Below are 45,016 nucleotides of genomic sequence, written 5' to 3' on the forward strand. Positions count from 1 at the left end.
GCTGGAACCAGTCGCGGCAGGTGACGCGGTTGCCGGTCCAGTTGTGGAAGTATTCGTGCGCCACCACCGATTCGATGCCGTCGAAGTCGGCGTCGGTGGCGGTCTCGGGCTTGGCCAGCACGTACTTCGTATTGAAGATGTTGAGGCCCTTGTTCTCCATGGCGCCCATATTGAAGTCGGACACCGCGACGATCATGTAGGTATCGAGGTCGTACTCCAGGCCGAAGCGTTCCTCGTCCCAGCGCATCGCCTTCTTGGCGGAGGCCATCGCGTGATGGCACCGATCGACATTACCGGGCTCGACGTAGATCTCGACGTTCACCGCGCGGCCGGAGCCGGTGGTGTAGCGGTCGGCCAGCGACACCAGCTTGCCGGCGACGAGGGCGAACAGGTAGGACGGCTTCTTGAACGGGTCGACCCACTTCACCCAGTGCCGGTTCTTGTCGAGCTGGCCCTCGCCGACGCGATTGCCGTTGGACAGCAGCACCGGCCAGCGGCTCTTGTCGGCGATGATGGTGGTGGTGAACTTGGCCATCACGTCCGGCCGATCGAGGTAGTAGCTGATCTTGCGAAAGCCCTCGGCCTCGCATTGGGTGAAGAAATTTCCGCCCGACACGTAGAGCCCCATCAGGCTGGTATTGGCGGCCGGGTTCACCCGGGTGACGATCTCGACGATGGCGTCGTGCTCGAGCCCGGGCAACGTCAAGGTGGAGTCAGAGCGCTCGTACTCATGTGGCGCGAGCTGGCGACCATCGAGCTTCACCGATTCCAGCAACAGCGCCTCGCCGTCGAGCACCAGCGGTGCACTCGTATCGGCGGCCGCCGGATTGCGCTTGACCACCAGCCGGTTCAGCACCTTGGTATTGCTCTCGTCGAGCTCGAAGGTGAGGTCGACGCGGTCGATCAGAAAGGCAGGGGGCGTGTAGGCAAGACGCTGAATGGACTGGCGGTGGGCGGTCATTGGATATGGCGTGGCCATGGGCTGTAAAAGAAGCGAAAGCTTATCGGCTGACCGTGACAACCGCAATCGCCATCTTCCTGGATGGCAGCCCGCCGCGCGGGGATGAGAATGGCTCGCAATGCCCGCCGTGCTTAGCACCGCGCGCTTCATCCATATAGAAAATCGGTTTTTTTATCTATCGATAACACTGATATCATCTGGCCATCTTTATCGGTTTTGTAGTCATACATCATGTACCAGTACGATCCGATCGACCAAGGTATCGTCGATGCGCGCGTTGCGCAGTTCGGCGACCAGACCCGCCGCTATCTCGCCGGCGAGCTCACCGACGACGAATTCCGCCCGCTGCGGCTGCAGAATGGCCTCTATATCCAGCGCCACGCGCCCATGCTGCGCGTCGCCGTGCCCTACGGCATGCTGGCGAGTTACCAGGTGCGCAAGCTGGCGCATATCGCGCGCACTTACGATCGCGATTACGGCCACTTCACCACGCGCCAGAACATCCAGTACAACTGGCCCGAACTGAAGGACGTACCGGCCATCCTCGGTGAGCTCGCCTCGGTGCAGATGCACGCGGTGCAGACTTCCGGCAACTGCGTGCGCAACACCACCACCGACCAGTTCGCCGGCATCGCCCACGACGAGATCGTCGATCCGCGGCCGTGGTGCGAGATCATCCGCCAGTGGTCGACCTTCCACCCCGAGTTCGCCCACCTGCCGCGCAAGTTCAAGATCGCGGTGAATGGCGCGCTGGAAGACCGCGCCGCCATCCTGGTGCACGACATCGGCATCAATATCAAGCGCAACGACGCGGGCGAGATCGGTTTCGAGGTCTATGTCGGCGGTGGCCTGGGGCGTACCCCCATGGTCGGCGCGCTAATCAAACCGTGGCTGGAACCCAGACACCTGCTGTCCTACCTCGATGCCACGCTGCGTGTGTACAACCGCTATGGCCGTCGCGACAACAAGTACAAGGCGCGGATCAAGATCCTGGTGAAGGCAATGACGCCCGAGGCCTTCGGTGCCAAGGTCGAGGCCGAGTGGGCGCATTTGAAGGATGGTCCGACCACGCTGACGCAGTCCGAGATCGACCGCGTCAGCCGCTTCTTCACCGCGCCGGCGTACGAGGTGCTGCCGGGCGACGATGCGGGTTTCCGCAAGTTGCAGGGCGAGGACAAGGCCTTTGCCCGCTGGATCGAGCGCAACGTGTTCGCCCACAAGCAGCCAGGCTACGCAGCAGTGACGCTGTCGCTCAAGCAAACCGGCGTACCGCCGGGCGATGTGACGGGGGCCCAGCTCGACGCGGTGGCGGATCTGGCCGATGCATACAGCTTTGGCGAGGTGCGTGCGTCGCACGAGCAGAACCTGATCCTGGCGGACGTGAAGCAGTCCGAGCTTTATGCGCTGTGGCAGAAGGCCAAGGCGCTGGGTTTCGCCACGCCTAACGTGGGCCTGCTCACCAACGTGATCTGCTGCCCGGGTGGCGATTTCTGCTCGCTGGCCAACGCCAAGTCCATCCCGATCGCCAAGGCCATCCAGGAGCGGTTCGACGACCTCGACTACCTGTTCGATCTGGGCGAGATTGACCTCAACATGTCCGGCTGCATGAACGCCTGTGGCCATCACCACGTTGGCAATATCGGCATCCTCGGCGTCGACAAGAACGGGTCCGAGTGGTACCAGGTCAGCCTGGGCGGCCGGCAAGGCAACAGCGCCTCCATCGGCAAGGTGATCGGGCCATCGTTCGCGCAGGACGAGATGCCGGACGTGATCGCCAAGATCATCGACGTATTCGTCGAGCGCCGCGAAGGCGAGGAGCGCTTTATCGACGTGGTCGACCGTCTCGGCATCGACCCGTTCAAGACCCGCGTCTACGGCGAAAAGGCTGCCAGGAAGGAGACCGTCGATGCCTAAGCTGATCGTCAATCGAGAAATCGTCGAAGACCGTTGGACCCGGATCACCGCCGCCGACGACGGCAGCGTGACGCTGCCGGCCGAAGGCGCCGTCATCGTGCCTTACCAGTACTGGCTCGCCCACCGCGACGAGCTGGCCGGTCGCGAGATCGGCGTGTGCTTCGCGCCGGATGATGAACCCGAATCGCTACCGGTCGATGCCAACCACTTCGGCGTGATCGCCGTCGATTTCCCGGCCTTCACTGACGGGCGCGGTTTCTCGATCGGCCGCTTGCTGCGCGAGCGCCATGGTTACACCGGCGAATTGCGCGCGGTGGGTGACGTGTTCAAGGACACGCTCAACTACCTGTGGCGTTGTGGTTTCAATGCCTATGCGGTGCGTTCCGACAAGAACCTGGAAGATGCCTTGCTCGGCCTTGACGATTTCACCGAGGCCTACCAGGCGAGCGTGGCCCATCCACAACCCTTGTTCCGCCGCCGCGCCTGATCGCTACGTATCCGATCGGCACGTATGGAAAGCCCTCCTGACGGAGGGCTTTTTCATGGGCGGGCGATCGGCGGTGTGCCGCCGCATGGCGGTGCCCGATGGCGCTGGCGGTGGTGGCGCGCGCTGCTACGATGCTGGCGGCATGGCGACAAAAACGTGTCGCCGCGCTAACACGAATAACGACAGGTGGGGATCAGCATGGTCAGGTTTACACTCAAGGCACTCGTCTGGACCACGTTGTTGGCGAGCGCGTGGCAGGCGCAGGCGGATGAAGTTGCAACGGTCCAGAATCGCCCGGACGACAGTACCGACCGGCTGATCATCAAATACCGCAACCAGCCGCTGCTGCGCAGCCAGGCAGTAGCCGATCTGTCGGCCAGTACCGAATCGATCGGTGCGGCGCGCCTGGGTGTCTCAATGCGCAAGTTGCGTGACATGCACAACGGCGCGCGCGTGGTGAAGCTCGATCGCCGGGTCAGGGTGGAGCGACTGCGCGAACTCGCGCGCGAGCTCGCCGCCGCCGATCCCAGCATCGAGTACGTCGAGGCCGATACACTCAATTACGCCGATGCCACCACTAACGATCCGCAGCTGGGCTCGTTGTGGGGCTTCAAGGACACGGCCGCCGGCAGCAATGTGCTCGGCGCGTGGGATATCACCACCGGCCAGGGCGTGGTGGTGGCGGTGATCGATACCGGCTACCGGCCGCACCGCGATCTTGTGGCCAACATCCTGCCCGGTGCCGACCTGATTGCCGAGGCGACCCGCGGCAACGATGGCGACGGCCGTGACCTCGATGCCAGCGATCCGGGCGACTTCGGCACTTGCGACGGCACGCAGCGCAACAGCGGCTGGCACGGCACCCACGTGGCCGGCACCATTGCCGCCGTCGGCAACAATGGCGAAGGCGTGGCCGGCGCGGCGTATGGCGCCCGTGTGGTACCGGTGCGCGTGCTCGGTGTGTGCGGTGGCTATACCTCGGATATCGCCGACGGCATGATCTGGGCTGCCGGCGGCGATGTGCCGGGGCTGACCCGCAACGCCAATCCGGCCAGGGTGCTGAACTTGAGCCTGGGCGGCACCGGCAGCTGCGGCACCACCTACCAGAACGCGATCAATTACGCGCGCGCTCAGGGCGCGGTGGTCGTGGTGTCCGCCGGCAACGACAATGTCGATGCCAGCACCAAGCGCCCGGCCAGCTGCAACGGCGTGATCACCGTGGCGGCGACGACCAGCAGCGGCGCGCGCGCCAGCTATTCCAACTTCGGCAGCATGGTCGAGATCGCCGCGCCGGGCTCGTCGGTGCTCTCCACCGTCAATACTGGCACGACCAATCCGGTGGCGGATGGCTACGGCAGCAAGAGCGGCACCAGCATGGCTGCGCCGCACGTATCGGCTGTCGCTGCTTTGATGCTGTCGGCGAACGCCAAGCTCACGCCCGATCAGGTCGACCAGATCCTGCGCAGTACCGCCAAGCCCATGCCCGTGGCCTGCCCTGAAGGCTGCGGCGCCGGCCTGATGAACGCTCGTGCCGCCGTTGAGCAAGCCAAGGCGCTGGTGGTCACCACACCGACGCCGGCGCCTACCGCTGTGCCGACTCCGACCAAGGTGCCGACTCCCACGCCGACCAAGGCACCGACCCCGGTGACGCCAACGCCGGTCTCGAGCAGCTGCTATGCGGCCTGGAGCAGCAGCGCCGTTTACACGGGTGGCCAGCGCGTGACCTATAACGGCCGCAACTACGAGGCCAAGTGGTGGACGCAGAACAACGTGCCTGCCGGCAGCACCGGCGAGGGCAAGCCGTGGCTCGAGTTGGGCGCCTGCGGCGGCAGCGTGCCGACTGCAACTCCGCAGCCGACCCCGCAGCCGACAGCGACGCCCACGCCGCGCCCCGCCGTGACGCCCACGCCGCAACCGACAGCCATACCCACACCGGCGCCGACCCCCCGTCCGACCAGCACACCGCTGCCCACCTCGGCGCCGACACCGACTTCGGTGGTGACGCCCGCGGCCTGCTACGCCGGCTGGAGCGCCGACGCGATCTACATGGCTGGCAACCGCGTCACCTACAATGGCGTGAACTACGAGGCCAAGTGGTGGACCCGCGGCGAGAATCCCGTCCAGTCCGGCCAGTGGGGCGTCTGGAAGATGGTGGGCGCATGCCGATGAGGCTGCACCGGGGAAAGAGCGATGCATGAACGATGGTGGGCCGCCGCGCTGGCGGCCGTGATGATCAGCGCCTGCGCCAGCCCGGTTGAAACTGGGCCCGCGCTCATCGTCAAGTTCAGGGATGATGGCCGGCGCGAGTCCGTGCTGGCCGAGCAGGCCAAACGACACGGCGTGACGCTGGGGCCGGGGCGCCCCCTTTCGCTCGGCACCTGGCTGTACCCGGTGACGGGGCGGGGCCGCGATGCCTTGCTCGCCGATCTCGTCAAATCCCCCGAGGTCGATTACGCGGAATGGGACAGCCTCGTCACCACGCAATGACCGTGCCCGTCCGACGCGGGCCAGCGCGATGGCCTGCGCTCGGATTGGGCTATAGTTGGGCATGCCCGACATGACCCCCTCCTCCGAACCGAATAGCGAACCGCTGCTCGATGTTGCCGGCCTTCAGGTACGCTATCCGGGCCACGACCACCCTGCAGTGCACGAGGTGGCCTTCACGCTACGCCCCGGGGAGACACTGGCACTTGTCGGCGCCTCCGGCTCGGGCAAGAGCGTGACCGCGCGCGCCATGCTGCAGCTCGATCCGGGTGCGCAGTACGCCGGCAGCATCCGGTTTGCCGGTGAGGAATTGCTCCAGGTCGGCGAGCGCAGGCTGCGGCAAATCCGTGGCGAAGGCATAGGCATGGTGTTCCAGGAGCCTTTGTCAGCGCTGAACCCGCTGCATACGGTGGGCCAGCAGATCGGCGAGACGCTGGTGCTCCACCGCGGGCTTGCCGGTGGGGCGCTGCGCGATGCGGTGGTCGCGCTGCTGCACAAGGTGCACCTGGCCGATGCCGAGCGCTTTGTCGGGGCCTATCCGCATCAACTGTCCGGCGGCCAGCGGCAGCGCGTGCTGATCGCGATGGCTATGGCGTGCGCGCCACGCCTCTTGATCGCCGACGAGCCCACCACCGCGCTCGATGCCCATCTGCGGGTACAGATACTGCAATTTCTCAAAGGGCTCGCGGTCAGTGAAGGCTTGGCGCTGCTGCTGATTTCGCACGATCTCGCGCTGGTGCGCGGTTTTGCCGATCGCGTGGCGGTGATGTCCGAAGGGCGCATCGTCGAAACCGGGGCCCCGGCGACCGTGCTGGCCGCGCCCTCGCACCCGGCGACTCGCGCGCTGCTGGCGGTGCGCGAGGCCAGATTGGCGCCGCCGCTGGCACTCGAGCATGACGTCAGCTTGCGCGTCAGCAACGTGAGCTGCGTGTATCGGCAACGTGCCAGCGTATTTGGCAAGGTACGCACGATCACTGCGCTGGCACCGGCCGATTTCGAATTGGCACGTGGGGAAACGCTGGGCATCGTCGGCGAGTCCGGTTCCGGCAAAACGACGCTGGCCCTCTCCATACTGCGGCTGGTGCGCGAAGCCAGCTGTGAAATCTCGCTGGGCCAGGGCGAGCACCAGGTGCGATTCGACGCGCTCGCGGGCGCCCGGCTGCGCGCTGCACGCAGCCGCATGCAACTGGTGCTGCAGGATCCGTTCTCGGCGCTGTCGCCGCGGATGACGGTGGCCGAGATCGTCGAGGAGGGCTTGCTGGTGCATAAGCCCGAACTCAGTGCCGCGGCGCGCCATGCCCGCGTGATCGCGGTGCTGGCCGAGGTGGGGTTGGGCACCGAGGTGCTCAATCGCTATCCACACGCGTTTTCTGGCGGCCAGCGCCAGCGCATCGCGATCGCCCGCGCGCTGATCCTGCACCCTGAGGTGCTGATCCTTGACGAGCCGACTTCGGCGCTCGATGCCCACATCGGCCTGCAGGTGCTCAAGCTCTTGGCGGAACTGCAGCGCAACCATGGTCTTTCCTACCTGCTGATCACCCACGATCTGACGGTGATACGCGCGCTGGCGCACAACGTGATGGTGCTGCAGCACGGCGAAGTGGTCGAACGCGGGTCGGTCGAAACGGTATTCTCCTCACCCGAGCATGCCTATACCCGGCAGTTGCTGGCTGCCTCCTCCTATCTGCCGGCTGCGGCCTGACCCCGTTCGTCCTGCCACGCACGGGGTGTCCGGCGTTTTCAACGCGCACAGCAGCCATGCTTGTCGCGTGGCCTTCCGCGATGGTTTGCGCCATCGCAAGATCGAAAAATAATATTTCTCTAATATTGCTGGCCGTCGTTGCCGACGGTGCCATTTCGAGGAGTATCCATGCGACGCAACGAACCGGTGACCCAGCACGAAGTCAAGGTCGATCCCCGTCGTCCATTGGTGAGCAAGACCGACCTGAAAGGCCGTATCACCTACGCCAATCCCGCTTTTATCGACATCAGCGGCTTTTCCGTCGACGAATTGATCGGCGCTCCGCATAACTTGGTGCGGCATCCGGACATGCCGCCTGCGGCGTTTGCCGACCTATGGCGAACCGCGCAATCGGGCCAGCCTTGGCGCGCCATCGTGAAGAACCGCTGCAAGAACGGGGATCATTACTGGGTCGAGGCCTTTGTCACCCCGTTGATGGAAGAGGGCCGGCATATCGGCTACATGTCGGTGCGCAACACCGCGACGCGTGAGCAGATCGCCGCTGCGCAGGCGCTGTATGCCGCGGTCAATGCCGGCCAACGCACCTTTACACCCACGCGTTGGCCACAGGCGCTGGCGCTGCGCTGGCGCCTCGCGGCTGTGCTGGCGGCGAGTGTGCTGCCCCTCATGATCGCGCTGGCCTGGCCCGCAGCGCGCTGGCCGCTCGCTGCCGCCGGGTTGCTGGCGGCGCTGGGTGGCGGCGCTTGGCTGCTTGCGAGCTGGCGCCAGCCGCTGCAGGCTCTTTCCTCGGCGTTTGCTTGCCTGGCCGAAGGAAATTTCCGCACCAGTGTGCCGACCCACGCGCCAGCGGAGTTTGCCCAACTGCTGCTGCAACTCGAGGCGATGCGCATCAACTTGCGCGCGGTGATGGCCGATGTGGTGTCTGCCGCCGGGCGGGTGGAACAGCAGGCCACGGGTGCAGCGGGTGACGCCAGGGTGCTGGCGGACCAGGCGCAGCAGCAGGCGGAAGGGGTGGCTGGCGTCGCCGCAGCGCTGGAGCAGCTGACCGTATCGGTCGGCGAGATTCACGATGCCACTCGCACCAGCGCCGGTCACGCCACGCAGACGGTGGCGCTGACCGACCGCGGCGGCATGCAGATGCGCGAGGCGCGGCAGGCCACTCACCAGGTCGTGACCGTGGTCGACGAGGCCAGCCGGGCGCTCGACGAGTTGGCAGGCTCGGTGCAGGCAATCAACACGGTTACCCAGACCATCCGCGAGATCGCCGACCAGACCAACCTCGTGGCGCTCAATGCCGCGATCGAAGCAGCCCGTGCCGGTGAGTCCGGCCGTGGCTTCGCCGTGGTCGCCGATGAAGTGCGCAAGCTGGCTGAACGCACCAGTGTCTCGACGGGCACCATCACCGATACCATCCGCGCCATCGAGACCCGCACCGAGGGCGCCACCGACGTGATGCGCTCGGCGCGGCAGTTCGTCCAGCACGGCACCGTGCTGATCGAATCCTCTGCCGATTCGCTGGCGCAGATCGAGGCCGCCAGCCGCGGCGTCGAGGCGACCGCGCGCGATATCAACGCGATGCTCGACCAGCAGACCCGGGCGGCGCACGAGGTATCGAGCAATATGGAGCGCATGAGCACGCTGGCCGAGCGCAACCATGCCTCGATCGACGACGTGGGCCGTGCAGCGGCCGAGCTGTCCGCGGTGTCGCAAGCGCTGCATCAGCTGGTGCGCCACTTCGAGCGCTCGCTGTAACGGGTGCACCGCACGGGCCCCCGGGTCGACGTCAGTGCTTCTGGAACACCAGCTTGCGCTCGACTACGTCGACTGCCACCACATCCTTGGCGCCGAACTCGCCGGCTAGGATGGCGCGGGCCAGCGGGTTCTCGATCTCGGTTTGGATCGCGCGCTTGAGTGGTCGTGCGCCGTAGACCGGATCGAAGCCGGCCTCGGCAACGAGATTGAGCGCGGCATCGCTTGCGGTAAAGCCGATCTCCAGCTGCGCCAGCCGTTTTTCCAGCCGCGATAGCTGGATGCGCGCGATATTGCGGATCGCGGCGGCATCGAGCGCGTGGAACACCACGATCTCGTCGATGCGGTTGACGAATTCGGGCCGGAAATGCGCCTTCACTTCGGCCAGGACCGCCAGCTTGGTCAGCTGGTAATCCTCGTCGGCCATCAGCTGGATCTGTGAACTGCCAAGGTTGGACGTCATCACGATCACCGTGTTGCGAAAATCCACGGTGCGGCCCTGGCCATCGGTGAGCCGGCCATCGTCGAGTACCTGCAACAGCACGTTGAACACGTCCGGATGCGCTTTTTCTACCTCGTCTAGCAGGATCACGCTGTAGGGTTTGCGGCGCACCGCCTCGGTCAAATAACCCCCTTCCTCGTAGCCGACGTAGCCGGGGGGCGCGCCGATCAGCCGGGCCACCGAGTGTTTCTCCATGAATTCGCTCATATCGAGGCGCACGATGTGCTCCTCGGTATCGAACAGGAACTCGGCCAGCGCCTTGGTCAGCTCGGTCTTGCCGACCCCGGTGGGGCCCAGGAACAAAAAGGAGCCGTAGGGCCGGTTCGGGTCCGCCAGGCCTGAGCGCGAGCGGCGGATGGCGTCGGACACCAGCCGCACTGCCTCGGCCTGGCCGACCACGCGGCGGTGCAGCGCATCCTCCATCTTCAAGAGCTTGTCGCGCTCACCCTGCATCATCTTGGAAACCGGAATGCCAGTGGCGCGGCTGACCACCTCGGCGATCTCGTCGGCGCCGACCTGGGTGCGCAGCAGCCGTGGTTTGGTCTCCGGGCCGGCTTCCTTGGCCTCGGCCGCCTTGAGCTTGGCTTCGAGCTGCGGCAACTGGCCGTATTGCAATTCGGACGCCTTGTCCCATTCGCCACGACGGCGGGCGGCATCCATCGCCATCTTCACCTGCTCGATTTCCTCGCGCACCGCTTGCGAGCCGAGCACGACGGCTTTCTCGGCCTTCCAGACCTCTTCGAGGTCCGAGTATTCCTGGGTCAACCGGGCGATTTCCTCTTCGATCAGGCCAAGGCGGCGCTGGCTGGCTTCGTCCTTTTCCTTCTTCACCGCCTCGCGCTCGATCTTCAGCTGGATCAGCCGGCGCTCGAGCTTGTCCATCGCCTCGGGCTTGGAGTCGATCTCCATCCTGATGCGGCTGGCCGCCTCGTCGATCAGGTCGATCGCCTTGTCCGGCAGGAAGCGGTCGGTGATGTAGCGGTGGGAGAGCTCGGCCGCGGCGACGATGGCCGGGTCGGTGATGTCGACGCCATGGTGGATTTCGTACTTCTCCTGCAACCCGCGCAGGATGGCGATGGTGCTCTCCACGCTGGGCTCGTCGACCAGCACCTTCTGGAAGCGGCGCTCCAGCGCGGCGTCCTTTTCGATGTATTTACGATACTCGTCGAGCGTGGTCGCGCCGATGCAATGCAATTCGCCGCGCGCCAGCGCGGGCTTGAGCATATTGCCGGCGTCGAGCGCACCTTCGGCCTTGCCGGCGCCGACCAGGGTGTGGATCTCGTCGATGAAGACGATGGTGTTGCCCTCGTCCTTGGCGAGCTCGCCCAGCACCGTTTTCAGCCGCTCCTCGAATTCGCCGCGATACTTGGCGCCGGCTAGGAGCGCGGCGAGATCGAGCGTCAGCACCCGCTTGGACTTGAGCGATTCGGGCACTTCGCCGTTGATGATGCGCTGCGCGAGGCCCTCGACGATGGCGGTCTTGCCCACGCCCGGCTCGCCGATCAGCACCGGGTTGTTCTTGGTGCGGCGTTGCAATACCTGAATGGCGCGACGGATCTCGTCGTCGCGGCCGATCACCGGGTCGAGCTTGCCGGCGCGGGCGCGCTCGGTGAGGTCGATGGTGTACTTGCCGAGCGCGCCGCGCTGCGATTCCGCCTCGGCACTTTGCACGCTGTCGCCGCCGCGCACCGCGTCGACGGCTGCTTCGATGGCGTCCTTCTTGCCGCCATGCTGCTTCAAGAGGCGGCCGGCCTCGCCTTTGTCGTCCATCAGTGCCAGGAGGAACAGATCGCTGGAAATGAAGGCGTCGCCGCGTTTGATCGCGGCCTTGTCGACCAGGTTGAGCAGGTTGGCGAGTTCCTTGGAGACCGTGATCTCGCCACCGGTGCCCTCGATCTTGGGCAGGCGGGCGATGGCATCCCTGAGCGCGTTCTGCAGCGGCACGACGTTGACGCCAGCACGCGCCAAGAGCGCAATGGCGCCGGAATCCGGATCGCCAAGCAGCGCAGTCAGCAGATGCTGGGGTTCGATGTAGGCATGATCGTTGCCGAGCGCGAGGCTCTGGGCATCGGCAAAGGCTTGCTGGAACTTGGTGGTGAGCTTGTCGAAACGCATGGCGGTTCACCTTGATATGGCTGTGGTTGCTCACTATCTGGGTGTGGCATCACGCTTTTCAAGCGGGCGAGGGGTGTTGCTCACGCGGCCGTTTCGACGCGATTGCGGCCGTTGCGCTTGGCGGCATACAGCGCTTCGTCGGCGCGCTTGAGGCAGTCGGCAATGGGTTCATCGCGCATCACCGTCACGCCAAAACTACAGGTGACCTCGATTTCCTTGTGCCAGGGGTGTTCCGCAAGCTGGCCACGGATCTTTTCAGCCAGCAACGAGGCCGCGGACAAGGAGGTATCGGGGCAGATGATGACGAATTCCTCGCCCCCCCAGCGCACCAGGTAGTCGCCATTGCGGATCTGGCTGCCGGTCTCGCGGGCGAACTGATTCAGGATCACGTCGCCGACATCGTGCCCGTGCGTATCGTTGATGGCCTTGAAATGATCGATGTCGGCGAAGATCACCGCCAGCGGGTGGCCGGACTGGCGGGCGAGTTCGGCTTCGCGAAACAGCTCGTCGCGGATGCCAGCGCGGTTGCGCACACCGGTCAGCGGATCGCGCTTGGCCATCTCGCCGATCACGCGGTTTTCCAGCTTGAGCGCGCGCGAGAGCGTGCGCAGCTCCTCTTCGCGACGGCGGCTGCGGCTGAGCCGCGCCCGCATCGCGCGCATGTCGAACAGCAGCGTGATAAAGCTCGCGCCGACCCACAACGCCAGCAGCACCAACGCCAGTTGCTCGCGCGACAGCCATTTGCCGTGCAGCTCCAGGTAATCGACACGCAGCGTATGCGGGCCCGGCTCTTTCAGGCCCGAGGTCGCGAGCTGGATTCGCGGCACGTGGCGCAGGTCCACCGCGGCGTGTTCTGGCGCGATGTCCTGGTTGGCGAGCCACCAGCTCGCCACGTTGAAGTTCTGTAGCGGGATCTCCAGTAACTGCCCGCCGGACTGGGGACGAAAGTTGATCTCGTTGATCTTCCAGCTGTCTTGCTTGCCGGCATCGGCATAGGCCGGATCGAAGTTGCGCAGGAACAGTCGCAGCTTGCGCGAGCCGGGGGCGCGGTAGTCGACGTGGAGCGAGATGCTGTCAAAGCGCGAGAGGTCGACCCCCTTTTCCGGCTCAGAGGCCAGCGTGATGCCGAGCTCACAGAATGGCCACTCGTAGCTGTCCGAGAGCTGGCAATCGACGAGGTAGGCGCCGCCTTGCCGCTTGAGCGTGGCGACCGATTGCCCGCCGTTGCTGCGATCGTCCGAGACCTCGACTGAATAACCGCTGTTGCCATCGATGCGCAATACCCGATTCATGCCGAAGTGCTGCCAGAGCAGCAGCACGGCACAGAGCACGACCAGGGCGGCGGAACCCATGCGGGAAAAGCTCGCAATGCGCATCTGGACTCCCGTTTGCAAACCGAGGGGTAGTGCCGAGTATAAATGACAAGTAACGCGTGTCAGGCGGTATGCCTGGGTGTAGCAGGCGCGACAGGTCCCCGCCAACCCAGTTTGTCGTGCAGCGTGACCACGCCGCCGATGATGATCAGCGCCGGCGGCTTGATGCCGGCTTCTTCGATCAGGCCGGGCAGCGTGGCGAGCGTGCCGATCACCGTGCGCTGTTCGGGTAGTGTGGCTTTTTCGATTACGGCGGCGGGTGTATCGGCAGCGCGGCCATGGGCGATCAGCTCGGCGCACAGGCGGGGGGCTTGAGCCACGCCCATATAGACCACGACGGTTTCGCCATCGCTCGTCAGCCGAGCCCAGTCCAGCTCAATCGCGTCGCCGCGCCGGTGGCCGGTGACGAAGGTGACCGACTGGGCGTAATCGCGGTGCGTGAGCGGGATGCCGGCGTAGCAAGAGGCGCCGGCGGCCGAGGTGATGCCGGGCACCACCTCGAAGTCGACACCGTGCGCGGCCAGCTCCTCGATCTCCTCGCCGCCGCGGCCGAAGATGAACGGGTCGCCCCCCTTGAGTCGCAGCACCGATTTGCCTTCTTGGGCTAGGCGCACCAGCAGCTGGTTGATTTCCTCCTGTGGCAGCGCATGATTGCTCGCCTTCTTGCCGACGTAGACCCGCTCGGCATCGCGCCGCACCAGCTCCATGATGGCGGGCGATACCAGGTTGTCGTACAGCACCACGTCGGCCTTCTGCATCAGCCGCAGCGCGCGAAAGGTCAAGAGATCCGGGTTGCCGGGCCCCGCGCCGACCAGGTAGACCGCGCCGCGTGCCAGCGCGCTATCGTCGCTGGCCGCGAGGGCGACTTCCAGCGCGGCGGTGGCGCCGGCCTCGTCGCCCGCCAGCGCTTTCTCGGCGGCCGGGCCATCGAGTGCGATCTCCCAGAAACGGCGGCGGGCGCGCTCGTCGGCGAATCGGGCCTTTACTCGCTCGCGCAAGGTGCCGGCCAGCCGCGCCAGCACGCCGTAGCCGTGAGGCAGCCAGGCCTCGATCCGCGCGCGCAGCTGCCGCGCCAAGACCGGCGCGTTGCCGCCGCTGGAAATCGCCAGCACCAGCGGGGAGCGATCGACGATGGCCGGGACGATGAAGCGGCAATGGGCAGGGGAGTCCACGGCGTTGACCAGCACGCCAGCCGCTTCGCCGGCGGCGTGGACCGCCGCGTTGACTTCGGTGTTGTCGGTGGCGGCGATGGCCAGCCGTTGGCCCGCGAGATCGCCGTCCCGCCAGTCGCGCGCAAGATGGGCGATGTCGCCCCGGCCGGCGCGTTCTGTCAGCGCGGTGCACAACGTCGGTGCGACGACGGTGACACGGGCACCGGCCTGCAGCAGCAGCGAGACCTTGCGTAGCGCCACTTCGCCACCGCCGACCACGAGGCAGGGCTGGGCATTGAGATCGAGAAAGATCGGAAAATAATCCATGTAGTCCGCGGCGTCTGACCGGCATCAAGTTGGCGGCGCAAGGCGCCGTGGCACAGTATGTCATTGTAAGGGGTGCAAGCGAGGAGGGGGTGATGCGGGTAATCTGGATGGGACTGAGCTGGCTGATGCTGGCAAGCGCCAGCGCGATGGCGGTGGAACCCGCCAAACTGGCGGCGCAGAAGGCCTGTATGGCCTGTCATGCGGCCAAGGCCAAGATCGTTGGCCCGGCCTACAGCGACATTGCCAAGCGCTACAAGGGCGATAAGGGTGCTGCCGCCCGCCTGACCGAGCGCATCCGTGCTGGCTCCAAGGGAAACTGGGGCGCGATGGCGATGCCGCCGCAGGCGGTGACACCGGAAGAAGCCAAGCTGCTGGCGCAGTGGGTGCTCAAGCAATAGTGCCGTCCGTCGGCGTACCGCGTGGCATTGGGGCACTCTGGCGGCGTGCGCCCGACCTAGATGGAGAGCCGAAGTCAGGAGCGCACCATGGCAGTCGACCCGATCTCTGCAGTGAACCGGCAACCGGACCGCGTGGCCGAGGTGCTGGATACCATCGAGCTGCAGCGGCTGGCCCGTATCGAGGCGCAGGCCCGTGCGCAACGGATCGACGAGATCGAACAGGCGCAGCAAGCCACTGCGACCGATCCTGCCGCGGCGACGCCTTCCGCCGATGAGGCTGTCGTGATCGAGCCGTTCCCGAATGCGCCGCTTCAGGATGAGCCAGTCCCGGACGACGCGCTTGCGGTGTCGACGCTGGCGTTTGCCCGCAGCCGCGGTGTGGCCGGGCTCAGCCCGGAAGCGCTCGCGCGGGAAAATGGCACCGTACCGCCGGAAACTGCACAGGCGCTTCTCGCACGGGCGGCGCTGAACGAAGTGGTGCAGCAGCAAACGGTGGTCACTGCGCCGCAGCCGGATCCGCTGGCGGCCGCGCTGCTGCACGATCGGCTGGATCAGGCGTCGACCCACATCCAGCCATTCATGGTGTATGGCGTGGCGGTCAATGGCAGCAATCCGGTGGTGACCCAGGTGGGTGTCGCGGTCGACCCGGTTGGTCCGGTCGATCCGACGCCGGCCGTGCCCAAGGTCGAGGCCGCGCTCGATACGCCGACCGACCCCTTGCGTATCCGCGATAGCTACCAGCGTCGTTAAACTGCTAGACCCTAGCGTTCAGGCCAGTACCAGGCGGGCCGTTCGAGGTCCGCCAGGCCGCTCACCACTGTCTGTCCCAGTTCCTTATCGAGGACCAGCGCGTTGCAGCCATCCTCACGGGTCAGCGTGGCGATCAGCCGCGCGGCATGCGACACCACGATAAGCTGCGTCTGCTCGGCACAGCCCGCGATCAGGCGGCCGAGCGCCGGCAGCAGATCGGGGTGCAAACTGGTTTCCGGCTCGTTGAGCACCAACAGTTGTGGCGGGCGCGGGGAGAGCAGGGCGGCGATCAGCAACAGGTAGCGCAATGTGCCGTCGGAGAGCTCGGCGGCGCGCAACGGCCGCAGCAGGCCGGGCTGTTGCATCGCCAGTACGAAGCGGCCGTCGATGTTCTCTATCGTCACCGCCGCTCCGGGAAAGGCGTCGGCTATGGCCGCAACCAGCGCCGCATCGTCACCGATCTCTAGGATGGTCTGCAGCGCGGCAGCGAGATCTGAGCCGTCGTCCGACAACACCGGCGTATGCGTGCCGAGTTGCGGCCGGCGGGCTGGCGCGTCGGCGTCGGTGCGCCAATGATCGTAGAAGCGCCAATTACGCACCGTCTCGCGCAGGCGTAACACTTCCGGCGCCGATTGCGGATCGGCGCAGTAGGTTAGCATGCTGTCGAATAACGGAACCTCGCGATGCAGCACCCGCCAGTCGCGACCATCACGCAGCTTCACCACGTGGTTGTTCCGCTCGACCAACGCACTTGCCGGCCGGTAGAACGCGCCCGCCCAGATCGCTTCGCGCTTGATCTGCGGATCGCTGGAAAACATGGTGGACGGGATCGGTGGCGGCAGGCCGAGGTCGATCGCGTAGCCATAATCCTCGCCGGCAAAGCCCAGCCGCAGGCTCACCGGCTCCTGCCGCACGGAACCTTGCACCGGCACCTCGCCACGCTGCATCGCCCGGCTGATGGTTTCCGGGCCCGCCCACAAGGTCGATTCCAGCCCGCCTTCGTGCGCCAGTGCCCGCACCACACCGCCTTGCGCGGTCTGGGCCAGGAGTCGCAGCGCCCGATACACGCTGGATTTGCCGCTGCCGTTGGCGCCGGTGATCACGTTGAGCCGACCCAGCGGCAGGATCAGGTTGCGCAAGGAGCGGTAGTTGGCGATGGCGAGCGTGCTGAGCATGGCTATTGCCAGCGATCCTGGCGGCGGGGGCGCGGCGCCATGGCATTGGCAAAGGCATGGCTGCGGGCATAAAGCAGGCGCTTGCGTCCTTCCGGGCCACGGGCGTGGATCAATTCACCGGGCGACACCCGTCGCTGCCAGTGCCGCAGCAGAACCTCCGCATGCTCCTTGCGCGCGCCGAGCGACGCGGGAATGGCGTGAAAATCGCTTTGCCCGGTCCTAAGGCCCCGGCCGTGACGGGTAATCAGGTAGCGCGGGCTGGCCAGCGGCGACAGCAGTTGCTCAAGGTTGTCGGCAAACAGTGCCTGCTCGTAAAAGCTGCCTCGGGTGAGCGCTGCATAGACGATGCCGCTGTCGCTGTAGGTGGCCAGCGGATACTCGGCGGGGCCGCCCGCCAGCTGGCCGCACTCACACATTGCATCCCGCAGCGCCTGTGCGATCTGGGCAACGCTGCCATCGATGGGCAGATGGCGCCACCACAGCATGGCCGCCTTGGCCAGCCTGGGCAGCACGAAACACGATCCCGTCGCTGCGCCCAGTAGCAGAAACAGGCCTGGGGCCAGATTGCCGCTAAACACGCTGCCCACCAGCGAGAAATACACGATGACGGCGGCGATCACCACCGCTTGCAGCAACAGGTAGCTTAGGGTACGGAAGAACCAGACCGGCGCCAGCCTTGGCGGCGAGCCGGTTTCCAGCGTGGGAATGATGCGTGCCACTTCACCGGTGCTGATGGCCTGATCCCAGCGCGACTTCAGATGATCGATCTGTTGCAGTCGCTTGAGCATGGCCTGATTGCTGTCGCGCTCGGCCTTGAACCGCGGCAGGTCCAGCCGGGCCAGCCCACTCTCGATGACCGGTTTGCTTTGATGCAGGCCCACGAAGGTGGAAAAACGCGATGCCAGCTCGTCTTGATCGAATTGTCCAGATGCCAGATGCGGCTCCATCGCGACGATGTGCCAGATGCTGGCGACCTTTTCCGGCTGCTCGCGATCGATGCGGATGGCGCGGCCGCGCATTTGGTTGGTCAACATGAACGAGCCGGCAAAACTGGCAAGAATCAGCGAATTGACTGCGGGCGCGTCCCAGCCTTCGCCCAGCAGCGAGCGCGTGCCGACCAGCGTGCGGATATGGCCGGCCTGCAACAACACGGTCAATGCCTGAACCAGTTGCGCATGGTCGCCGTCCAGGCGCACGTACGCTGAAGTTGGCGACAACGGGGTGGCGGTGTAGCGCGGCGCGGGGTTGAGCGTGGCCAGCACGGGCAACAGGTGGCCGGAGACGATGACCAGTCTGCCTGTCAGCAGGGCCAGATCGGTGGCATCTGTCTGGGCGGCCAGGTGGTGAAACACCGGCCAGGCGCCCAGCGGCGGAGTGTCGCCGTGAACGCCGTCGCGGATGAAATCGGTCAGGATCACTTGCCGCAGCTGATCGCCGCGTAACTGGCGTTCGGCGCGATGGATCTCTAGGCAAGCGCCGATCTTGGCCGAGCTCAAGGTCAGGTGGGCCTTGACGAGGCGCGATTGCAACAGGCGCAACTCCTGGCGCCACAGCAGCTGTTCCGCGCGCATCCGGCTGGCCAGCGTCTTGCGATGGGACTGGCCTGCATCGTCCAGCAGCCAGTCCTTGTCGAACAGATAGGCTTTGAGCAAGCACTGCCAGCCGGCTCTATCCAGTGGCGGCAAGTCTGCCGGGGTGAAATCGAGCGTGTGCATCAGGCTGATCGGTAGTTCCCGATTGCGCAGCACCAAATAACTCAGCAGCGCGACGCCGAGTTCAGGCTCGTCGAGCATCGCGTCTTCGTCCACGATGGTGGCGGTCAGCCAGGGGTGCTGCAGCACGCCGTGCAGCAGCACGTCATCCAACGCCAGCGTGTCGAGCAGTGTCTGCACCGCTGCTTCGTACGCGCGTACCTGCGCCGTTTCGGTGAGATGTGGCCGCACCGTCCACACATAGTCTTGGTGTGGGCAGAGCGTGCCGGCCTTGACGAGCTCGGGTACTGAAATCTCTTCGTCTATGGTGCCGCACAGCTGGCGGTAGCGTTCCCACTCGGGGCCGATCGCATCGTAGGGCGGGGTCGCGGTCAGCGAGACCACGGTGAGGCCGGGTAACGATTCGACCAGCTGGCTCAAGGCCTTCCACCACTGCGCGCGCAAGTGGTGTGCCTCGTCCAGCAACAGCGTGCGGATGCCGGCGGCGTGCAGTTGTGGTACCAGGCTGGCGATCTCGTCGCCGGACAGCGCGTCGTCGGCTTGCTCGACCTCTTCCTCGGCATCCGCCGGTGCTGCGGCTTCGGCCTGCCGGTGACGGGTGTGCAGCGCCTGGTAGGTGATGGAGGTTACCAGCCCGGGCGCGTCCAGATCGTTGCTGCGCCAATCCGGCAGCGGTGCGCCTGCCGGCAGGAAATCCGCCAGGCGGCTCAGCCACTGGTCGCGGATGGTGCGGGTCGGGGACAGGATCAGCGTTGGCTTGCCGAGCCGGCGCATCACCTCCAGGCCGAGGGTGGTCTTGCCGGAGCCTGGCGCAGCCACCACGTGCAGCCGGTCGTCGCTCAGATGGCGATCCACGGCGTCGAGGATGCGTTGCTGATAGGGTCGCCAGCTGTGGCGAAAGTGCAGCGCCTTCAAACCGGCGGTGGCGAGCCCGGGCTGTTCGGCAGCAACGGAATCGGCCGTCATTGTCACGGCGCGAGCACCGTGGGCGTGGCCTGCTGCAGCATGCCTGGGTAATCGCGGCTGTAATGCAGGCCTCGGCTTTCCTTGCGGGCAAGCGCGCAGCGCACGATGAGCTCGGCGGTGGTGACGAGGTTGCGCAGCTCGATCAGATCATTGGCGACGCGGAAATTGCTGTAGTACTCGTCGATCTCGCCCTGCAGCAGCGTGATGCGATGCAGCGCGCGCTCCAGCCGCTTGTTGGTGCGTACGATGCCGACGTAATCCCACATGAAGCGGCGCAATTCGTCCCAGTTGTGCGAGATCACCACCTCTTCATCTGGGTCGGTGACTTGGCTTTCATCCCATTCCGGCACTTGCGGCAACGCAATCGGGCCGGCATCCAGGATGGCTTGCGCCGTCGCCTTGCCCAGCACCATGCATTCGAGCAGCGAATTGCTGGCGAGCCGGTTGGCGCCGTGCAGCCCGGTGCAGGCCACTTCGCCGACGCCATAGAGGCCGGCGACATCGGTCTGCCCCTTAAGGTCGACCACGAGGCCACCGCAGGTGTAGTGCGCGGCCGGCACCACCGGGATCGGCTCCTTGGTGATGTCGATGCCTAGTTCCAGGCAGCGCTGGTAGATGGTCGGGAAGTGCTCTTTCACGAAGCGCGCGGGTTTGTAGCTGATATCCAGGTAGACGCAGTCGTAGCCGCCCTTCTTCATCTCGAAGTCGATGGCGCGGGCGACCACGTCGCGCGGCGCGAGCTCGGCGCGCTCGTCATGTTGCGGCATAAAGCGCGTGCCATCGGGCAGGCGCAGGATGCCGCCTTCGCCGCGCACCGCCTCGGTGATCAAAAAGGACTTGGCGTCCGGGTGGTAGAGGCAGGTGGGGTGGAACTGGATGAACTCCATGTTCGAGACCCGGCAGCCGGCGCGCCAACCCATGGCGATGCCATCGCCCGTGGCGACGTCCGGATTGCTGGTGTAGAGGTAGACCTTGCCAGCGCCACCCGTAGCCAGCACCGTGTGGCTGGCGAGCACCGTTTCGACGCGGTCGGTGTCGATGTCGTAGACGTAGGCGCCCCAGGCGCGCTCGCCATCCCGGCCCAGCTTGCGGTCGGTGATCAGGTCGAGCGCGATATGGTTTTCCAGCACCGTGATGTTGGGATGCGCCGCCACCTTGAGTGCCAGCGTGTCGATGACGGCAGCGCCGGTGGCGTCGGCCGCGTGGATGATACGACGGTGGCTGTGGCCGCCTTCACGCGTGAGATGGAAGCCCTGATAGCTGGTTTCCCCCGAATCGTCGCGGGTGAAGGGAACTCCCATCGCGATCAGCCAGTCGATGGCATCTTTCGAGTGCTCGACGATATAGCGGGTGGCTGCCGGATCGCACAGCCCGGCGCCGGCGACGAAGGTATCCTTGATATGCAGCTCGATGCTGTCCTGCCCGTCCAGCACCGCGGCGATGCCGCCCTGGGCCCAGCCGCTGCCGCCATCGCGCAGCTGGCGCTTGGTGACGAGGCCGACGCGGAGCCGGTCCGCCAGATTGAGCGCGATGGTCATGCCTCCGAGACCACTGCCGATGATCAGGACGTCGAATTGCTGCATGGCTTGTTCATATTCACTGGTGGATGCACTGGCGAGCGAATATAACAGAGCGGTTGTCGGCTGCGTGCCTGCCACCGATCGCCACTTGCAATTCGCGGCAGACCACCCAACTTCAAACAGAATGACGATAAGAGAGCCCGCCCGATGCGGGCCGAGCCACGGAGCGACGCATTGGAGAAACGCACCGAACGGGAGATCGACCAGGAGCTGGTCTCCCGCGCCCAGACTGGGGACAAGCGTGCCTTCGAGCTGCTGGTCGCCAAATACCAGCGCCGCATCGCGCGGCTGCTGTCCCGCCTGATCCGCGATCCGGCGGAAATCGAGGATGTGACCCAGGAGGCCTTTATCAAGGCCTATCGCGCGTTGCCGTCATTTCGCGGCGAATCCGCCTTTTACACCTGGCTCTATCGCATCGCGATCAATACCGCCAAAAATTACCTCGCTTCCCTTGGGCGCAGGCCGCAACTTTCCGCCGACTTCGAGGACGAAGAGGGCGACGTGCTCGATCCTTCGTCCCAGGTGCCGGACTACCACACGCCGGAGTCTGAACTTGCCAATCGCGAGATTGTCAGAACCGTGAACGAAGTCGTCGATACCTTGCCTGACGAGTTGCGTACCGCGATCACCTTGCGCGAAATGGAAGGCTTGTCATACGAAGAGATCGCAGGCGTCATGAATTGCCCGATTGGTACAGTGCGGTCACGAATCTTTCGCGCCCGTGAGGCGATTTCGGCAAAATTGAAGCCATTGCTCGACTCGGTCGGCAAAGACCGGCGTTGGTAGGCCGGAACGATAAGAGGGTTTTCCACCATGAAAGAGCAGTTGTCTGCACTGATCGACAACGAGCTGGACGGGCATGACTGCGACGCCCTGCTGTCCCATCTTGCCGCGGACCCCGACCTTCGGGTTGAATGGCAGGATTGGCATCTGGTCGGCGATGCCATGCAGGCGCACCCGCTGCTGTCCCCCGATTTCATGAAGCGTTTCTCAGAGCGTCTGGCCGCCGAGCCCATCGTGCTGGTGCCGCATAAGAAACGTTCGCTGCTCAAGCGCGCGTTGCTACCCTTGTCGGCAGCGGCGTCGGTCGCCTTGGTCAGCGTCGTCGGCTGGCAGGCTTACTACGGCGCCTACCGGGCTGACCCGCAAGCGGTACCTGCCACTACGCTGGCCACGGCCGACGGCGGGCTCGATGTGATGCGCATGCAGGATTACGTCGCCGCCCACCGCCATGACTCGGGCGGGCCGTTTGATGGCCGCGAGCTGATGCAAGCCTCCTACGATCCGGCCCCAAGCGCTCAATGAGAATTGCACACGTCTGTTCGCTGGCCAGTGCCGCATTGCTGACCAGTGCCGCCCTGCTGGCCGCCGATCCGCACCCCTTGCTCAGCCATGCAGAGGCGGGGCAACTGGTGCACAAGGTGGCGAACGCACCGCGTACCACCAGTTACCACGGCATCTATGTGCACCAGTTCGGCGACCGTTTTGAAACCGTGCGCGTGGTGCATGCCGCCGACGGCGGCAAGGATATCGAACGACGCGAGACGCTGGACGGCCCGCAGCTGGAGCTGCTGCGCGAAGGCGAGAAGGTCGGCTTGTTCCTGCCCGAGGATACCTACCCGCCGGCGCTCGATCGCCGGCTGATGTCCAAGTTGTTCCCGCGGCAATGGCCTGAACAATCAACGCAGATGCTGACCGGATATCAAGTCCGGCGCGTTGGCAGTGCCCGCGTGGCGGGCGTGCCGGCCGACATCTACGAGTTTGAGCCACGCGATCGCTTCCGCTATCCGCATCGCTACTGGATACACCCGGAAACGGGGCTGATGCTCAAATCGGTGATGGTCGACGATCGCAAGCAACTGGTCGAATTATTCGCGTTTTCGCAGATCCAGATCGGCGGGACCATCGACAAGAAGCTGCTCAAGCCCAACCACACCTTGCGCACGCTGCCGATCGAGAACGGCGATGGCGAGGCTGTACGGTTGCGTGATCCCGATTGGGAGGTGAAATCGACGCCGGCCGGTTTTCGGCTGATCAAGGCCAAGCGCAGCCTGTGGTCCAAGAGCCGCCCGGTCACCCACCATCTGTACAGCGATGGTCTCGTGACCGTCTCGGTATTCATCGAACCGATGACCCGCGCGATGCAGCCGGTATTGCAGCAACAGGGTGGAATCAATTTTTTCAGCCGCCCGCTGGGCTCGTCCGTGCTGACCGTCGTGGGCCAGGTACCGGCTGAAACCGTACAGATGCTCAGCAACGCCTACGTGCCGCGGGAAGCGGCAGAGGATGTGGAGCCGCAATGACAGGCTGGATCGTGACCGAGGCCAAGGTGCAGGCCCGTGAAGGGGATACCGTCCTGGTTGCGCTCAGACCGCACAGCCCCTGTGGCCATTGCGAACCGCAAACCGGTTGTCGTGCGCTCGCGCTGTCGCGCGCATTTGCCCATCCCCAGCGGCTGTTTCGGTGTCACTCCAGCTCGGCATGTGCCGGTGATGCAGTGCGGCTTGCCATCCCTGATGGCACGCTCTGGCGCGCCGCCTGGTGGGCCTACGGCGTACCGACGCTGGCACTGCTGCTGGGCGCCGCCGCTGGCGAGTATCTGGCCCCAAGGGCCTGGCAGCCCTGGTCTGCTGTTTCATTCGCCTTGCTTGCGTTGGCGCTGGCCTCGCTAGGCTGGCGCAGGCGCTGGCCCACGGCACGAGTCCTGCTCGCCGATCAGGCTGAATGCCAGGCGGCAAGCTCACCTTGAATTTGTCCCTAGCCCAACCACAACCATGGAACCTATGTCGATCAAAGCCTGCTTGTTGACCGGTGTTCTGGCGTTGGCCGCCAGCGCAACCCTTGCCGCGCCTGTCGCGGCGCTTCCTGATTTCACCCAGCTCGTCGAGAAGGAAGGACGGGCGGTGGTCAATATCTCGACCACCGGCACCGTGCGCGAGGATGGGCCGGAGGCCGGTGGTCTCGATGAGGACACGCTCAACCTGTTCCGCCGCTTCGGCTTTCCGATCCCGCCGATGGGGCCGCAGGGGCCGCGCGAGCGGCAGACCCAGTCGCTGGGTTCGGGCTTCATCATCGATAGCGGCGGCTACGTGCTGACCAATGCGCACGTGATCGCCGAAGCCGACGAGATCAAGGTCAAGCTGGGCGACAAGCGCGAGTTCAAGGCCACCGTCGTTGGCTCGGACGCGCGCACCGATGTGGCGCTGCTGAAGATCGAGGCGAGCAACCTGCCCAAGGTGGACCTGGGCGATTCCGAGCAATTGAAAGTGGGCGAATGGGTAGTCGCGATCGGCTCGCCGTTCGGCCTGGACAATACGGTGACGGCGGGCATTGTCTCGGCCAAGGGCCGCAGCCTGCCCGACGAGGCCTACGTGCCTTTTATCCAGACCGATGTGGCGATCAACCCGGGCAACTCGGGTGGCCCGCTCTTCAATATGAAGGGCGAGGTGGTCGGCATCAATTCGCAGATCTATAGCCGCTCGGGTGGCTTCATGGGGCTGTCGTTCTCGATTCCCATCGATGTGGCGCTCAAGGTGTCCGAGCAGCTGAAGACACACGGCAAGGTCTCGCGCGGCAAGATCGGTGTCGCCATCCAGGAAGTGAATGAGGAACTGGCCAAGGGCTTTGGCTTGGCTAAGGCGAACGGCGCCCTGGTGTCGTCGGTGGAGAAAGACGGCCCCGCCGACAAGGCTGGCGTGAAGCCGGGCGACATCATTCAGAAGTTCAACGGCCAGAGCGTGGTGACCAGCTCCGACCTGCCGCGTCTTGTCACCGAAATGAAACCAGGTGCCGTGGCCAAGGTGACCGTGTGGCGCGAAAAATCGGCGCGTGAGTTGGCGGTGACCGTGGGCGAGATGGACCAGGCCGATCGGGCCAGCGCCGGCCGCGAGTATCGCGGCGGCAAGAAGGAAGAGAGCAATCGCTTCGGCCTGTCGGTGCGTGAGCTCAACGCACGCCAGCTCAAGGAACTGGGCGTGAAGTTTGGCCTTGGTGTGGTCGGGGCCAACGGTGCCGCGGCGCGCGCCGGCATCATGCAAGGTGACGTGATCGTTGGCATCGGGGGCGCGGAACTGAGCAGCTCGGATCAGTTGAAGAAGGCGCTCGACGCGCTCAAGCCCGGCCAGACCTTGGCGCTGCGCGTATTGCGTCAGGGCGGATCGCTATTCGTTTCGCTGAAGGCGCTGGACAAGTGATTGCGCTGACGCTGTATGGCCGCGAGTATTGCGGCCTGTGCCTGACCATGCGCGACCAGCTGGCGGAACTCGCACCGGCGCGCGGCTTTTCCGTGCGCTGGGTCGATGTCGATGACGATCCGTTGCTGGAGGCGCGCTTTGACGAGCTGGTGCCAGTGCTGGCCGACCCAGACGACGTGGAAATCTGCCATTACCACCTCGATCTTGCCGCGCTGGATGAATGCCTGGCGAAATTCCGCTAGAATCGCGCATTAACCAAAAGCAGCAAGGGCACGCGTTGCGTGCCCTTTTTACTGGATTGACCGGCCGTTCATGAAGCACATTCGCAATTTCTCCATCATCGCCCACATCGACCACGGCAAGAGCACGCTGGCCGACCGTTTCATCCAGTACTGCGGCGGGCTGGAACTGCGCGAGATGAGCGCGCAGGTGCTCGATTCGATGGATATCGAAAAAGAGCGCGGCATCACCATCAAGGCGCAGACCGCGGCGCTGACCTACAAGGCGCGCGATGGCCAGATCTACAACCTGAACCTGATCGACACCCCGGGCCACGTTGACTTCAGCTATGAAGTGAGCCGCTCGCTGTCGGCGTGCGAAGGTGCGCTCCTGGTGGTCGACGCCTCGCAAGGCGTCGAGGCGCAGACGGTGGCCAATTGCTACACCGCGATCGAGCTCGGCGTCGAAGTACGGCCGGTGCTGAACAAGATCGATCTGCCGGCGGCCGAGCCCGAGCGCGTGGCGCAGGAAATCGAGGAAATCATCGGCATTGAAGCGGCGGACGCCGTGCGCGCTTCGGCCAAGAGCGGAATCGGTATCGAAGACATCCTGGAAGAAGTCGTCAGCAAGATTCCACCGCCCAGCGGCAATCCCGATGGCCCGTTGAAGGCACTGATCGTTGATTCCTGGTTCGACAACTATGTCGGCGTGGTGATGCTGGTGCGCGTGGTCGACGGCGAGATCCGGCCCAAGGACAAGATACAGTTCATGGCGACCAAGGCGCAGCATCTGTGCGAGCAGGTCGGCGTGTTCACGCCGAAGTCGCTGCAGCGCGAGGTGTTGCGCGCCGGTGAAGTGGGTTTCATCATCGCCGGCATCAAGGAGCTGGCCAGCGCCAAGGTCGGCGACACTATCACGCTGGCCAAGACGCCGGCGACCGAGCCCTTGCCCGGCTTCAAGGAAGTGAAGTCACAGGTGTTCGCAGGCCTCTATCCGGTGGAAAGCCACGACTACGAGTCGCTGCGCGATTCGCTGACCAAGCTCAAGCTGAATGACGCTGCACTGCAGTTCGAACCCGAAGTGTCGCAGGCGCTGGGCTTTGGTTTCCGTTGTGGCTTCCTTGGCCTGTTGCACCTCGAAATCGTGCAGGAGCGGCTCGAGCGCGAGTTTGACATGGACCTCATCACCACGGCGCCGACCGTGGTCTACGAGTTGGTGATGAAGGGCGGCGAAGTCACGCATATCGAGAATCCGTCCAAGCTGCCGGAACCCGGCAAATACGAGGAAATCCGCGAGCCCATCATCACCGCGACCATCTTGATGCCGCAGGAATACGTCGGCGCAGTGATGACGCTGTGCAACCAGAAGCGTGGCGCGCAACGCAACATGCAGTACATGGGCCGGCAGGTGATGCTGACCTACGACATGCCGATGGCCGAAGTGGTGATGGATTTCTTCGACAAGCTCAAATCGGTGTCGCGCGGCTATGCCTCGCTCGATTACGAGTTCAAGGAGTTCCAGGCAGCGGATCTCGTCAAGGTCGACGTGCTGGTGAACGGCGAAAAGGTCGATGCGCTTTCGCTGATCATCCACCGCTCGACCAGCGTCTATCGTGGCCGCGAACTGGTATCTAAGATGCGCGAGCTGATCCCGCGGCAGATGTACGAAGTGGCGGTGCAGGCCGCCATTGGCGGCACCATCATCGCCCGCGAAAACGTGAAGGCGATGCGCAAGGACGTGCTGGCCAAGTGCTACGGCGGCGATATCACCCGCAAGAAGAAGCTCTTGGAAAAGCAGAAGGCTGGCAAGAAGCGGATGAAGCAGGTCGGCAATGTGGAAATCCCGCAGGAGGCCTTCCTCGCCATTCTGCAGGTCAGCGACAAATAAACATAACAAGGAAACCGCATGAACTGGCAACTGATCGGCGCCGTACTGGCTGTGCTTGGCGTCGTCCTCTCGGTGGTCGGCGCCAAGCATGAACGCAAGGGCGACGAGCCGCCGCAACTGGTGCAGTACGGTTATCTTGCCGTCATCGTCGGCGTATTCATCCTGCTGGTGAACTTCTTCTCGATTGCCGCCGCGATGCTGATTTTTGTCTTGGTCACCGGCGTGATCTGGGCGGTGGACAAGTTCGTGCTCGCCAAGAAGCGCCAGGGCGCACGGCCGAGCGACTGGGTCGAGTATGGTCGCGGTTTCTTCCCGGTGATCCTAGTGGTGTTCCTGCTGCGCTCCTTCCTGGTCGAGCCCTACCAGATCCCCTCATCATCGATGCGGCCGGGCCTCGTGGTCGGCGATTTCATCCTGGTGAACAAGTTCGCCTACGGTATTCGCACCCCCATCATCAACAATGTGCTGATCCCGGTGGGCGCGCCGCAGCATGGCGACGTGATGGTGTTCAACTATCCGGAAAACCCGGCGATCAACTACATCAAGCGGGTGGTCGGCTTGCCCGGCGACACCATTGAATACCGCGACAAGAAGCTGACCGTGAACGGCAAGCTCGTCACCGCCGAGGTGGTGGGGCCGGACGAATATGCCGAAGGCTTTGCCAATATGGATGTGTTGCGTGTGCGTGAAGCGACAGCGACCAAACAGTACGATACGTTTGTCGTGCCGGATCGCCCCTGGATCGACCAATCCCAGGTGCGCAACTTCCCCGGGCGCGAATACTGCCGCTATGATGACAGCGGCTTTGTCTGTCAGGTTCCAGCGGGCCACTACTTCATGATGGGTGACAATCGGGACCATAGTGCCGACAGCCGTTACTGGGGCTTTGTGCCGGATGAATACGTGGTGGGCCGCGCATTCTTTGTCTGGTTCAATTACAAGCAATTGGGTCGTATCGGCACTGCAATACGCTGAACGGCATAAGGGAGAACAGGATATGCGTGCGCAGAAGGGTTTGTCTTTCGTCGGTTTCATCATCATCGCCATCGTGGTGGCGCTGGTGTTGATCACCGGCTTCAAGGTGGTGCCGGCCTATGTTGAATACTTTGGCGTGAAGAAAGCGTTGAAGTCCGTGGTTCAGGAGCACGCGAACAGCAATCGTGCCGCGATACTTGAAGCCTTTTCCAAACAGGCCACAATAGGCTATATCACGTCGGTTCAACCGCAGGATATCGTCATTTTGCAAGCGGGTGGCAAAACGACGCTCAGTGCCAATTACGAAAAGGTCGTCCCCTTGGTTGGCAATATCAGCCTACTGCTCGATTTCGAAGCCGAAGCCTCTTCGAGCACGATAGAGTGAGCATTGTTCTGCCAGCCGAGCGCCTGATGCAGGTGCTCGGCTATGTCTTTTCCGACACCCGGCTTGCGCGACAGGCGCTGACGCACCGCAGTCATTCCAGTACCCATAACGAACGCCTCGAGTTCGTCGGCGACAGCGTGCTCAATGCCGTCGTCGCCCGTGCGCTGTTCCTGGCGTTTCCGCAATTGACCGAGGGCGAGCTGTCGCGTTTGCGGGCCAGCCTCGTCTGTCAGGAGGCATTGGCCGAAGTGGCCAATGAGTTGCAACTCGGCGATTATCTTTCGCTGGGTGAGGGCGAGTTAAAGAGTGGCGGGCACCGTCGCCCATCCATTCTGGCCGACGCGCTGGAGGCGGTGTTCGGCGCCGTCTGGTTCGATGGTGGATTCGACGCCGCCCAAGGTGTGGTCGAGCGGCTGTTTTCGCCGCGTATCGCGGCCATCGATCCGGAGCGTGCGCTCAAGGACGCCAAGACCGCCTTGCAGGAGTGGCTGCAGGCGCGTCGTGTCGCGCTGCCGCAGTACCTGTTGCTGCGACAGGAGGGGGATTCCCCCAACCAATCGTTTGAGGTGGCGTGCAAGGTCGAGCCGCTCGCCATCGAAACCCGTGCCACGGGCGCCAGCCGGCGCGTGGCCGAGCAAGCCGCCGCCGCCGAGGCGCTCGGTACCTTGAAAGATCGTTACCCGGGCAAGGCCAAGCTGTTCTGAGCCTGCCTGACTAGGAAGTTCCATGTCTGAAGAAATCGCCGCCGGCTATCGCTGCGGCTTCGTTGCCATTGTTGGCCGTCCCAATGTCGGCAAGTCGACGCTGCTCAATCATCTGATCGGCCTCAAGCTCAGCATCACCTCGCGCAAGGCGCAGACCACGCGTCACCGGATCACGGGCGTGCTGACGACGGAGGCTACGCAGTTCGTGTTCGTCGATACGCCTGGTTTCCAGACCCGGCACCGCAATGCGCTGAACCTTGCGATGAACCGCAACGTCACGACGACGCTGGCCGATGTCGACGTGATCCTGTTCGTCGTCGAAGCAGGGCGCTTTGGCGCCGACGACGAAGCGGTGCTCAAGCTGTTGCCTCCAGGTCGTCCGGTACTGCTCGTGATCAACAAGGTTGATACCTTGGCCGACAAGGCTGCCTTGCTGCCCTTTATCGAAAAGGTTTCCGCCGTGCGCGACTTCACCGCCATCGTGCCGGTTTCGGCGCAGAAGGCACAGAAACTCGACGTGCTGCTCGCCGCCGTGCAGCCTTTGTTGCCCGAATCGGTGCCGCTCTATGCCGAGGACCAGGTCACCGATCGCAACGAGCGTTTCCTCGCCGCCGAAATCGTGCGCGAGAAGATCTTCCGCTTGATGGGCGATGAATTGCCGTATGCGATGACGGTCGAGATCGAGAAGTTCGACGAAGAAGAAACCAGGGATGGGCGCGAATTGCGTCGCATCTTTGCCGCCGTACTGGTCGATCGCGATAGCCAGAAGGCGATGCTGATCGGCAAGAATGGCGAGAAACTCAAGCGCATCAGCACCGATGCGCGGCTCGACATGGAAAAACTGTTCGAGGCCAAGGTCTACCTCGAAGTCTGGGTCAAGGTAAAGAGCGGCTGGGCCGACGACACGCGCGTCTTGCGGCAGCAAGGTTTCGAATAAGGCGCCATGGTCGAGCCGCGCAAACCGCGCCGCAAGGCGAGCGCCGATACCCCGCGGGTCGACGCCCAGCCGGTGTTCGTGCTGCACCAGCACGCGTGGCGCGAGACCAGCCGCCTGCTCGACGTGTTCTCGCGTGACCACGGCCGGCTCTCCATCGTGGCACGCGGCGCACAGCGACCCGGGTCGCAAGCACGTGCCGTGCTGCTGGGTTTTCAGCCGCTGTTGCTGTCGTGGTTTGGCGGCGGCGAAGTCCGCACGCTGCATGCGGCGGAATGGCAGGGCGGCATCCCCCAGCTGGCTGGGCAGTCCCTGTTATGTGGCTTCTACCTGAATGAGCTCATGCTGCGCCTGCTGCCACGCGAGGTGCCGCAGCCACGGCTCTTCGCCGCCTATTTCGATGCTATCCGGGCGCTGGCGATGTTGCCGCGCGATGCGGGCTCAATGCTCGAGCCCATATTGCGTCGTTTCGAACTCGTACTGCTCGCCGAGCTCGGGTACGCACCCGATTGGCGCCACACTGCCCGTGGCCAGCCGATTGAGCCTGAGCTTGCCTATCGCTTCGTGCCAGGCTCAGGGCTGGAGCCGGCACCGGATGGCGTTGCAGGCAGCGTGCTGCTGGCCTTGGCCGGCGAGCCCACTGAAACCATGCTGACCCAGAGCAAGGGTTTGATGCGGCAGCTGATAGGCAGCCTGGTCGGTATGCCCCCCTTGCATACACGGCAATTGCTGATCGATCTGCAGCGCCTTTAACCGCTGAAAGGGTATTGACGGTACTGCCGCGCCGGGCAGCGACGAGCTATGCTGACAAACTAGCCCTGTCGAGTCGGAGGCCATCATGATCAGCATTACCCACGAGCAGCACTACGTGCATGCCGCGGTGATCGGCGAGTTCACCATTGCGGATTTCCGCGAGTTCGCACAGGACGTGCTGTATGAAATACGCTTCCATGGACACGCCAATCTATTGTTCGATCTGACGGAGATGATAAGCTATACGCTAGACATGGCCGTCGAGGAGGTCCGATTCACCCGCGAGCACAAGCGGGATTTCGGACGCGTTGCCGTGGTGACCGACGATCAGTGGGTCACCTGGTCCGCCTGGTTGAACCAGCTGCTTTCCGACGGCGAAATCGAGCTTTTCCCCAATGTGGATGCTGCGAGGGATTGGCTTACACAGGATGGCACGGCGACACAGGCGCCGGCTTCGATATAGAAGAACGATAACGATGCGCGAACTCATCAGCAACCTGTTGGCACGCGAGAAATCCCCGCTGCTCAACCCCAAGACCGCCCAGGCCTGGTGTAAGCGTATCGAGAATCTGGATCCCCAAACCCAGCTCGAAAGGATAGCCGAGGTGATGAGCAAGCACCTCGAACAATCCCGCGCGCCCGACTTTGATACGCTGCAGGCGCTGGTCGCCGTCGACAACGCGGCACAAGTGCCGTTCGACGCCATGTGCTACCAGTACGTGTCCAACCCGCGCATGGCCAAGGACATGGAGCAGCGGCTGTGGAAGGACATCGTCGGCTATTCGCAGCGCATGATCGAAAGCTATCAGCGTTTCATCGAGCATGAAGGTGAAGAAGTCCTCCGTACCGCGGGCTTTGCCGAGCAAATGCCGTTGGTGCTGGCGCGCAGCCTGCACTACATCGCGCTGCAGGCCAAGTGGCACTACTTTCGCTTCGAGAAGGCGCCCGGCAAGCTGTGGACGCTGGCGCACCGGTTTTACCGGCTGTCCGAGGTCGAGGGCTTCGACAGCAATCCCTTCCCGCTTTATCCCGGTCGCGAACGCCTGATCACCTCGTGTGCCGACGAATATATCCAGCTCTTGATGCTGGCCACGCTGTCGGCCAACAATTTGTCGGTACGGCAGCTTGACTGGGTCGACCAATGGCTCGATCAGTGGTCCAAGCTGGTGCAGCTCAACCGGCGCCACCAGGAAGAGCGCGATCATTTTTGCGTGAACCTGCAGCAGTCGCAGGGCCCGCAGAAAATTCAGCCCGAATCGCAGGGTGAACCGTTCCGCTACTGGAGCCTATTCGATCTGCTGCATGAGGTGCAGGACACCCTGAAGAAGCTGGAAGGCGGAACTTCGCCAACTGACCTGGGTTTGGGCAACGAATGCAGGACACCGACAGCGCTTGAGCTCCTCAAGCACGTGGATGTGTTCTGGACGATGGCGGTCGGCAATGCCCAGGTCCAGCGCAGCGCACGGCATGACGTCAAAAAGGTCGCGGAAGTGATCCACGGGCTGGATGCCATCTGCCTGCGGGTACGCGCGGACAATGAAAAATACACGCGCCAGCCGACCGAAACGCGCGCCCAGGTCGATTACGACGAATTGATGGACATGCGGCTATATGGTTTTGTCTCGTCGCGTACCCGTTCCAAGCTGGCCCAGGCACCTGGCCAGACGCTGGCGCACAAGCTGCCCGAGACGCAGACCTGGTTGATGGAGAACGAATCGGAGGGCGGGTTTGGCGCCACCTTGCGCTATTCAGAAAACCAGTGGATACGCCCTGGCGTCATGCTCGGCGTAAAACTGAACAATGCCGAAAACTGGCAAGTCTGCATGGTGCGCAGATTGGAGCGGCGCAGAACGGATGAGGTCTACGCCGGCATCCAGATCCTCTCGAGCACGCCCGTCGCCGTCAATGTCGAAGTCCAGGGGGGCAAGCATGAGGCGATGGCGGTGGCCGAGTATTCGGAGTTCGACGGTTCCGAGCTTGCCCATGCCAAGCTCGCGCTCTATCTGCCTTACCGCAATGCGCAGGGCGCCAATGTGAATACGCTGATCCTGCATGCGTCTGACTATGTCAGCGATCGGGTCTACAAGGTGCAGGCGCGCGATCGCAGTTTCAACGTCACCGTGAACGCGGTGATGGAAAAAGGGGTCGACTGGATCTGGGCCACCCTGCAAGTGATACGTTGAGTCACAGCCACAAACGACAACAGCGCCGCAAGGCGCTGTTGTCGTTTGGGCACGCAGCGGCCAAGGTCAGCGCAGTACGCGGTTGAGGAAGGCGCCGATATGCTGGATTTCCGGCAGGCAGACCGAATGCTGCATCGGGTAGCTATGCCATTCCACCGGGTTGCCCAGCCGTGCCACCTTCTCGGCCGCCGCCTCGCCCAGTACAAACGGCACGACCGGGTCGGCGCTGCCATGGCCGGCAAACACCGGCGTATCGGCATTGGCGGTGGCGGCGTCGCCATCGAGCGGTGTAGGCAGGTAGGTGGAGAGCGCCACGATGCCGGCCAGGCGCTGGGGATGGGTCAGGCCGGCGGTGTAGGCGACGGCGCCGCCTTGCGAGAAACCGGCCAGCACGATGCGCTCGTCGGGGATGCCGCGCTGGTTCTCCCGGGCGACCAGCGCGCGCACCAGCTCAACCGATTGCTGCACGCCGGCTTCGTCGGCATGGCGATCGATATCATCGAAATACAGGATGTCGTACCACGCGCGCATCACGTAGCCGTTGTTGCAGCTGATCGGCATATATGGCGCGTGTGGAAATACGAAGCGCAGCGGCAACTCGGCAGGCAGGCCAAGCTCGGGAACGACGGGGGCGAAATCGTTGCCGTCGGCGCCCAGCCCATGCAGCCAGATCACGCTGGCGACGGGCTGCGGGCCGGTCTCGATTTCAACGCAGGGCAGCAGTTCGGTCTGGCTCATGGGTTTTCCTGGGGGCGGATCGCCGACTTGGGGCGGAAGGCGACGATCACGGCGGGGGCGGTTTCGATATAGGGGCCATCGAGCAGCTGGATGCAGTAGGGCACGGCGGCGAAGATGCCGGCCACCAGCGTCTGGCCCGCTTCATTTTTCACGCCTTCCAGTGTTTCGGCGATGGCGCGCGGCTGGCCGGGCAGGTTGAGGATCAGCGACGTGCCGCGAATCGCCCCGACCTGGCGGCTGAGGATGGCGGTCGGCACGAAGTGCAGGCTAACCTGACGCATCTGCTCGCCAAAGCCCGGCATCAGCCGGTTCGCAACTGCCAGCGTGGCGTCCGGAGTCACGTCGCGCAGTGCGGGGCCAGTGCCGCCGGTGGTCAACACCAGCTGACAACCCTGCACATCGATCAGCTCGATCAGCGTGGCTTCGATGGTCGCCTGCTCGTCTGGAATCAGCCGGGCGATGGTTTCGAATGGCGTAATCAGCGCGCGGGCCAACCAGTCCTGCAGCGCCGGAATGCCCTTGTCTTCGTAGACGCCGCTGCTGGCGCGATCGGAGGTGGCGACGAGGCCGATGCGCAGTGTGCTCATGCCGCCTCCCACGCCACGGTGACGCGCCCGTCCGGGCTCGGCACGAAGCGCAGTGCATGCCAGTCGCGAATCACCGCATCGGCTTGTGCCAGCTCTTCGCGGGTGTGCGAGGTGGCCAGCGCGATCACCGTCATGCCGGCGGCCTTTGCCGAGCGGATGCCGTTCGGTGCGTCTTCAAACGCGAGGCAGTTCCGGGGATCGACCCCAAGCAGCGCCGCGCCGCGCAGATAGGGATCGGAATGCGGCTTGCCCAGCGCCACATCCTCGCCGTAGACGCGCACGGCGGGCAGCGTGAGATCGCAGTAGTCGAACTTGGTTTCGGCGAGCACCCTGGGCGCGGAGGTGACGATGGCATAAGGGGCGTCGGCAAGCTCGGCCAGCCGTTCGCGCAGGCCGGCGACGACGACGGTGCCGTCAAGATCGGTAAGCTCGCGCTGCAGCAACTTCTCGAACTCGGTCTGCAGATCGCGGTGCGGCGCAAAGCGGGCGATCACGTCGACGCCGCGCACGCCGTGCATATGCGCCATCAGGTGCTCGACGTCGATTTCGACCTCGCTCGCCCATTGCCGCCAGATCCGTTCCACGCACGGCGTGGAATCGATCAGCGTGCCATCCATATCGAACAGCAGCGCATCAAACGTGGCGGGTAGCGGCATCAGTCGTCGCTTCCCTCGGTATCGGGCAACAGCGGCGGCTCGGGAATGATGTCCTTGAGCAGCTGGAACAACTCGCGAAACGCCTTGGGCGGGATCTGCTTGCCGGCTTCCAGGTCGGCGCGTTCCTTCTGCGCGGCCCGGATCAGCTGGCGCAGGCGCTGGATGTCGACGCCCGGATGCTCGGCGATCAGCGACTCGGCCGCCTTGGCGTCGGTGATCAGCTTCTCGCGGGTACGCTCCAGCTGGTGCAGCCAGGCGTTGTGGCGATCGGATACGCCGGCACGCGCATCGAGCAAGGCGTGGATCGGGGCCGGGTCGACATTGCGCATCAGCTTGCCGATGAATTGTCTTTGCCGGGCGATCGCGCCGTTGGCCTTGATCCGCTTGGCTTCGATGATGGCGTTATACAGACGCTCGGGCAGATTCAGCGTTTGCAGCACCTTGGCATCGAGCGGGATCAGCGCCTCGCCCAGATCCTGCAGTGCGCTCATCTCGCGCTTCATCTGCGATTTGCTGACGATTTCGATATCGTCGTCGTCGTGGTCGGGCTGGCTCATGGTGTAGGGCATGGTCGGTAAAACCGTTATGATACCAAACGGCCCAACCATGGTTCCCCCAACATAGGATTCAATCGTGTCCGCCTTCTCCTATAGCGAACAACAATTGCAGCAACTCGCCGCCCAGGTGCTCGATACCGCGAGAGCGGAAGGGGCGACTTCGGCCGATGTCGAGGTATCCGAATCGGTGGGGCAGAACGTCAGCGTGCGGCTGGGGGACGTTGAAACCATCGAATACAACCGCGATAAGGGCGTCGGTGTCACCGTATACCTGGGCCAAGCCAAGGGGCACGCCAGCACGTCCGATTTCTCCGCACAGGCGCTGGCCGATACCGTGCGCGCCGCAGTGGCGATTGCCCGCTATACCGCGGCCGATGAATACGCCGGCCTGCCCGATGCCGCGCTGCTGGCCACCCGCTTTCCTGATCTCGATCTTTATCACGGCTGGGATTTGCCGGTGGATGACGCCATCGTGCTGGCGCAGCGCTGCGAGGATGCCGCCCGCGCTGTCGACACCCGCATCAGCAATTCGGAAGGCGGCAGTGTCAACACGCACGCATCGCGCTGGGTGTATGCCAACACGCTGGGCTTTTCCGGCGCGGGCACCGGCAGCCGCTACTCGGTGTCCGCCGCGGTGATCGCGGAGGACGAGAGCGGCATGCAGCGCGACTACTGGTACAGCACGCGCCGTGATCCGGCTGAGCTCGAATCGGTGGAATCGGTCGGCCGCCGCGCCGGCGAGCGCGCGGTACGCCGGCTGGGCGCGCGGCGCGTCAAGACCGGCGAATACCCGGTGCTATTCGAAGCGCCGGTCGCGGCCTCGCTGCTGTCGCACTGGGTTTCCGCCATCAGTGGCTCCAGCCTGTACCGCAAGTCGTCGTTCCTGCAGGACAGCCTGGGCCAGGCCGTGTTCGCGCCGTGCGTGAACGTAATCGAGGATCCCTTCGTGAAGAAGGGTCTGGCCAGCAGCGCGTTCGACGGCGAGGGCGTGGCCACATCGCGGCGTGAGCTTGTCACCGATGGCGTGCTGAATGGCTACTTCCTGTCGAGCTATTCGGCGCGCAAGCTGGGTATGCAAAGCACCGGCAATGCCGGCGGCGCGCACAACCTGACGGTGGCGCCCACGTCGACGTTCGACGCGCTGCTGCGGGATCTGGGCACCGGCCTCTTGGTGACCGAGCTGCTGGGCCACGGCATCAACCTGGTGACCGGGGATTACTCGCGCGGTGCTGCGGGTTTCTGGGTGGAAAACGGCGTGATCCAGCATCCGGTCGAGGAAATCACCGTCGCGGGCAATCTGCGAGAGATGTTCAGTCGTATCGTCGGCATTGGCGACGATGTGTTGTTGTCGAGCAGTCGCCAGGTTGGCTCCATCCTGATCGAACGCATGACGGTGGCGGGGGCTTAAAGTGCTGGCGATCATTTCCGCGGTGGGCAGCAATGGTGTGATCGGCATCGACAACAAGCTGCCCTGGCACCTGCCGGAAGACCTGAAGCATTTCAAGGCGCTGACCATGGGCTCGCCCATGATCATGGGCCGCAAGACGTTCGAGTCGCTGCCCGGCGTGCTGCCCGGACGGCGCCATCTGGTGGTCAGCCGTAACGCCGGCTGGCAGGCGCCGGGCGCCGAAGCCTATTCCAGCCTGGAGGCCGCCATCGCCGCGGCTGGGGACCAGGCTTTCGTCATCGGCGGCGGCGAGCTCTACCGGCTGGCGCTGCCGCTGGCCGATACGCTCTACCTGACCGAGGTGGACCTCGCGCCGACGGGAGATGCCACTTTCCCCCAGATCGATGGCAGCGCCTGGCAGGAAACGGCGCGCGACGCGCACGTCGCCGCCAACGGCATCGCTTACGCCTTCGTCACCTACAGCCGGCGCTGATCCCGACGGCTAGCTGCTAGCCAGCCATTGGGTTGGCGACTTCCCTTATTCCTGCTGTTCGAATGCCAATGCCGCCTGCACGCTGGCACGGGCGTTGTAGCGCTCGCGGAAGGCGTTCAGGTTTTCGAGCTCGGCAAACTCGGTCCCAAAGCGCGCGATCCAGCGCACGAACACGCCAAGGTAGGCATCGGCGATGGTGAAGCGGTTGCCCACCAGCCATTCCTTGCCTGAGAGGTGCCGATCGATATGCGCCACGGTGTTCTTCAGCGTGGCGCGCGACTGGGTGCGGATGCCGTCGAAGGCGGCTTCGTCGTTGCTGTAGCGCTCCGGCCGGTTCACCGCCCGAAAGCCGCCGGCGTGCACTTCGGCGCTGAAGTAGCCGATCCACGACTGGATCTGCCCGCGCTCGGCCGAGCCGGCCGGAGCGAATAGCGGAGTGCCGGGCGCGAGGTCGGCGAGGAAGGGCAGGATGGCGCTGTTCTCGGTGATGGCGGTGCCGTCTTCCAGCTTGAGCGCCGGCACGCGGCCGAGCGGGTTGACTGCGTGGATGGGCGACTCGGGTACGCGGGTCTTGACCTTGACGATCTCGACCGGCAGGTTCAGTTCGCGCACGACGACATGGGCGCCGAGCGAGCACGCGCCGTTGGCGATATAGAGTTGGTGAGGCATGACAGCTCCAGTTGCGGATTGAAGCCGTGGCACGAGACCACGGCTTGGGGGAAGGGATCAGGCCGGCTTGTGGGCCAGCGCGAAGTGCAGGTTACGGTGCAGCAACACGCCGGACGGCGTCGCCAGCGTTTCCAGCGTGCTGCGCAACGCCGCTTGCAGCCGGGCGCGCACGTCGGGCAGGTAGTCGCCGAGGAAATTGCCGAAGGAGCTGGCGTTGCTGAAGGCCAGTACGGCATCGATATCCGGGAAGTGATCGGCAAAGCGCCGCAGGCGGATTTCGTCGACGAAGAAGCCCGCGTGCTCCAGCTGGCCAGCCAGTTCGGCGTGGGTGACACGATACGGCGTGCTGCCTGCCGACACGCTGCGGCCCAGCCCGGCATCGGCCAGCACGCGCGACACGATCTGCTGGATATCGTGCGGGCGTTCGCGGCTGGCGGTGCTGATCGCCACCCGCCCGCCCGGGCGCAGCACGCGAAACACCTCGTTCAGCACCACGGCCTTGTCCTGCAGCCAGTGGTAGACGCTGTTGAGCAGCACAGCGTCGAAGCTGCCGTCCTCGAAGGCCGACAGATCCTCGCCGCGCGCCACGGCGAACGACAGCTGCGGCAGCGCGCGGGCCGCCGCGAGCTCGATGCGCAGCGGCAGCGGATCGACGCCGACCACGCGGCCTCCCGCGCCGACATGATGCCGCGCCGCCAGCTCGGCCAGCCGGCCGGTGCCGCAACCGACATCGAGCAAGGTCTGACCCGGCTTCAGCTGCAGCCCGGCCAGCAGGAACTGGCCGTGCTCGTATTGCAGATCGCTCACCTGGTCGTATTGCAGGGCGAGCTCCGGGGTGTCGAGAGTCAGGCTGGGCATGGCGGCCTCACTGGAACACGAAACCGCGATTGCGCAGCGCTTCGGCGAGGCGATCACGCCCGCCCAGCGTTTCCGGCCCGCGCAGCCGGCCGACGGCCTGCTGACTCCACGGCTGCTGCGGCAGTTTTTGCGTCGCCTGGAACGCCTGGATCGTCGCATCGTAGTCGACCACGGCGGCATCCTGCTGCTCCAGCGCATACTGCTCGCGGTGCAGCACCGTGCGCTGCGACAACCGCGGCTTCACCGACGCCGGCCGCGCCGGATCGGGATGGCCCACGACGAGGCCAAAGGCCGGGAACACTTGTTCGGGCAGGCCGAGTTCCTCGGCCACGGCCTCGGGTTTGTTGCGCAGCGCGCCGATGTAGACGGTACCGAGGCCCAGCGATTCGGCGGCGACGAGGGCGTTCTGTGCGGCGAGCGCGGCGTCGATGAAACCCATCACCAGCGTATCGAGGTAATCCAGCCCGGCGATCGGCTCGCTACGCTGGCCGGCCACGCGCTTGAGTCGCGCCAGATCAGCGGTGAACAGCAACAGCAACGGCGCTTCGACGATATGGGCCTGGTTGTTGGCCAGTGCCGCCAGCCGCGCCTTGCGCGCCGGATCTTCGATGGCGATCACGCTCCACACCTGCAGGTTGGACGAGCTGGGCGCCGATTGCGCGGCCGCGACCAGCAGTTCCAGCGTGCCGGCGGGCAGCGCCCGGTTGGTGAAGGCGCGTACCGAGCGGTGTGCCAGCAGCGTTTCCAGCGTGGTGTTGAAATCGGGAATCAGCGCGAGTTCGTGGTTGCCGTAGCGGCCATTGACGAGATCGAGCGGCGAGAGGTCTGCGGGTTTGCCCATGTCTTGGCTCCTTGTAGGGACAAGGGCTGTCCACAGCAAGGGCCGTACCAGCCGCAATGCCTGATTCCATGCGGGTTGGCGGCTTTGAAGTGTACAAAATCCAGCAGGCGGAACGCCATATTGCTGATCCGGCCACAGCATGGGGTACCGTTGTCCTGCTGCGCGGAGCAGGCCGATACGGGGCGCCCCGGTGCGAGCAGCAACCAGAGGACCGCACGCAGGACCGTGGTGGCAGAAAAAAAGCCGGTGGGCCCAACCCGCCCCCACGGGCGTGGTCCACCGGGGTCTTAGTAAAGACAAAGAAACGAGGAGAATCGAAGCAATGTGCTTCGCGGTATCCGCCAGACCGCCATGAGGCGGCCCGGCCGGATGCATCAGGCGGCGGCGCTGTCGGCTGGCGCCTTGTTCTCGTTGGCGGCGTTCGCGCTGCGCGTCACCTTGCTGCGGGTGACGCTGCGGCGACCGTCGATGGCGACTGGCACCGTGCCGTCCACCGTTACGCGGCGTACCACGCGGTGTGCATCGCCGTAGTCATCCACGGCGTAGTGCTGGGTGGCGCGGTTGTCCCACACTGCTACATCGCCCGGCTGCCAGCGCCAGCGCACGGTGTTCTCCAGGCGGGTGACGTGGCTCTGCAGCAGGTTGAAGAGATGCACGCCGTCGCTGGTCGGCAGGCCGAGGATGCGCTTCACAAAATGGCCCAGCAGCAGGTGGCGCTCGCCGGTTTCCGGGTGCACGTGCACCACCGGGTGCTCGGTCTCGTAGACGGTCGACGTGAACACTTCGTGGTAGCGCTTCAATGCTTCCGGATCGGCTTGCGGCTTGCGCGCGGCATAGTCGTATTCGTTGCTGTGCACGGCCCACAGCTTGTCCGCCAGCTCGCGCAGTTCAGGCGCGAGATCGTTGTAGGCGGTGTGGGTATTGGCCCAGACAGTGTCGCCACCGGCCTCGGGGATGGTCACCCCGCGCAGGATGGATGCCTGCGGGTAGGCATCGACGAAGGTCACATCGGTGTGCCAGCTGTTGGCGCGGCCGCCGTATTTGGAATCGAGTTCCAGCACGAAGCTCGTGCCTTCCTTGGTGTGCGCCGTCGGGTGCTGTACGGCCTGGTCGCCGAACAGGGTGACGAGCTGCTCCTGGCTCGCGTCGTCCAGGTGCGTCTGGCCCCGGAAGAACACCACCTTGTACTTGAGCCAGACGGCACGGATGAAATCACGCGTGGCTGCCGGCAGATCCGGTGCGAGCGTCACGCCACGGATTTCAGCGCCGATGCGACCGGCAACCGGGTGGACCGAAATGCCCGCAGGCGGATTGCTGAGGATGTCTGACATCGCTTGCTCCTTGAATGGGTTTGTCGGCACGGCAGAGCCGGCACGTCCCTGCTGCAGGGATGCCTCCATATGAGCAAAGTACGTGCCAGATTAATTTTTCAGTATTTATGGGAATAAGGGTGTGATGGCGGACCATGGCGTGCTGGGTTCGGCGCACTAGTGCGACAGGGTGTGCGAAAGCCAGCAGCAAGCTTGATTGGGTTCAATGCTGGCGGAGTGGGAGCCGACACCAGGGGCGTGTGGCCGATGCCAGATTGCTGCACGCCTGGGCTTCGAATGCCTGCCGCAACGGCAACATGGTGTTGAGCGGGGGGGGCGCGACAGCTGTGCGAACACGATCGCGCGTCGCTCGTTCTGAAGCATGACTAGACAAGCCGATCCGGCGGGATGCTCAAGGTTCTGCATCGCCTGCCTGCATCGCACCCGGGGATGTTGCCAGATTCATGCGAACTGCGTTTTCTGCATGGTCGACTAGTGCTCTCGGCATTGTCGGTAGAGATCTGGGGATGAGCGGCACAGGGCTGTAGCACCGTTTAAATTACTTGGTTGTTAAAATAGTGAAAGTTTTGTGTTGTAAATATGTAATTAAACATAAGGAGCGCGCACATGCTGTTCAAACTCAAACCCCTAGGCCTCGCGGTCTCAATGATGAGCATCCTGGCAGGCCCGCTGTTTGCGGATGACACCATCCCGGACAGCCCGGTTACCGAACGGGATCTCGGCCGCCGTCCGCTTGCGGTCTACAACAACGACGTTGCCATCGGGGAAGATGGCGCTGGCACCATCACACAGCGCCCCGTGGTATTGCGCTGGCATAGATACCCCACCGCATACTATCGCGTCAGGATTACCAAGGACGGCCAGCAGGTGGTGAACACGGTCGTCAACAAGCCTTGGTTCATCCCCGAAGGCCTGGATTTCGGTACTTACAAGTGGACCTATACCGCGTTAAAAAACGGTACTGTGCTTCCCAATGACGTCACCTCAACGGAGCAGACCTTTACCTTGTCGAAGGTGACCGTTGCTGCCGCCGCTGAAGCGGCCAGTGCATCTGATACCTACACATACACGGGGGAGGATGCAAACGAGCCAGCCTACGATGTCTACAACCAGCAAAGGAAGATTGAAACATTGGTAGGGGAGACGCTCGCGAAGTCACATCCGCGTTCGTTGCCGAGTGAGGGGGAGCTTACAGCCTGGACGCAGTCGCTGGAGCAACGAGGTCTGTTGAACGACCTGATTAACCAGGCCACTAAGACAGTGGCCGTGCCTGCCTTTATGAATTCCAGTTTGGTGAGTTTTAGCGACGAGCAGCTACGTGATCTGAATACGGTTTTTTTTCCTCAATTGCTGAAACAGGCAACAGCCTTGGCGGCATTGAGAAAATTGCGGCCGGAAATATACAATGCCAATGTGGCAAATTATCGCAATGTGGTTGTAGAGGTTGCTAGCTGGTCTTATGCTAGCGGTAGTCCTACCTTACAGGTGAAGGCTGATCAAATTAATCGCCAGATTGCGCTTGTTCTGGCGGTTACATATGACTGGTTTTTTACCCAGCTGGATGGTGCACAAAAGACTGCATTTTTGGAGAATATTGATGCACGATTGATTAAGGTGAAGAATGATGCGCTAGGGCTTGATCCTTGGTTGCTCGGCTCTCATCAATGGACTGCCGCCAATTATGCGGCAACAATCGGAGCTTTGGTGGGCTCAAGCGAGCCCACCCCTCCAGGTGCGGCAACGCCCAATGATCGCTGGCTTTCTTCTATGCTGCCACATTGTATTTCCACGATTTCACCTTGGGGAGGAGAGGATGGCGGGTTTGGCAATGGCATGGGCTACCTTGCCAATGCGCTCGATTCGATGATTCCACTATGGGATATGATTAAAACCGCGACTGGCGTGAATCTTTACAAGACATCCTGGGCTCGCAATACAGGGAAATTTCTGGCCTATATGACCCCCCCTGGTGCTACGGAGGTCTTGTTCGGTGACCAGGGTGGGGAAGGTGTTGCGAAGGAGGTTACTGTTGGCTGGGCAACGCGCACTCAGGTGTCTGAGGCGAAGTGGCTTGCCCAAGCTTATCTTGCGGCAGAATACGATGCTGGGCTTGGCGCAATCGCAAAGTCTGATCATATGCTTTCCGCTACCCCAGCCCCCGATATGATCGCGGAGAAGTTCAAGTTGGACTCCGCGCTTCAATTCGAGCGCAGCCCGCGTCTTGCAATAAATGATCGTTATTGGAACAGGTCGACCGGTTGGGTGGCGCTGTACAATGGTATTCGGTTGCCAGCGGCCGAGCGTACCGCGATATACTTCAAATCCAGTCCGTTTGGCTCGTATAACCACAGCCACGCGGATCAAAACGGCTTTGTCCTTTACCACAAAGGCGAGGCAATGGCGGTCGACTCTGGGGTTTTTGATGGTTATGGCGATAAATACCCCCACTATGTTCAATGGTATACGCAGACCAAAGCCCACAATGCGATTACCTACGATGGTGTTGATGAATATGGTGGTCTTGGACAATTTATAGACGTGCTTCGGCAGGATAGTCACGATATCTACTATTTGAATTTCTCGTCTGGAGCCATCAAGTCGGCACCGGAGGGGGGGCTGAATCATAACTTCGAGTTGGTGGTGGGCGATGCCTTGCCGGCATATAAGAATCAAGCCCCGAATTTCAAGATTGCATTGCGTGGGCTGGTTTATCATCGGCCTAGCAATACGCTCTTGATTCTGGATCGTATGTTTGTTGATGCCGCTGCGCCCCGGTATTGGGAGTGGAATTTGCATACGCCGACTCAAATGCAAGCGGATGGAGTAAATCGCTGGCGCTGGCAGAAGGGGGATTCCAATGTTTGTCTTCAGTACGTATTTCCGCAAAATCGCAGTTTTGTATTAAGTCAAAAGCAAGGCTACCCTGTTCAGCCCGCTGGGGGTAAAGTGGTAAAGGAAAATTGGCACCAGAAATGGAAAACAGCACAGCGGGCCGCTATTTTTGAGCAGGCAACAGTGCTTGTGCCTGATTGCGGTAGCCCGGATGTATCGCTCGTGCGAATTGGTGACGGAAAATATAATTACACCGTGAATGGGCAGACTTTCCAGATCAACCTCAAGCAGTACGCCAATTACTAATTATTTGATAGCTGCATGTTGTATCTAACGGGTGGCATGCCACCCGTTTTCAATCGCCCTCGCGTTTATTTTTAGCGCTTGCGTGCCACCGCGAACAGACGGCGATACGGCGGCAGCGTCACGCAATCCCGTTACGGATAGGTGTTGCATCCCGGACGATAATCTTAGCCCTCGTAGTTGGC

At 63.6% G+C, this 45,016-nt stretch carries 40 protein-coding genes (1 of these 40 cut by a window edge); 25 read left to right on the plus strand and 15 right to left on the minus strand.

What is annotated here, in order from left to right:
• On the minus strand, window positions 1-961 hold the start of the coding sequence (gene pepN / locus NLI84_RS10170; protein ID WP_255989982.1) for an aminopeptidase N. The gene continues 1,679 nt to the left of window position 1, outside the view; the window shows 961 of its 2,640 coding nt (coding positions 1-961); its start codon is at window positions 959-961; its stop codon lies beyond the left edge, outside the window.
• 231 nt (window positions 962-1,192) lie between these two features.
• On the opposite strand from pepN, the gene NLI84_RS10175 reads away from it, so the two are divergent.
• The 6 genes from NLI84_RS10175 to NLI84_RS10210 all read left to right on the plus strand — a co-directional run bounded on the left by NLI84_RS10175 (window position 1,193) and on the right by NLI84_RS10210 (window position 9,300).
• Window positions 1,193-2,875, plus strand: coding sequence for a nitrite/sulfite reductase (locus NLI84_RS10175; protein ID WP_255989983.1), 1,683 nt, complete (start codon window positions 1,193-1,195; stop codon window positions 2,873-2,875).
• Window positions 2,868-3,362 (plus strand): DUF934 domain-containing protein, encoded by a 495-nt coding sequence (locus tag NLI84_RS10180; protein ID WP_255989984.1) that lies wholly within the window; start codon window positions 2,868-2,870, stop codon window positions 3,360-3,362. Before NLI84_RS10175 ends, NLI84_RS10180 begins: the two co-directional genes overlap by 8 nt.
• Window positions 3,363-3,560: 198 nt before the next feature.
• Window positions 3,561-5,531 (plus strand): S8 family serine peptidase, encoded by a 1,971-nt coding sequence (locus tag NLI84_RS19000; RefSeq protein ID WP_284699889.1) that lies wholly within the window; start codon window positions 3,561-3,563, stop codon window positions 5,529-5,531.
• 21 nt (window positions 5,532-5,552) lie between these two features.
• Complete coding sequence (locus NLI84_RS10200) at window positions 5,553-5,849, plus strand: hypothetical protein (RefSeq protein ID WP_255989985.1); 297 nt, start codon at window positions 5,553-5,555, stop codon at window positions 5,847-5,849.
• Window positions 5,850-5,919: 70 nt separating this feature from the next.
• A complete protein-coding gene (locus NLI84_RS10205) occupies window positions 5,920-7,548 on the plus strand; it encodes an ABC transporter ATP-binding protein (RefSeq protein ID WP_255989986.1) in 1,629 nt (542 codons plus the stop codon).
• 168 nt (window positions 7,549-7,716) lie between these two features.
• Window positions 7,717-9,300, plus strand: coding sequence for a methyl-accepting chemotaxis protein (locus tag NLI84_RS10210; RefSeq protein WP_255989987.1), 1,584 nt, complete (start codon window positions 7,717-7,719; stop codon window positions 9,298-9,300).
• A gap of 31 nt (window positions 9,301-9,331) precedes the next feature.
• Here the strand turns inward: NLI84_RS10210 and clpB are convergent, their stop codons facing one another.
• The 3 genes from clpB to cysG form a co-directional block, all read right to left on the minus strand.
• Window positions 9,332-11,914 (minus strand): ATP-dependent chaperone ClpB, encoded by a 2,583-nt coding sequence (gene clpB / locus NLI84_RS10215; RefSeq protein WP_255989988.1) that lies wholly within the window; start codon window positions 11,912-11,914, stop codon window positions 9,332-9,334.
• Window positions 11,915-11,994: 80 nt separating this feature from the next.
• Complete coding sequence (locus NLI84_RS10220; protein ID WP_255989989.1) at window positions 11,995-13,290, minus strand: GGDEF domain-containing protein; 1,296 nt, start codon at window positions 13,288-13,290, stop codon at window positions 11,995-11,997.
• A 59-nt stretch (window positions 13,291-13,349) separates the two neighbouring features.
• On the minus strand, window positions 13,350-14,765 hold the full coding sequence (gene cysG / locus NLI84_RS10225) for a siroheme synthase CysG (RefSeq protein WP_255989990.1): 1,416 nt from the start codon (window positions 14,763-14,765) through the stop codon (window positions 13,350-13,352).
• A 92-nt stretch (window positions 14,766-14,857) separates the two neighbouring features.
• Between cysG and NLI84_RS10230 the strand changes: the two genes are divergently transcribed.
• Window positions 14,858-15,163, plus strand: a complete 306-nt coding sequence (locus NLI84_RS10230) for a c-type cytochrome (RefSeq protein WP_255989991.1) — start codon at window positions 14,858-14,860, stop codon at window positions 15,161-15,163.
• A gap of 87 nt (window positions 15,164-15,250) precedes the next feature.
• Window positions 15,251-15,913: a hypothetical protein gene (locus NLI84_RS10235; protein ID WP_255989992.1), complete on the plus strand. Its 663-nt coding sequence runs from the start codon at window positions 15,251-15,253 to the stop codon at window positions 15,911-15,913.
• A gap of 11 nt (window positions 15,914-15,924) precedes the next feature.
• Here NLI84_RS10235 and NLI84_RS10240 read toward each other — a convergent pair whose 3' ends face one another.
• From NLI84_RS10240 to nadB, 3 genes are read right to left on the minus strand one after another with little or no spacing between them, the layout of a single operon-like run.
• The gene (locus NLI84_RS10240) at window positions 15,925-17,088 is read right to left on the minus strand and encodes an AAA family ATPase (protein ID WP_255989993.1); all 1,164 of its coding nucleotides are present in this window, start codon (window positions 17,086-17,088) and stop codon (window positions 15,925-15,927) included.
• Window positions 17,089-17,090: 2 nt separating this feature from the next.
• On the minus strand, window positions 17,091-19,766 hold the full coding sequence (locus NLI84_RS10245) for a DEAD/DEAH box helicase family protein (protein ID WP_255990019.1): 2,676 nt from the start codon (window positions 19,764-19,766) through the stop codon (window positions 17,091-17,093).
• A gap of 2 nt (window positions 19,767-19,768) precedes the next feature.
• Complete coding sequence (gene nadB / locus NLI84_RS10250) at window positions 19,769-21,349, minus strand: L-aspartate oxidase (RefSeq protein ID WP_255989994.1); 1,581 nt, start codon at window positions 21,347-21,349, stop codon at window positions 19,769-19,771.
• A 144-nt stretch (window positions 21,350-21,493) separates the two neighbouring features.
• Between nadB and rpoE the strand changes: the two genes are divergently transcribed.
• From rpoE to NLI84_RS10320, 14 genes are all read left to right on the plus strand, one after another.
• The gene (rpoE, locus tag NLI84_RS10255; protein WP_255989995.1) at window positions 21,494-22,132 is read left to right on the plus strand and encodes an RNA polymerase sigma factor RpoE; all 639 of its coding nucleotides are present in this window, start codon (window positions 21,494-21,496) and stop codon (window positions 22,130-22,132) included.
• A 27-nt stretch (window positions 22,133-22,159) separates the two neighbouring features.
• The gene (locus tag NLI84_RS10260) at window positions 22,160-22,651 is read left to right on the plus strand and encodes a sigma-E factor negative regulatory protein (protein WP_255989996.1); all 492 of its coding nucleotides are present in this window, start codon (window positions 22,160-22,162) and stop codon (window positions 22,649-22,651) included.
• Window positions 22,648-23,649 carry a MucB/RseB C-terminal domain-containing protein gene (locus tag NLI84_RS10265; protein WP_255989997.1) on the plus strand — a complete coding sequence of 334 codons (1,002 nt, stop codon included), beginning with the start codon at window positions 22,648-22,650 and terminating at the stop codon, window positions 23,647-23,649. The genes NLI84_RS10260 and NLI84_RS10265 overlap by 4 nt, the downstream gene beginning before the upstream one ends.
• A complete protein-coding gene (locus NLI84_RS10270) occupies window positions 23,646-24,095 on the plus strand; it encodes a SoxR reducing system RseC family protein (protein ID WP_255989998.1) in 450 nt (149 codons plus the stop codon). Before NLI84_RS10265 ends, NLI84_RS10270 begins: the two co-directional genes overlap by 4 nt.
• Before the next feature lie 34 nt (window positions 24,096-24,129).
• A complete protein-coding gene (locus tag NLI84_RS10275; protein WP_255989999.1) occupies window positions 24,130-25,539 on the plus strand; it encodes a DegQ family serine endoprotease in 1,410 nt (469 codons plus the stop codon).
• Window positions 25,536-25,781, plus strand: a complete 246-nt coding sequence (locus tag NLI84_RS10280; protein ID WP_373316934.1) for a glutaredoxin family protein — start codon at window positions 25,536-25,538, stop codon at window positions 25,779-25,781. Before NLI84_RS10275 ends, NLI84_RS10280 begins: the two co-directional genes overlap by 4 nt.
• A 70-nt stretch (window positions 25,782-25,851) precedes the next feature.
• Window positions 25,852-27,645: a translation elongation factor 4 gene (lepA, locus tag NLI84_RS10285; RefSeq protein ID WP_255990000.1), complete on the plus strand. Its 1,794-nt coding sequence runs from the start codon at window positions 25,852-25,854 to the stop codon at window positions 27,643-27,645.
• 18 nt (window positions 27,646-27,663) lie between these two features.
• Window positions 27,664-28,620, plus strand: coding sequence for a signal peptidase I (gene lepB / locus NLI84_RS10290; RefSeq protein WP_255990001.1), 957 nt, complete (start codon window positions 27,664-27,666; stop codon window positions 28,618-28,620).
• Between the two features lie 22 nt (window positions 28,621-28,642).
• The gene (locus tag NLI84_RS10295; RefSeq protein WP_255990002.1) at window positions 28,643-29,005 is read left to right on the plus strand and encodes a DUF4845 domain-containing protein; all 363 of its coding nucleotides are present in this window, start codon (window positions 28,643-28,645) and stop codon (window positions 29,003-29,005) included.
• Window positions 29,006-29,031: 26 nt separating this feature from the next.
• Window positions 29,032-29,709 carry a ribonuclease III gene (rnc, locus tag NLI84_RS10300; protein ID WP_255990021.1) on the plus strand — a complete coding sequence of 226 codons (678 nt, stop codon included), beginning with the start codon at window positions 29,032-29,034 and terminating at the stop codon, window positions 29,707-29,709.
• 22 nt (window positions 29,710-29,731) lie between these two features.
• Window positions 29,732-30,646 (plus strand): GTPase Era, encoded by a 915-nt coding sequence (era, locus tag NLI84_RS10305; RefSeq protein WP_255990003.1) that lies wholly within the window; start codon window positions 29,732-29,734, stop codon window positions 30,644-30,646.
• 6 nt (window positions 30,647-30,652) lie between these two features.
• Window positions 30,653-31,396, plus strand: coding sequence for a DNA repair protein RecO (gene recO, locus NLI84_RS10310; protein ID WP_255990004.1), 744 nt, complete (start codon window positions 30,653-30,655; stop codon window positions 31,394-31,396).
• Window positions 31,397-31,481: 85 nt separating this feature from the next.
• Window positions 31,482-31,859 carry a SpoIIAA family protein gene (locus tag NLI84_RS10315; RefSeq protein WP_255990005.1) on the plus strand — a complete coding sequence of 126 codons (378 nt, stop codon included), beginning with the start codon at window positions 31,482-31,484 and terminating at the stop codon, window positions 31,857-31,859.
• Window positions 31,860-31,872: 13 nt separating this feature from the next.
• Entirely contained in the window at window positions 31,873-33,579 is a 1,707-nt protein-coding gene (locus NLI84_RS10320; protein WP_255990006.1) for a cyclic-di-GMP receptor FimW-related protein, read from the plus strand.
• Between the two features lie 66 nt (window positions 33,580-33,645).
• Here the strand turns inward: NLI84_RS10320 and NLI84_RS10325 are convergent, their stop codons facing one another.
• From NLI84_RS10325 to yjgA, 4 genes are read right to left on the minus strand one after another with little or no spacing between them, the layout of a single operon-like run.
• Window positions 33,646-34,317 (minus strand): alpha/beta hydrolase, encoded by a 672-nt coding sequence (locus NLI84_RS10325; protein ID WP_255990007.1) that lies wholly within the window; start codon window positions 34,315-34,317, stop codon window positions 33,646-33,648.
• On the minus strand, window positions 34,314-34,904 hold the full coding sequence (gene mog, locus NLI84_RS10330) for a molybdopterin adenylyltransferase (protein WP_255990008.1): 591 nt from the start codon (window positions 34,902-34,904) through the stop codon (window positions 34,314-34,316). The genes NLI84_RS10325 and mog overlap by 4 nt, the downstream gene beginning before the upstream one ends.
• A complete protein-coding gene (locus NLI84_RS10335) occupies window positions 34,901-35,560 on the minus strand; it encodes an HAD family hydrolase (protein ID WP_255990009.1) in 660 nt (219 codons plus the stop codon). Before NLI84_RS10335 ends, mog begins: the two co-directional genes overlap by 4 nt.
• Complete coding sequence (gene yjgA / locus NLI84_RS10340; protein WP_255990010.1) at window positions 35,560-36,117, minus strand: ribosome biogenesis factor YjgA; 558 nt, start codon at window positions 36,115-36,117, stop codon at window positions 35,560-35,562. Before yjgA ends, NLI84_RS10335 begins: the two co-directional genes overlap by 1 nt.
• Before the next feature lie 76 nt (window positions 36,118-36,193).
• Between yjgA and pmbA the strand changes: the two genes are divergently transcribed.
• Together pmbA and NLI84_RS10350 are read left to right on the plus strand one after the other, a co-directional pair.
• On the plus strand, window positions 36,194-37,525 hold the full coding sequence (gene pmbA / locus NLI84_RS10345; RefSeq protein ID WP_255990011.1) for a metalloprotease PmbA: 1,332 nt from the start codon (window positions 36,194-36,196) through the stop codon (window positions 37,523-37,525).
• A 1-nt stretch (window position 37,526) separates the two neighbouring features.
• Window positions 37,527-37,997 carry a dihydrofolate reductase gene (locus NLI84_RS10350; protein WP_255990012.1) on the plus strand — a complete coding sequence of 157 codons (471 nt, stop codon included), beginning with the start codon at window positions 37,527-37,529 and terminating at the stop codon, window positions 37,995-37,997.
• Window positions 37,998-38,042: 45 nt separating this feature from the next.
• Here NLI84_RS10350 and NLI84_RS10355 read toward each other — a convergent pair whose 3' ends face one another.
• From NLI84_RS10355 to NLI84_RS10370, 4 genes are all read right to left on the minus strand, one after another.
• Entirely contained in the window at window positions 38,043-38,666 is a 624-nt protein-coding gene (locus NLI84_RS10355; RefSeq protein ID WP_255990013.1) for a glutathione binding-like protein, read from the minus strand.
• A 57-nt stretch (window positions 38,667-38,723) separates the two neighbouring features.
• Window positions 38,724-39,524, minus strand: a complete 801-nt coding sequence (locus NLI84_RS10360; RefSeq protein WP_255990014.1) for a class I SAM-dependent methyltransferase — start codon at window positions 39,522-39,524, stop codon at window positions 38,724-38,726.
• A 7-nt stretch (window positions 39,525-39,531) separates the two neighbouring features.
• Window positions 39,532-40,365 (minus strand): NADPH-dependent oxidoreductase, encoded by an 834-nt coding sequence (locus NLI84_RS10365; protein WP_255990015.1) that lies wholly within the window; start codon window positions 40,363-40,365, stop codon window positions 39,532-39,534.
• Between the two features lie 374 nt (window positions 40,366-40,739).
• Window positions 40,740-41,696 (minus strand): TauD/TfdA dioxygenase family protein, encoded by a 957-nt coding sequence (locus NLI84_RS10370; RefSeq protein ID WP_255990016.1) that lies wholly within the window; start codon window positions 41,694-41,696, stop codon window positions 40,740-40,742.
• A gap of 606 nt (window positions 41,697-42,302) precedes the next feature.
• Between NLI84_RS10370 and NLI84_RS10375 the strand changes: the two genes are divergently transcribed.
• Complete coding sequence (locus tag NLI84_RS10375; RefSeq protein WP_255990017.1) at window positions 42,303-44,834, plus strand: heparinase II/III domain-containing protein; 2,532 nt, start codon at window positions 42,303-42,305, stop codon at window positions 44,832-44,834.
• Window positions 44,835-45,016 lie beyond the last annotated feature (182 nt).

This window comes from Chitinolyticbacter albus (assembly GCF_024437655.1).
Classification (GTDB): domain Bacteria; phylum Pseudomonadota; class Gammaproteobacteria; order Burkholderiales; family Chitinibacteraceae; genus Chitinolyticbacter; species Chitinolyticbacter albus.

Coding starts and splice junctions, on each gene's coding strand:
- lepB (WP_255990001.1), top strand. CDS start 27,664: ATGAACTGGCAACTGATCGGCGCCGTACTGGCTGTGCTTGGCGTCGTC.
- NLI84_RS10275 (WP_255989999.1), top strand. CDS start 24,130: ATGTCGATCAAAGCCTGCTTGTTGACCGGTGTTCTGGCGTTGGCCGCC.
- NLI84_RS10355 (WP_255990013.1), bottom strand. CDS start 38,666: ATGCCTCACCAACTCTATATCGCCAACGGCGCGTGCTCGCTCGGCGCC.
- era (WP_255990003.1), top strand. CDS start 29,732: ATGTCTGAAGAAATCGCCGCCGGCTATCGCTGCGGCTTCGTTGCCATT.
- NLI84_RS10245 (WP_255990019.1), bottom strand. CDS start 19,766: ATGACGGCCGATTCCGTTGCTGCCGAACAGCCCGGGCTCGCCACCGCC.
- NLI84_RS19000 (WP_284699889.1), top strand. CDS start 3,561: ATGGTCAGGTTTACACTCAAGGCACTCGTCTGGACCACGTTGTTGGCG.
- NLI84_RS10270 (WP_255989998.1), top strand. CDS start 23,646: ATGACAGGCTGGATCGTGACCGAGGCCAAGGTGCAGGCCCGTGAAGGG.
- NLI84_RS10230 (WP_255989991.1), top strand. CDS start 14,858: ATGCGGGTAATCTGGATGGGACTGAGCTGGCTGATGCTGGCAAGCGCC.
- cysG (WP_255989990.1), bottom strand. CDS start 14,765: ATGGATTATTTTCCGATCTTTCTCGATCTCAATGCCCAGCCCTGCCTC.
- NLI84_RS10295 (WP_255990002.1), top strand. CDS start 28,643: ATGCGTGCGCAGAAGGGTTTGTCTTTCGTCGGTTTCATCATCATCGCC.
- NLI84_RS10205 (WP_255989986.1), top strand. CDS start 5,920: ATGACCCCCTCCTCCGAACCGAATAGCGAACCGCTGCTCGATGTTGCC.
- NLI84_RS10365 (WP_255990015.1), bottom strand. CDS start 40,365: ATGGGCAAACCCGCAGACCTCTCGCCGCTCGATCTCGTCAATGGCCGC.
- clpB (WP_255989988.1), bottom strand. CDS start 11,914: ATGCGTTTCGACAAGCTCACCACCAAGTTCCAGCAAGCCTTTGCCGAT.
- NLI84_RS10235 (WP_255989992.1), top strand. CDS start 15,251: ATGGCAGTCGACCCGATCTCTGCAGTGAACCGGCAACCGGACCGCGTG.
- NLI84_RS10370 (WP_255990016.1), bottom strand. CDS start 41,696: ATGTCAGACATCCTCAGCAATCCGCCTGCGGGCATTTCGGTCCACCCG.
- NLI84_RS10265 (WP_255989997.1), top strand. CDS start 22,648: ATGAGAATTGCACACGTCTGTTCGCTGGCCAGTGCCGCATTGCTGACC.
- yjgA (WP_255990010.1), bottom strand. CDS start 36,117: ATGAGCCAGCCCGACCACGACGACGACGATATCGAAATCGTCAGCAAA.
- NLI84_RS10175 (WP_255989983.1), top strand. CDS start 1,193: ATGTACCAGTACGATCCGATCGACCAAGGTATCGTCGATGCGCGCGTT.
- NLI84_RS10260 (WP_255989996.1), top strand. CDS start 22,160: ATGAAAGAGCAGTTGTCTGCACTGATCGACAACGAGCTGGACGGGCAT.
- nadB (WP_255989994.1), bottom strand. CDS start 21,349: ATGCAGCAATTCGACGTCCTGATCATCGGCAGTGGTCTCGGAGGCATG.
- lepA (WP_255990000.1), top strand. CDS start 25,852: ATGAAGCACATTCGCAATTTCTCCATCATCGCCCACATCGACCACGGC.
- NLI84_RS10335 (WP_255990009.1), bottom strand. CDS start 35,560: ATGCCGCTACCCGCCACGTTTGATGCGCTGCTGTTCGATATGGATGGC.
- NLI84_RS10375 (WP_255990017.1), top strand. CDS start 42,303: ATGCTGTTCAAACTCAAACCCCTAGGCCTCGCGGTCTCAATGATGAGC.
- NLI84_RS10220 (WP_255989989.1), bottom strand. CDS start 13,290: ATGCGCATTGCGAGCTTTTCCCGCATGGGTTCCGCCGCCCTGGTCGTG.
- rpoE (WP_255989995.1), top strand. CDS start 21,494: ATGCGGGCCGAGCCACGGAGCGACGCATTGGAGAAACGCACCGAACGG.
- NLI84_RS10360 (WP_255990014.1), bottom strand. CDS start 39,524: ATGCCCAGCCTGACTCTCGACACCCCGGAGCTCGCCCTGCAATACGAC.
- NLI84_RS10320 (WP_255990006.1), top strand. CDS start 31,873: ATGCGCGAACTCATCAGCAACCTGTTGGCACGCGAGAAATCCCCGCTG.
- NLI84_RS10315 (WP_255990005.1), top strand. CDS start 31,482: ATGATCAGCATTACCCACGAGCAGCACTACGTGCATGCCGCGGTGATC.
- NLI84_RS10200 (WP_255989985.1), top strand. CDS start 5,553: ATGCATGAACGATGGTGGGCCGCCGCGCTGGCGGCCGTGATGATCAGC.
- NLI84_RS10240 (WP_255989993.1), bottom strand. CDS start 17,088: ATGCTCAGCACGCTCGCCATCGCCAACTACCGCTCCTTGCGCAACCTG.
- rnc (WP_255990021.1), top strand. CDS start 29,032: ATGCAGGTGCTCGGCTATGTCTTTTCCGACACCCGGCTTGCGCGACAG.
- NLI84_RS10180 (WP_255989984.1), top strand. CDS start 2,868: ATGCCTAAGCTGATCGTCAATCGAGAAATCGTCGAAGACCGTTGGACC.
- mog (WP_255990008.1), bottom strand. CDS start 34,904: ATGAGCACACTGCGCATCGGCCTCGTCGCCACCTCCGATCGCGCCAGC.
- NLI84_RS10325 (WP_255990007.1), bottom strand. CDS start 34,317: ATGAGCCAGACCGAACTGCTGCCCTGCGTTGAAATCGAGACCGGCCCG.
- NLI84_RS10210 (WP_255989987.1), top strand. CDS start 7,717: ATGCGACGCAACGAACCGGTGACCCAGCACGAAGTCAAGGTCGATCCC.
- recO (WP_255990004.1), top strand. CDS start 30,653: ATGGTCGAGCCGCGCAAACCGCGCCGCAAGGCGAGCGCCGATACCCCG.